The sequence below is a fragment of the Halalkalibacter sp. HAAS-P014 genome (genome assembly GCF_056619965.1).
Window position 1 is genome coordinate 1 of the sequence record NZ_JBWQTV010000012.1, and the last position, 49,387, is coordinate 49,387.

Here is a 49,387-nt window from a genome sequence, read left to right on the forward strand (position 1 = left end):
CAACTGTTTGCGATGGCTCCTCTCGCCGTGCGTCTTTTGAGAAGTTCGCTCAAAAGCCTTAAAACATTACGGCGGTTACGCTCATCGCTCCGAATTTTTTCAAAACGGTATAGGTCGACCGTTTTGAAAAAATTCTAGTACATTTCTGAGATTGTTTTTGCTTGCATGTGGAGTGTTAGGTAGTCTGGTCCACCTGCTTTGGAGTCTGTACCAGACATTTTGAATCCACCAAATGGGTGGTAGCCAACAATAGCACCTGTACAGTTACGGTTAAAGTATAAGTTTCCGACATGGAAGTCTTGTTTTGCTTGTTCGATGTGGGCACGGTTATGAGAAATTACAGCTCCTGTTAAGCCATATTCAGTGTTGTTAGCAATTTCAAGTGCATGATTAAAATCTTTTGCTTTACTGAATGCTACAACTGGCCCAAAGATTTCTTCTTGCATGATTCTTGCTTCAGGATCTAAATCAGCAAAAACTGTTGGTTGAATGAAGAAACCTTTTGAATTATCTCCCTTTCCTCCAGTTACAAGACGACCTTCTTTTTTACCAATTTCGATATAACTCATGATTTTATCGAAAGCACCTTGGTCTACAACTGGTCCTATACACACGTCTTTAGTTGTTGGTTCACCAACTGAAAGTTCTTTTGTTAATGCTACAACTTTTTCTAGTACTTCATCATATACATCTTCATGTACAACAGCACGTGATCCAGCCGAGCATTTTTGGCCTGAGAATCCAAATGCTGAGACGACAATTGATTCAGCTGCTAAATCTAAATCAGCTTCACTATCTACAACTACTGTATCTTTACCACCCATTTCAACGATAACTCGCTTTAAATGATTTTGGCCTGGGTGTACAATAGCAGCTCTCTCATACAAGCGAACCCCCACGTCACGTGAACCAGTGAATGTGATAAGGCTTGTTTTCGGATGATCTACTAGGTAATCACCTACTTCAGCCCCACTACCAGGAATGTAATTCACAACACCTTTAGGAAGTCCGGCTTCTTCAAGAATTTCAACAAACTTGTAAGCAACAACCGGCGTTGAACTTGCTGGTTTAAGAAGGACAGTATTTCCCGTAACAATTGGCGCCACCGTAGTTCCTGCCATAATTGCAAATGCAAAGTTCCATGGCGAAATTGTTACACAAACACCAATCGGCGTATAAATATATCGATTATATTCTCCAACACGGCTGTTAACTGTCTTTCCATCTTTCAAGACCAACATTTGACGTGCATAATATTCTAAGAAATCTATAGCTTCAGCTGTATCAGCATCGGCCTCTTTCCAAGGCTTCCCCGCTTCTTTAACTAACCAAGCTGAAAACTCATGCTTACGGCGACGAATCATTGCAGCTGCACGAACTAGGATATTTGCTCTTTCTTCAGGATTTACTTTTTTCCAATATTGGAAAGTTTGGTCTGCTGCTTGAATTGCTTTCTCTGCAATTTCTTTATTAGCTTTTGAAACAGTACCAACTACTTCTTTTTTATTTGAAGGATTAGTCGAAACAATTTTCGCTTCTGTTTTAATACGTTTTCCACCAACAATTAAGTGGATACTCTTTTCCGAGTTCTTTCTCTACGTACTTTAATGCTTTTACGAATGCTACTCTATTTTCCTCAACCGTAAAATCAGTAAATGGTTCATGTTTGTAAGTTGTTAACATAACTTCCTCCTCCTCCAAGCTGTATTCTTAGTTTAGTACTATTTAGTCACTTCCTGTTTTAAGTACATTCTCTTGAGAATATCGGTGTCCTTTCCTATACATATGCACCTTCATTAATAAGTATTTTTCAACTGGATGGATTATCAACTATTAAATACATAAAACTAAAAATTTCAGGAATACAAAAAGTATCATTCCTCCCCTTAGGAAAGAATGATACTTTTTACTTAGAGGGCATAGCAATTACCCTTCCTTTAACAATTTAGCTACATTTAAATGCGAGTGTCCATCTTCCCACAAAACGCATCAACAGGACTCTTACCTTTGAAAGGCGATTTACCCATTAACTTTTCAAGTAACAATTCTAGGGTTTCTTGTTTCCCATCATACACATTGATATACGTTTTTACTTGTGGTACATCTGCTAGATGGAAAGGTGATTGAACCGAAAAGAAGATAGTAGGAACTTCATGCACATAAAATGGAATATCAGGTGTTCCCTTACTTGCTTCCCAAACAATTCTTTGCGTCACTCCAGCCGGATTCACACTAGCAATATTAATGATTAGATCATATTTCTCTGTTAAATCTTTAATTGGCCTTTTCGCAGCATATACCCCGGCAATATTTTTCAACTGCTCTTCTTCTGGAAGCTTTGCGATTTTAGCCATAGGAGACTCATAAATTTCTACTTCAAAACCTTGTGCCTCTAGCAATTCTTTCATGATAACAATCGGTTTCGGTCCTCGTGCACCAATTAATTTACCAAAGCCACCTTCAACACCTTTAACTTCAACCAACAGAACACGTTTGTATTTTTCAGGTGTAACCGGCCAAATATCTTGTTTGTCTTTTACTAACGTAATCGCCTCGTCGGCAACTTGCTTAAACAATGCCTTATTCTCAGGAAGACCGATTTGGCTCATGGCTTCTTCTTTCGGCATCATAATCTCGCTTCTTTCTTTCGTATGAAGTCCTAAGCGAGCCTTCAACCCTAAAATACGAGTTAACGCTTCTTCTAAACGTTCATCTGTAATAATTCCTTCTTTATAACCATCCATCATATAACCGAAATCTTCATCAGGATCGTTAAAGAACAAGAATAGATCACAACCAGCAGCAATTGCAGTCGGAAGCATCTTGCTTCGTTTCATAGCTGAAGTCATTGCCACCATATGGCTCGCATCCGTAACTACAAGGCCGTTGAAATCTAATTTCCCACGTAATAAATCCGTCATTAACTCTTTAGAAAGTGTAGCAGGTAAAAACTCTTCATCTTTTAGATCAGGATTAAAGAACTTTTCGTATGCAGGCATGTGAATGTGACCAGCCATAAGCGATGGTAATCCAGCATCAATTAACCCTTTATATACCTTTCCAAAAGTAGCATCCCATTCATCACATGATAAGCTGTTTACACTATATGATAAGTGTTGATCTCTTTCATCAATACCATCACCAGGGAAATGTTTAGCCGCAGGAAGAATTCCACTTTCTTGAATTCCCTTCATATAAGCAAGGCTCATTTCTAATACTTTATCCGGATCCTCTCCAAACGAACGCCCCGATATAATCGTATTACGCCAGTTTCTGTTAATGTCAACAATCGGTGCAAAACTCCAGTTACATCCAATGGCAGCTGCTTCTACACCCGAAACTCTTCCCATTTCATAAGCCCATTTTGCATCATCTGTTGCACCTATCTTGACTTGAAGGCCGACTTCTGTACCATCCGTACAAGCACCATTTCCTCCAGCTTCTGTATTTGCTGCAATCAACAACGGAATTTTGCTTTTCTCTTGAAGAATTTTATTTTGATCATACACTTCTTCTGCTGTACCTGGATTATAACGAACAGCACCAATATGATAGTTATTTAACATATCTGTTAAATATTCTTCATCTCGGCTTGATCCCATATTTACAAATAATTGACCAATCTTCTCTTCAATGGACATAGAACTAATCGTTTCTTTAACCCATTTTATATCAGAGTCCGATAAGTTATATGGTTTTGCTTTTAAGTCTACTTTTGTCAACGTATGTACACTCCTTTAAAATAATTTACACATTTTTTCCCTAGATAGGGTATACTAGTATACTAGCACATTTGTTTAAGTTTTTGTTACGCTTTCTGAAAGTGTTAACACAAAGTTCATGACATACTTTAGTATAACCTTCTAATGAATCGTTATCCTATAAACGCTTTAGAAAAAGAGCGATCTACTTCCTTAAATGCTATATAAATACCACGTAATTAAAAAAATTTCCCCAAATTAATTTGAGGAAATTTTTTAATTACGCTTTTCTCTCATCAACAACCCTTCTTGCTTTCATTTCAAAACGAGGTAACGAATTTTCTGGAACTAATTCAACATCTATGCGAAGCCCCACTCGTTCTCTCAGTAAATGTTTTAATACGTTCACTGCTTCGTTATCAGTTGTTTCAATTTGTACTTTAATTTGGTTCATCTCTGACTCTGTATAATAAACAATCCGAAACTCAATGATAGCCTCAATTTCACGTACAATCGATTCAATTGACTGTGGATAAATATTTACACCACGAATCACGACCATATCATCTGCTCTACCAATAATTCCATTTGGCAATAATTGATAGTGATGCCCACATGAACATTGCTCGCTAGAATTTATAACTGTGTCGCCTGTACGATAACGAATTAAAGGGTATCCAAAACGATGAAGATTTGTTAAAACTAATTCACCTCGTTCCCCTTCCACTACTGGCTCTAGTGTATTTGGGTCAATAATCTCACAAATAAACTCAGATTCATTAACATGAATTCCATTTTGACCTTTACACGGAATTCCATATGCCCCCATTTCCGTCATCCCAACATGGTCATATAACTTCGCATCCCATGCTGATTCCATCTGTGACCTAACAGATGGAATAGATCCACCTGGTTCCCCTGCTGTAACAATTTTCGTAATCGATGAATTTTTGATATCTATATTATATTGTTCTGCTACCTCTGCTAAGTGTAGTGCATAACTTGGTGTGCAGAGTAAAACCGTCGCTTTATTTTCGATAACACTAGACAACCTATCTTTACTCGATTGTCCCCCACCAGGGATAGCCATTGCCCCAATTGTTTTGGCCCCTTCGTATCCAGCCCAAAATCCAATAAATGGTCCAAATGAAAAAGCCAAGAACACACGGTCTTTTGAAGTTACTCCAACAGTTTTTAAAATATCGCTCCAACAAGAAGCCCACCAATCCCAACTTTCTTTTGTGTCCAGTACCTTTAACGGCTTACCAGATGTTCCAGAAGTTTGGTGATACTCAACATAACTTGATTCAGGATAAGAATGATTCTTTCCAAATGGTGGGTTTTCGTTTTGATCTGTGACTAGTTCCTTCTTAGTCGTGAATGGTAATTTTCTTAAGTCCTCAATTGATTCAATAGGTAATTCAATACCCTTAAGCTTACTTTTGTAAAAACCATTAAATTGCTTTACAAATATTAATAACTGGTTTAGTTCCTGTAATTGGTATTCTGATAACGATACTTTGCTCTCTCGTACATCATAAAGAAAGTTAGTGTTCAATATTTATTCCTCCTTTAACCTATGAAACCGTTTATAATTTTAATATTCAAATAATTCTATATACATGTTATATTTGTTATTAATAAGTCGGTAGTTTTTAATCCCTTTATGTGGAACAATTTGAACTTTTAACCATTTTTTTGTTTTTTAAAAGAGAGGATTGAAAAGACATGGTGGAATCAAAGCCCAATAGTAGAAAATACACCTCTTTAGAAAACTCATTACGAGTTTTAAAAAGTTTTACAATGAATACACCAGAATTAAGCTCCAGCAACCTATCTGATACATTACAAATTAGCAAAAGCTCCCTAAACCGAATTCTCCGATCCTTAGAAAGCGAGGGATTTATTCTAAGAAACTCAAAAACAAATATGTACAGTCTTTCAACAACCTTGCTGGAATTTACTCATATTATTAATCACCAGCTCCATATACCAGATACAGTAAAGAATAGATTACAAAAACTTATGTTAGAAACGGGAGAAACCTCACATATGGGAGTGTTAGACGAAGGGTACGCTCTTTATTTACAGAAGTATGAATGTCATTACCCTGTAAAACTTCTTTCACACATCGGCCGAAAAAATCCTATTCACTGTACAAGCGCAGGTCAAGTTCTTTTGTCTTACCAAAAGGAAAAATTTATCGATTCAAAACTATCTCGCCCTTTAGAACGATATTCAAAGCGAACCATTACAAATCCAGAAATGTTAAGAAAAAAATTACAGCGGATAAAAGAACAAGGCTATGCGATAAGCGACCAAGAACTTCATGAAGGAGTGATCTCAATTGGAGCTCCAATCTTTCATAATAAAAAAGAAGTAATAGGATTTATTAATATTGCTGGACCTGTTCAACGCATCAAACCCTCATGCACCCAATATATTAGATCCGTAACACGTGCAAGTAATGATATCTCGAATTTGTTTCAGATAAGCTAACAGATTCTAAAGAATTTGAATAAAGTAGTAACTTCCAAAATAGAAAAGCTTATTCTCAAGGCTATAGAGAATAAGCTTTTCATTATAAATCATGATTATAGCAAGTATTGAAAATAGCGTGTAATAAGTGACAATGTTCTTGTAGAAACAGCCTTAATTAAGGAAGGTTGGGCTTTTTCTACTGATTTGTTTGGAACAAACGAGCCGTCTTCCGAAACCAAAAGGCTTCTTTTCGTAATATCATTTCCGATCTCACTTTCTAATAATTTCGCAAATTCTTCGCTGTCAATCACCACCATTGATTCCGTACTTAGATAAGTACTTCTTGCATCTAGGTTAAAGGAACCAACTACACTTAACTTGCTATCAAAAATATAGGTTTTCGAATGCAAAGACTCCATTGGACCTTGGTATTCGAATAAGTCAACCTCTGAACTTGCAATCGCTTCACGATGATTCATATAACCTGAAAAAGCCATCAAATTAGGTGTTGCCGCTAAAGAATTCGTTAGCATAACAATTTCATTCGCAGAAATTTTATCCTTATCTACATGATCTAACATATTATCAGTTGGTATGATATATGGACTTTGTATAAAAATTGACTCTTCTGCGTTTTCCATTAGATCCGCAATTGTTTTCCATACCCATGGATCTTTATTTAATCGCTCAATGGGATTATGGATAAAGGTGACTCCGTTCGTTGGAACAGAATACTCAAGCCAATTAACCTTATATTGAAATAATTCAGTATATTCATTCTGAAATTGCCTGTAAATTCGCCGTAACTCCTCTAGTTTTCTTTGTCCACTTTCTTGATGTCTATCAGTTAAATAACTAATTGGTCTTTTAGAATATTCATGCTTCCAAACAAACTGATAATATTCCTCCATTTGAAAAATAACACTTCTCTCCAGTTTGTCAGAGTCTGTATTAATAATAACAACATCTCGATCGTTTGATGCCCCTTTATAACCTTCAGGTGCAAAATATTTATCACCTATATTGCGTCCTCCAATCATCGCAAACTTTTGATCCACGAGCATGATCTTATCATGAAGTCTATTGTTCCATGTCCACGGCGCTATTGCATTCAAGGGCTCATAAAATTTTAACTGAATATTAGGGTGGCTCATAAACGCAGAAATGATATTGTTCCTATCGCCCCTTAAATTATGTAATATTCCATCAAGTAAAAAGCGAACTTGTACTCCTCTATCCGCTGCCTCGAGTATGCTAGTAAGAAATAAGCAACTTGCTTTTCCTTTATGCATCGTATGGTATGATATATCTAATGTTGATTGTGCATTTTCAATAAGGTCTAATCGAGCAATACCTGCATCCTGTCTATCTTCCACTAAAACAACTCTGTCTTGAGATGTATCTTCATAGGTATACGATTGTAAGTTCTCATTTCTTGTATTATCTGTTTGGAAATAAGGTTGAAAATAAAAAATCAATACCCCAGATATAAGCACATATATTCCATAGATAGCCAACAAACCACCCAACAACTTAATTACTTTTTTCCCCAGCAACTCTATCCTCACCTCTCTTATCAAAAGATATATTTCCACAATAATAAAAATGAATTTAAGAATGCTCTATTTGTCCACTTAACATACCTCTTTTTGAACACTCCCAAAACCAAAGTATACACAAGACGGACATTTTAGGTACTCAATTTTTAGGTTTCATCCTTATCCTCTAATTCCTACGCCAATTTTTTGCCCAATTCTCCTATCCTATGGATAGATGCCTATTCATATAATGATTATTTACATAGTAATATTGTGTAGCTACTCAAAAAGGAGGAATTTTTGATGAGCCACGTTAAAGGAAGCAGCTTTGCGTTGATTGTTGTTTTATTTATCCTATTGGTGATTGTAGGATCTGCTTATATCTATTAAACAGTAAAAGATGGCAAGGGATTCATGTTCCTTGTCATCTTTTAAATCTTATAAAAAATTATTGAATACTCTTATTTATCTCCTTTTTGAGCGCTGTTTCAGTAACTCCATTTTACTTTTAATTCGCTCTTTCGTTTTAGTTGTTTTTTCCTCATCCACTTCAATCGCTACTAGTTCGTCACCCTTGAATTCAACTCTTGCCCATGATCCCTCTTTCACCTCTACTGGCAATTGCGAAAAAGGAATCACCTTTTCGATCTCATCGTTACCAACTAATAATACTGCATGTTTTCCATCTACTATTCGATCGACTATAGCTTTTTCCACTTTTATCCACTCCTTTTCATTTTACACAAGCAAGTTCTTGATCTTTAATATCATTCACTCTCGCTGGCCCAATACCATTAATTCCTTCCAATTCATCTATAGATTGAAACGGTCGTAACTGAACCAGATTAGCTGCTCTTGCTTCACCAATATGGATTATCTCTACCAATTCATTTATTGAAGCTTCATTAATATCAATACAGTTGTCATCGACTGCTGATTTTTGCTCTTCTTTTCGATCTGTTTCCACAGGTGTCGCTATCGCCTTAGAGTCATTTTTTTGAGTCGAAACGCTATATTGTTTTCCATCTGTTGTTACGATTATATGTCCATGAAAATCTGTTCCATACAGTTCTATTTCCATCTCTTTAATTCGATCAACTACTTCATCATGAGGATGACCATAGCTATTTCCTTCCCCCACACTGTAAATCGCCACCTCAGGTTGAATATGCTCTAGAAACGCTTGCGTATTCGATGTAGTCGATCCATGATGCCCTAGTTGAAAAATCTCCGCTTGTAAATTATGCTCACGATTAATCATGGCTTGTTCTGTTTGTTGCTCGGCATCACCAGTAAATAAAAAGGACACCTCTCCATAACTAATGCGAACGGAGACACTTCCTTCATGCAAATCTCCAGTTAAACGGTCCGGATTTATTACTTCAACGAAAGCAGGTCCAAATGTATACGACTCACCCGCTTTCGGTTCATGATAATCAGCATCCGAAGCTAAAATCGCATCTAGAACACGTTCAAACGTTTGCGACGTATGTTCATCTCCACTCATCCAAACCTCTTGAACATTAAATTCCTGTATAACCTTATCCGCTTGACCGATATGGTCGGCATGAGGGTGTGTTAAAACCATTAAATCGATAGTCGTTACATTCTGACTATGCAGATAAGGTGTAACATCATTTGCATCATGCCTTCCTGCGTCAACTAACAATGTGAAATCAGGACCTTTTAATAGCGTCGCATCCCCTTGACCTACATCCATATAATGAACAGTTAAATCTCCATAAGTAGATACTTCTGATTCCTCTATAACATCTGATTGATTAATATCCTCTTCACTTCGTCTATCATACTCATCAATGGCTCCTGCGTTTTCATTAACATTTTCCGTTTGCTGCTCACTTTCAAGTTGAGGAACATTTTGTTGCTGTCCACACCCCACTATTATCAGTGTAAGAAAAACGATAAAGAAAGATTGATGACTTACTAGTCGCTGATACATCCTACTCCCCCATCTCTCGATTATTGATTATAACAGAAATTATGTACCGATAGTTTTAATAAGGCACTACCTTCTAATTAGCTATTTACCAAAAAAGTCTATATACTATTATGAAAGAAATGTATTGGAGGTTTTTAAACAATGTTATCGATTGAAATGTGGACAGATTTCGCTTGACCATTTTGCTATATTGGCAAAAAGCGTCTGGAGGACGCTCTTAAGAAAATAGTACACCCTGTCGAAGTCAAATATCGTTGTTTCGAGTTAGAACCAACGGCAGAACGAGATATAGACTATAACATATTTGAAAAACTTGCTACGAAATATGGCATGAGCATAGAACAAGCAAAAGCAAACTGCCAAAACTTAGTACGAACTGCCAAAGAGGTTGGGTTAGACTTTCGGTTTGAAACTCAAATCTTAACTAATACATTTGATGCTCATCGTCTGGTAATGTATGCAAAAACTCAAGGTCTGATGCATGAAATGACGGATCGTTTATTACGTGCGCATTACACCGAATCAAAGCATATCGGTAAGCATGAAACGTTGGTCGAGTTAGCTCTAGAGGTCGGTTTGAACAAGGAATCTGTAGTTGAGATGTTAAAAAATAACGATTTCAGTGATTTGGTACGTCAAGATGAGCGAGAAGCTGAACACTATGGTATACGCAGCATTCCATTTTTCCTCATAAATAAAGAATATGCCATTACTGGGGCGCAACCAACTGAAGCATTAGTAAAGTCATTACAACAAATTATTGAACAAGATAATCTTTCTGCAGACCACAATATACAAGATCAAGCTGCTAGAAACGACAACGGCTAACAAATCAAAAATAACCAAACACCCCTGTTCTTAAACCAAGAGACAGGGGTATTAATTAGTTTCAAAAATTTAAATAACTTTTTAGATCTGTTTTATAATCACCGATCACTCCTACCTTTAACTTTCTCCTTAATTTCTTGAATGATCGTCATTTTGTTATCCCAACACTTCGGACTTAAATCAACTGGATATTCTTCTGGGTTTAATGTACGTAAATACTCTTCCCAAAGAAGCTGTAAATTCTCAGCTACAAATTTTTGGATGTCAAAGATGTCTGGATTTTCATATACAAGTTCACCGTTTACAAATATATCGGTATGAAGATCTTTTGCTTCAAAATCAGTTACATATTTGCTAATAAAGGTATGTGTAGGATGAAACATTTTTAAGCGTTCTTCTTTTTGGGGTTCTTCCTCTTTAAGAGCAATATAATCGCCTTCGGATTTTTGGTTTAACGTGTTCACAATTCGATATACCTTTTTCATACCTGGTGTCGTTACTTTTTCTGGATTAGAAGAAATCTTAATTGTATCTTGCATTTTTCCATGTTCGTCTTCAATGGCGACAATTTTATACACGGCACCTAAAGCAGGTTGATCAAAAGCCGTTATTAACTTTGTTCCAATACCCCAAACATCAATTTTTGCTCCTTGAGCTTTTAAACTTAAAATCGTCTGTTCGTCTAAATCACTTGAAGCAACTATTTGCGTTGAATAAAATCTAGCTTCATCGAGCATTTCCCTCGTTCTTTTTGACAAATAAGCCATATCTCCACCATCTAAACGAATTCCCTTAAAATCAAGCTTGCCTTCAAATTCCTTCGCCACCTTAATCGCAGCTGGTACACCTGAACGAAGTACATCATATGTATCAACCAATGGGATAAAAACTTTATTTTCACGCCTTAAACAACTTTCAGCATACTTTTTCATTGCCACATAATCACTTTTATACACTTGTATCATCGAGTGCGCATGTGTACCCGAAACGGGAATGCCAAACTTTTTGCCAGCACGTACGTTACTTGTTGCATCAAATCCACCAATGAAGGCGGCTCTTGTACCCCAAATAGCCGCATCCAATTCCTGTGCACGACGAGTACCAAATTCAAGTGCTTTTTCTTTCCCTATTACTAGTTTGATTCTTGACGCTTTTGTTGCAATAAGTGTTTGATAGTTGACGATATTTAAAAGAGCGGTCTCAATTAGCTGGGCTTCAGCAAGGGTAGATTCGACTTGAAGAATTGGTTCACCACCAAATACAATCTCACCTTCTTTCATCGAACGTATCGATCCAGTAAATCTTATGTTTTTCAGATAACTTAAAAACTCTTCTTCGTATCCAAATTCATTTCGCAAATATTCAATATCACTATCTGTAAATCGGAACTCTTTTACGTATTGAATGATCCGTTCCAATCCAGCAAACACACCGTAACCGTTGCCAAATGGAAGTTTTCTGAAAAATAGTTCAAACACAGCTTTTCGATTATGCATCTTATCATGCCAATACGTTTCAGTCATATTTATTTGATAGGCATCTGTATGTAATGCTAGACTGTCATCTTTATACAAATCACTCATTAAAAAACCTCCTTTAACTAATAACTACAATAAGTATCACCTAAAACCTCTTTGTTTAAAAAAGTAAAACTTTTTCAAAGTCTCTTTAACTCTTTATTATTCCAACAAAAATAAACTTATATTAATAATAGCCTATTTTGAATATCCAGAGAACCACATTGATCATACATTCACATTCTTAACAAACAGACAACGAATAACATTAAGGCCTTTCTTTATAAAACATGTTACACTAGAACCATTAATCAAAGTTTTAAAGATGGAGGTAGTTTATGGGGAAACGATTATTATTTTTTATTTTAACAAACATCCTTGTAATGACGACGATCATAATTGTTTGGTCCATCATTACAACGTTTACGGATATTGGAGGTACATTTGAGACAGGTGGAGCTGGCTTAGGGATTGACTTCGTTTCATTAGGTGCCTTTAGTTTAATAGTTGGTTTTACAGGATCGTTTATTTCACTGGCGATGTCTAGGTGGATTGCTAAGAAAATGATGAATGTTAAAGTACTGGATCCAAACGGGACCCTATCCAAACAGGAGCGTGCCGTCGTCGAGAAAGTTCATCGTTTTTCACGTGCTGCTGGATTAACTCATATGCCTCAAGTCGGGATCTATCACTCAGCTGAGGTAAATGCCTTTGCGACTGGCCCTTCAAAAAAACGTTCACTTGTTGCCGTTTCATCCGGTCTGCTTAATACCATGGATGACGACGCTGTAGAAGGGGTTATCGCCCACGAGGTAGCCCATGTCGCAAACGGCGATATGGTAACAATGACACTGTTACAAGGGGTTGTAAATACTTTTGTAGTTTTTTTCTCAAGAATTGTCGCAATCCTTGTTTCTAGACTTGTACGTTCTGAAATCCAGGGAGTCGTTCGATTTGCTGCGATTATTATTTTCCAAATTATATTTTCTATTCTTGGAAGTATAGTCGTAATGGCCTTTTCTCGTTACCGTGAATTCCACGCTGATAGTGGGGGTGCAGACTTAGCGGGACGTGATAAAATGGCACACGCATTACGGTCATTAAAATCATATGTTAACAGTGCCAATATCAGTGATCGTACAGATGACTCAGCGATCCAAACGATGAAAATTAATGGCAATAGTGGCATGGCAAAGCTATTCTCATCTCATCCTGATTTAGACGAGAGAATTAAACGATTAGAAAACCGTTAATTTGGTTACTGCTCTATTCTTAGGGCAGTTTTTTTATGGATTTTATATCGTTCAAACGTTTATACTATGCCTAAAATGAAAGGAGTAATAGCAAATGACCATGGATCTAACCACCATCTATAACAACATGCCCGATTTCCAAAATCATGAAGAAGCTAGAGCTTGGTTTAAGGAACAATTCGGCAATCGTTTTTTACTGCGAAATAGTGATGTAATTGAAGGAGAAAGAGTTTATTATTATCACCTCGTTAAAGATCCACAAATCTATGAAGAATATATGGAGAGTATAAATAATACGGTAAAACAAGAAATATTAAGTATGAAACCATTTGAAAGCTACTCTACTGTAGAGGTTAGTGAAGATGGAGGGATTAGTTTTTCAATTTAATTGCCCTTTCTTCGACAATTAAATTAGTACAAGAGCTAAATTTAATCATATATTTAAAAGCACCTCAAAAATTAGACATAAAAGTGCCTACTCCTCAATACGAACGCTAGTCATACGTAAGGAGCAGGCACTTTTATACTTATCAAACTAAAAAATGAATTTCTCTGGAAATAATTCCTACATCTTATAATGTGACATTCTTATCATTTTCTTTTATTTTGGGTTTTCGCATCATTGGGATGATTGATATTGCAATCAATGCAATGATAACGATTAAAATCGTAAGTGAATAGGGTCTTGTAACAAAGATTGAATAGCTTCCATCTGAAAGGATCAGTGAACGACGTAAACTTGTTTCAATTAATGGACAGAGTATAAACGCTAGAATAAATGTAGGAACAGAATAATCTAACTTTATTAAAAAGAACGCTGCTATACCTAAAATGATCGTAATCCATACATCAAAATGTAAACTTTTAGATGTATATACTCCTATTAAACATAAGACTAAAATAATTGGTACAAGGATTGATGAAGGTACAGCTAAAACACGAGCAAAATTAGGTGTTAAAGCACGACCGACGATATACATGGCAATTGTCGTTAAGATAAAACCTACAAAAATACTATAAACTAGCACTGGTTCTTGCGAAAACACTCGAGGTCCAGGTTGAATCCCGTGAATAATAAATGCACCCAATATAATAGCAACCGGTGCTGAACTTGGTATCCCCAACGAAATTAATGGGAGTAATGCCCCCCCGACTGATGCATTATTGGATGATTCAGCCGCAGCAATTCCTTCAGGATTTCCTTTTCCGAAAGTTTCTTTGCTTTTTGATACTTTCTTTGCTGCAGAATAGGAAAAGAATGAAGCCACACCTGGTCCTAATCCAGGAATAATACCGATTATTGTCCCAAAAACAGACCCTATCATTGTCGGTTTGGATACCGCCCGATACTCTTTAAAATTAACCGTGACTTTTAATTTTTTCTTGTCGACTTCATGTTTTTTATTTAGATTCCCATGAAGCATCGATAGAATTTCACTGATAGCAAATACAGCTGTCACCACTGCAATAATACTAAGCCCATCTAATAAATTGATGGAACCTCCTGTAAATCTAGCTGTGCCTGTGAAACTATCCATTCCTACAGTACCAGCCATTAGCCCTAATACAGCAGATATCGAACTCTTAATTTTGTCTTTTGAACTAAGAGCAGCTACCCCTAGCAAACCTAAAATCCCTATCAAAAAAAACTCAGGTTCTGATAGTTTCAATGCAAACGAGGCCATTGGAGCCGATAGGAAAACTAACACAATTCCTCCAAACAAGCCCCCTAAAGAAGAAGCAAGTAACGAATATCCTAATGCTTTTCCAGGAGAATACTTTTTGGCATAAGGTCGACCATCCAATACGGTTGCAGCAGCCGCCGGAGTACCTGGAATTCCCAAAGTTATCGAAGAAATCGATCCCCCGTATTCAGCCGCCTGATATGTCGCTACTAACAAGAGAATGGAATCTAAAGCAGACATATTATAGGTAAGAGGAAGCAGTAAAATAAGGGCTATCATTGCACCTAAACCTGGTAATGCGCCTATTAACATTCCAATAAACGTTCCTAATAAAATGAAAAATGCGGCGGATAATATGATGGACGTATCAATACCAAGTAAATCCATAACAACCTCCTCATTTCTAGAATCTAATATTCATGACGACATCAAAAATAATATAAATTACCACACTCATTACAATTGCAATTCCTAAATTGATAGCAATAATTTTTTTTGTGATCCCAATAGACCTGCGATAATAGGTTAATAAAATGATTAGAAACACAAAAGTGAAAAAATAAAAATTTCCAAACATATTCCAACCGGCAATGTATAAAATGGTCATTAAAATCGTTACCAAAATGATCTTCAAGTTAGGTAAAGTGATTTTCGTATCTGTTTTATTCACGAGTGTTTTCACAAAACTTATCAAACACAATATCAATAAAATGATTGATAACAAACTTGGAAAATAATCATGACTGATCAAATCATTATTGGTAGATTCGGCTAAATTATTAGCTGAGTTCCAATACATGAATCCGAGTACCATAATCAACAACAAGGATACATACGTTGCTTTATTTGCGCTCAACTTTACGTACCTCCTTTTTTGACGCTTAGATATAGGAATAAAGCAGACCTTCATTAACTTGTTACTCAATTACTCCAGTAATTCGTAACGTATCTTCATCTACTTTTGATCCTTCAGTAATTGCTTGTTGATACTCTTCAGGACTACCGTAAAATGGCTCTACATCGACTTTCTTAAATTCTTCGATCACTTCAGGATCCTCAAGGGCCTGTTTGAACGCATCATGCAGAATCGTTAGTACACCCTCTGGTATGTCTTTAGGTGCAATCACACCATTAATACGATTTTCGATAATGTCAAATCCATTGTCTTTTAATAAAGCGACGTCCTCTAAAACATCTTGTTCACCAGAAGTACTAAAGATCGGTCTCAGGTCACCAGATTCAAGTTGAGGCTTAACAATGGCTGGAAGGGCAAACACTCCTTCTAAATGTCCCCCTAATAACGCGGTTGTTGCCTCGGCAAAACCATCATAAGGAACTGGGACCAATTCAATTTCAGCATCGATATTCATTCTTTCTATTAAATTCCTTACCCCTGCAACAACTCCAACTCGAAACTGTCTAGGATTCTCCTCGACAAATTCAAACCACTCGCTATATGTTTCCCAAGGTGAATCGCTCCGGACAAATAGAAATCCATCTTGTTTCGAAACTCTCATAATCGGTTGAAAACTATCATGCTTATAAGGTGTATTTCCTAAATGTGGCTCAACCGTTAGTGGTGTTGAAGGTACGAATCCGAGTGTATAACCATCTGGATCAGCATTATAGACATCGGTTACACCAATGGTATTACCTCCACCTGGTTGATTAACAACAACAATACTTTGCTCATTCGGAAGGTATTTTGGAACAGCTTGAGCCAAAATTCTTGCTAGAATATCAGCGCTTCCCCCTGGAGGCGTAGGTACAATTAGTTCAATATTTCGTTTTGGGAAATCGCTATCTGATTCAGGTTCTTGATTTGCTTGAGATTGCTCAGATGATTGCTTGCAACCTACAACTACAAACATTGAAAATACTAGTAAAAATAGAAAGGTTATCGACTTTTTATTCATTTTTTCTACTCCTTTATTCGTTCCTAATCAGCTAGTTTGGTTTAGAATTAATAGAAAGGGGAAGATAGGGAGTGATAAAAACGCTCCCTACCTCCTTTTTATTATTCAATCATCCCAACAATTCTTAACGTCTCTTCATCTACTTTATATCCTTCAGTTAAAGCCTCCTGATACTCTTCAGGTCCTCCGTAGTAAGGTTCAATGTCAACTTTCTTTAACTCTTCAATCACTTCAGGATCATCAAGGACTTGTTTGAATGCATCATGCAATGTTGTTATAACGTCTTCAGGTATACCTTGTGGAGCAATAACCCCAGTGACTCTGTTTTCTTCAATTTCAAAACCTTTATCTATTAAACGTGGTGTATTACCAATTTCTCTACCCGATGAAGTAAAGATTGGGCGAAACTCCCCTGAGTCCAGTTGAGCTCTTACCGCTGCAGGAATTGCAAATACTCCTTCTAAATGGTCTCCTAATAACGCAGTCGTAGCTTCGGCAAAACTATCATAAGGGACCACTGTCACATCAATTTCTGCATCATGATTCATTCTTTCAATTAAATTTCTAGCTCCAGCAACAGTACCTAAACGAAAGTTTCCTGGATTTTCTTCAACATATTCAAGCCATTCGTCATATGTTTTCCAAGGCGAATCTTCCTTCACATATAGAAAGCCATCTTGCTGAGCTACTCTCATAATTGTTTGAAAACTATCATGTGTATACGGTGTATTGCCAAAATGTGGTTCATTAGTAATTGTTGATGAAGGAACAAACCCAATTGTATATCCATCTGGCTCTGCACGATAAACATCAGAAACACCAATTGTATTGTTTCCACCAGATTGATTTACGACCACTATATTTTGACCATTTGGAAGGTAATCAGAAACTTTTTTTGTTAAAATACGTGCAACAATGTCCGTACTCCCTCCGGCAGAAGCTGGAACGATCATCTCAATTGGCTTACTTGGATAATCACTAGTTGCTTGTTCTTCTACCTCTACTTCGGTATCACTAGGTTGACTCTCTGAAGGTTGTTGTGTACTTTGCGAACACCCAACAATTAACAGCGATAGAATTAATAGGTATAACAGGTTTAATTTTTTCATTTAAACTCCCCCTGATATCATATTTGTAAGCGTTATCAAAAAATAATTAACATACAAACCTTTTAAACAATTCCTTATGCCTTGCCAACCTAGATGTTTAATAGTGTATAGTTCACATCACGACCATATTATCCTGTTAACCTATATTTGTATCTGGTACAACATTATTGTTAAAGGTGACGCCTTCTTGTTCCAAGTAATTTGTAAGCTCAATTTCTCATCCCCATATTGAAAAGATAAAAATTAGAATGATGGCGTCACCATTCGAGCTTACTAGTTCAGTTTCTACAGCATTTTTCGCCACTATACTCAAGTCCTTAAATAACCACGTAAAATCTAAATCTCTTAATCTAGATTAAGATTGAAGTCTTCATACTTACAAAAACCTTATTTTTGTTTTAGCATTGTCTCATAATCCTTGCCCATTACTTCACTGACAGGTTTTCCTTCTCGAATCGCTTTGGCCATCGCAGCTTCTTTTGCAACGATACGTTCGGCAGCCGAAACCACCTGATCAGCTTGTGAATTGGGAATAAAAGCGATCCCACTACCATCAGCTATTACTAAATCTCCAGGATCAACCTCAACTCCTGCTACAACAATTCGCTCATTGAAAGACTCCTCTACAATCCTTCCCCTTGCCGTTGTCGGGACTTGAGAACGAGCGTATACCGGAAAATCTAATTCGTGCATCTCATCAATATCACGGCACGCACCATCAATAATCACCCCACCAATATTCCTCTGCACCGCAGCTACACATAAATTTCCACCCCAACCAGCAACATCATCTCTACCATGTTCAACCACGATAACATCACCGTTTGAAGCTGCCTCAACTGCCGCTGTACCAAGGTGGCGCTTAGAGCCTTGTTCACTACTAGATACTAGTTTTACAGTTACAACTCTTCCGGTTATTTTCTTTCTTACAGATACTTGCTTTAAACTTGTTACGACTCCTTCTAACTCTAAAGAGTCTAAAGCATCAGAAACTGCACAAGTATCCAATTTAGATAACCTCTCAACCATTTGATCAGTCAAATTAAAGCCCTCCCCGTTTACTAGACCGGACGTGGTTAATAAACCACGCCTGGCATAATCTAAATGTTCATTAGCCACTGAGCAAAAGAGACTTAACCTGGAATATACGCTATCTCTAACATCAATAGTTACACAACAGCAACCAATTCTACTTGAGCACACATTCCTCTTCGAAGGTCTTTTAACGTAATATGTCTAGCAGGTCGGTCACTTGCATCAGGAAACATTTTCAACCATTCCTCATTAAAAAATTCTCTCACGCTATTGTCATTTAAGTATACATTGAACCTTATAATGTGATCGCTAGAACCACCAGCTGCTTTCATAAAAGAATTAATATTTTCAAATAAAAACATTATTTGAGATTTCGGATCTTCTGGAAGCTCATCATTACTAGGATCTTTCCCCATAATGGCAGATGAATAGACAAGAGATCCAATTTTCGCCCCCATCGGAATAGGTGCAGCTCCATGGGTAACTCCGGGAATTTCAATGACTTCTCTTTTTGTCACTTTAAGACCACCTTTTAAAGTTATTAGTATTTAGGAACTGTACGCCAGTCCGCATCAGCCGGTATATTACCGTTAGTGGATCGGATGTTCGGATAATCAATTTCTTGATCAAGACCTAAAGGCACTTTTCCTTCATCCATGTCTTTTAATGCTCGTAGGAGGAAGAAACGGATCTTTGTGATTAATTTATCACTTGAACCAAGAAACTCCTGTGTACGATCAGAAATTTTGCCCATACTTTCAGCGATGATATAATCTTCTACTAAAACACCATACATCCCCGTAAAGTGATCATCTAACTTTGAACGATCTTGATCCCAATTTCCTTCATAAAAATTATCCGGTGACTTATTTGGATCGATTCCAAATTGTCTTTCCGTGATTGCAACATCTTCAAACGTAAGTGCTTTCTCATGGTTGTAGAACACAAACCATTGAACGCAACGATTGTCATCTACTGGTATAACAAACGAACCAATATGATTTTCATGTGGAGCTTTCGGAATAAACGAATACCACGGTTGGACAAATTCAGAAATACGAACATACTTTGAACCATCCGGCATATTTCTCAATGCACCAGCTCGATATCCATAAGGTTGATTGTCAACTTCATATTTTGGTGCAAGGTCATGTTTCGTTTTAGAAACAGTCGCCCCAACTTTTTCTACCCACGATTGATGCAACATCGATACATGAGCTGAATCAAGTGTCCCCTCCAAAACTTGCAACCAGTTACAATTAATTTCGGCAATACGAATTAATAAATTGGATTCAGGTAAGTTGTTAAACTCGAACTCTGGGAATTGTGTCGGTACACCTTCTCCGAGCCAAGTCCAAACAATGCCACCAGCTTCACGAACAGGATAATATTTAACAGGAACTTTTTGACAAAATGATTCCACTTTTTCTGGAGGCTCAGTCGGCGCATCTACACAATTGCCATCTACATCAAATCTCCATCCATGATACAAGCAAGTTAAAGCATTTCCTTCGTTACGAGCCAATGTAAGCGAAGCGCGTCGATGTGGACATTTCTCATCTAGAACCGCCGCTTTTCCATCCTCTCCTCTAAATACTACATAATTGTCTCCAAATAACGTGACAAGAATTGGTGTACCTCCCGCTTTTAATCTTTCAACGCGTACTGCTGGTACCCAAAATTGCTTCATATACCTTGCCATAGGTGCATCTCCAGTAACTTGAGTCAGTAAATCGTTCTTTTCTTTTGTTAACATTGTGAGTCCCCCTCATTCGATTTTTTATTATTAGGAGTATTTCGAAAAAACTTTACCTTAATATTGAAGTATTCATGAACTATTTCCAATAAGCAAATCCCATTCCACAACCAGTCATTGCTGTAGAACGATAAGTAGGTATATAGTTAACGAGTTTCATATCGAGATCTTCTAATGCCCCTGCGGCTGAGATCCACGCTAGTAATTCTGAAGTCCCAGATACAAATCTCTCACGTGGAATAGAAATGAGTGCCTCTTTGTCTTTGTTTTCAAGACTTTTTAAAAAGTTTCGATCAAACTCTTCATCAATAACAAAGTGCGTCATCCCACCTGATGCGATAATTGCTACTGTCTGATCGCTATCCCACGATTCAATTGCCTCTTTTAAAACGCGACCAAAATCATAACAGCGCTTTGGTGTTGGGACATTGGGTGGAAAGAATGTATTAACTGTGATCGGTACCATTTTGATCATCGGTTTATCTTTTAAAAGCCGACGTCTTACAAACGTGTGAGCGTGCCCAATTGTACGCCCTTCAGGCTGTTCAGTAAATGACGATACATCAAACTCACGATCAATTAGCGTTTCAATAATATGACGGCCTAAATCCTCATCTGTTTCATATGCTTCAGGTTCAACACCGTGCCTAGCCCAATATGCCGGCTTAATTGACGGTGGAAGCTTCTCAACATCTTGTGGGAGATCATAGATCTCTTTTCCCCAAAAGACAGAGAACGCAGGCATGTTATCATATAGGAATAATTCCTTTTGATCATCACCGACGACAACTAAAATATCAGGTGAGACCTCTTCAAGAATGGTTGACATTTCTTGTATGCTTCGCTCACAAGCTGCGTACTTCTCCTCCCACACCTCGCGACTTAAATGATCATGAATCCAGTCGGGTGCATTTTTTGATAGCGCTTCGAAATCAAGAGCTGGATTCGTTCTATCCCTTTCTGCATGTAGAGCCCAGGTTTCTGCTGGTGTACTTAATTGTGGACTGTGCGAAGCTGCCATTCCTAAAACAATTTTTGCCATTTACAAAACCCCCACACTTATTTTTGAGTCATTTCCTTACCAGCTTTAATATCTAATTTATATAATTTTCGAGCATTACCTTCATAAACTTTATAACGGTCTTCATTAGTCAAGAAATCAATGTTGTCGATAATCGGTTTTATATCATCAAACATTTTCCCCGTATTTGGGTTAAGAACTGAACCCGTTCCAGGATTTTCAGTACCGAATAATAAATTATCTGATCCAATTACTTTAAAAGCCAATTCCAATGCTTCTTGTGAATAGTTTACTGTATCGAAATAAAGCTTTTTAAGTGCTACATCAAAATCTTCTTTTCCAGAACGATGACGCCACGCACGGAATCTTCCCATTTGGAACGGAATTGCACCACCTGTATGCGATACAACTACTTTTAAGTCCGGGAAATCATTAAATACATTCGAATCTAATAAAGACATAATTGCAATACTTTCTTCATTAATAAAGTGTAGAGTATAAGATTCCCTTGGTGAACAACAAGCAGCTGAATGAATAAGAACAGGTACATCTAACTCAACAAGAGCCTCATATAAAGGGTACCAATATTCGTCTCCTAGTCCTGGAGGTGTTGGATGGCCACCTTCCATAGGATCCGGATTCAATTGAACTCCAACAAATCCTAATTCTTCAACACAACGTCTTAATTCAGGTAAGCATTCGCGAATATCCACACCAGGTGACTGCGGCAGACCAGCTACCCCACGGAAATAATCCGGTTGAAGTTCGACTTGGCGAGCAATAATGTTATTTACAAATTCAGTCCACTTATGAACCATGCTGCTTGGTTGCAATGAGTGCATTGCTAAATACGGCCTTGGTGAAATTAGCTGCATATCCGTTCCTACTTGATTAAGTTTCTCAATGTGCTTTTGTAACTGCTTATTAATCGCCTCATCACTAACCTTTGGAAAACCGTCAAATGGGTTTCCTCTACTTCCTACTAATCTAGATTGAAATTGATAAACCTCTGGTGGAGCAACAGTATGTCCATGAATATCGATAATCATTAAAAATTCCCCTCTCTATTAACATTTATATTTAGAATAGATTTGAAACAACTTTCTATACTTCCTTAAAATTAGGTACTCTTTTTTCTATGAAAGCCCTTACACCTTCTTGATAGTCAGAAGAAGCATAAGAACTTACTGTGAGTTCCTGAATTTCTTCAGATTCTGTTGAGGATCCTTCACTAATTTCACCAATGATTTTTTTCGCACCTTTTATGCTCTTTTGCGCAAGGTTTGTAAGCGAAGTAGCATATTCATACGTCTTTGCTTCAATTTCTTCATCGGTGAAGATACGCTCAATCATTCGATAGCTATACGCTTCATAAGCATTAAGCTTTCTACCTGAAAACAACAAATCTTTTGCCCTTGCAGCTCCAACTAGATCTACTAGGTTCTTCGTTCCTTGATAGGAATAAATAAGACCAATTTTAGCTGGTGTTATCGCAAACACACCACTTTCTGAACTGAAACGAAGATCGCAAGCAAGAGCAATAATACATCCACCACCAATGCAATACTTCTGAACCATTGCAATTGTAGGCTTAGAAAAATTCAACAAAGTTGATTCTACCTTTGAAACTGCTTGGTTATATAGTTGTTCACCAACTGCAGTTGACCTCAGTGTGCTAAATTCACTAATATCTGCACCTGCTACAAATGCACTATTATCAACCCCACGAATAATCAACACTTTCACTTCTTCATCTTGATCCAACTCTTCCAAGATGTCTACAAGATCTACCCACATATCATAGTTAAATGCATTTCTTTTTTCAGGGCGATTAATATAAACAGTGGCAATTTGATCTTTTTTCTCAACTAACAAATATTCCTTCCCCATAACTAGGTCCTCCTCAACAGACTCATATCCTTCCTCTATTAAATAATAGAATTATGCTTGAATTCTTGAATTTCTTCTTCACTAAAGTGAAGTTCCTTCATTATTGATTCCGTATGTTCCCCTAATCGTGGTGCCCTTGTTTGGAACTGAGCGGGGGTCTTAGACATCTTGGCAGGGAATCCAAGTGTTTTCATCGGGCCTGCTACAGGGTCTTCATATTCAATGATCATGTCACGATCAATTATTTGTTCGTTATTCATGACTTCATCATAGTTGTATATTGGACCACACGGTATACCTGAACTTTCTAACTTTTCTAACCAAAATTCAGATGATTCGTTTTCTAACACATTTTCGATTACTTTTTCTAACTCCTCGACGTTTTCAACCCTATCATTCACAGTCGCAAATCGTGGGTCATCTTTCCACTCTTCTTTCTCTACGACTTGTGTACAAAACTTATCCCACAAACGCTGACTGACAACACCAATTAAAATGTAGCCTGTTTTCGTTCGATAACTTTGGTATGGTGCCATCCTCCTATGTCTAGTACCACTTGGCACTGGAATCTCTCCACTACCAAAGTAGGCTGCTGCTTCCCAGACTGTCCAAGCAAGCGCAGATTCAACGAGAGAAACATCTATATATTGTCCTTCACCTGTCTTCATTTTGTGAATGTGAGCAAATAGAATATGATATAGTGCTGTCAAGCCAGCTCCAATATCATGTATCGGAATTCCAACTTTAACCGGCCTACCATTAGGCTCCCCTGTCATACTCATAATACCAGACATTCCCTGAGCCATGATGTCTAGGCCACCTTTATTTCGATATGGACCCGTTTGTCCATATCCCGAAATGGAACAGTAGATAATATTTGGATTTAATTCTTTTAAGGTTTCATAATCAATACCCAATTTTTTGACGATATCAGGTCTAAAGTTCTCAACAAAGACATCAGCTGTTTTAACTAAACGATAAAGGATTTCTCGACCTTCTTCGGTTCTTAAATTTACTTTAATGCCTTTTTTATTTCGATTGATCATCGAAAAACTATAACTTACTCCATTATTAAAAGGACCTGTTGCACGTATCATGTCACCATCAGGATATTGCTCTACTTTAATCACATCTGCTCCCATGTCTCCCATTACCATTGTGCAATAAGGACCGGCTAGAACATGAGAAATATCAATAACTCTCACCCCTGATAACGGTTGCATTTATATCCCTCCTTTTCTTTTTTCTTTCTCTCTTATCAATATATATGCAATATGCGTGCCAGTTTTAAAAACCCTTATTTTACGCCTCTTTTGTTTTATTTATATCGAAACGTTTCACGATGAAACGTTTCGATTGTTTCACTGTTTCATATGTTTCATTTGTTTCATCTGGTAGATTATGTTTCAATAAATTTCAATGAACTGATGACGCTTACATTTTAATATAATTAATTAATAGTAATAATTCAATAAATTTAGAAAATTGTTGATTTCCAACCGTAAATTTCCATTGTTGTTTTACCATTTGCTAATTGCTCAGATATCTCTTTTTCTTCATCCTCACGCTTCTCGGCTTTTATTAATATTTCTTTGATTTCATCCTTAGGCAGAACAACAATACCATCTCTGTCTCCAACAATAAGATCCCCTGCTGAAATTGTTACATTTCCAATTTGAATTGGATGGTTAATTGTTCCACCACCGGCTTTTCCCGTCCCTTGTATACATAAGCCTCTTGAAAAAACAGGAAAATTCAGTTCAATAATATCTTGGCTATCTCTAACACAACCATCAATTATAAGTCCTTGAATTCCTCTTTCCTGGGCTGCTTTGGTCATGATGTCTCCCCAGTAACCAGCTTCATATATTCCAGATACTTCAACTACAAGAATATCTCCAGGCTTAGTAGCTAAAATTGCTTCATGTAACATAATATTATCAATCGGAGGCGAATGGACAGTAATAGCTGGGCCACACACTTTCATATTCGCTTCAATTGGTTTGATCCCTGAAGGAAGTGCTCCCGTTTTACCAGCTGCTTCGTGTAAGGTTGCTGAAGAAAAGCTAGAAGCCCTTACAATATCATTTTCATCTGGACGATTTATATCGTCTATCAAACTTGCCATTTTCATCGCCTCCTTGTTAATTTTCTTTTGATTGCAGTTGATGGTACCCATATTTTTCTCTTGCCTCTTTTAAAGGAGTTCCTTTCATAACTTCCTTTCTAATCCCTTCTTCTTTTTCCTCTATTAATTGAGCAAGAGCGAGAATTTCAGCTTCTCTTTCTTTATGAATCACTAAAGCCCCATCATCTGAACCGAAGATAATATCCCCAGGTCGTACTTGGACATCCCCTATTGAAACTGGAACTTCATAGGCTACCGCATCTACACGATCTTTGCCCGTACGCATATATTTTCCTCTACTAAAGATCGGGTATTTTAAATCCAAGCTACAAGAAACATCGCGACAGACCCCATCAATCAACGTTCCCGCAACACCTTTCATATGGGCAACGGAAGTTAAGATATCGCCCCACACCGTTGCATCCAATCGCCCTTGATTATCCAAAACTACTACACTACCAGCTGGCACTTCATCGATGTAGTCCCCCACAGTCCCTTTTTCTAGGGCCACTGGTAAATACTTAACAGTAAAAGCACGACCTACCATTTGATACCCATAATTAATAGGGGAAATCCCTAAACAAGTACCATGAATGCCTAAGCGATCTAAGGCATCAGAAACAGCAGCAATTGATACTTCTTTAAACTGTTCGACAATTTTATCCATAAATCTAAACATCCTTTCCAATCGTTAGGTTATCTTAACGAAACAGCTTTTTCTTTTAACAATAATTCCTTCAATTCAAACTTTCTAACTTTTCCTGACGGTGTTTTTGGTAAATCATCTACAATAACTATATGGTCAGGTACTTTATAATCGGCGACTTGTTTTTTTATGAATACTTCTAGCTCTTTAACGGTTGTTGACATTTCTGGTTTCAATGTAACTGCTGCACAAGATACTTCACCTAAGACGGTATCTGGCATTCCAATAATCGCCACTTCCATAATGGTTGGGTGGGAATAAAATACCTCTTCAATTTCTCCTGGATAAATATTGTATCCACCACGAATAACCAAGTCTTTCTTCCTTCCAATGATGCGCACATACCCGTCTGCATCAATAGTTCCTAAATCACCTGTATAAAACCATCTATTCTCATCAATGACTTCATTTGTTTTTTCTGGAAGGTTATAATAACCTTTCATTAACCCTTCTGTATGACAAGCAATCTCGCCAACTTCACCAATCCGGACTTCCTGTCTATGTTCATCAACAATCCTTAATTTAACACCTTCAATTGCTTTCCCAACTGTTTCAGCTTGAATAATTTCATCATCTTCAAACTTTGTCATTGTTAAAATCGGTGCTGTTTCTGTCATCCCAAAACTAACTAAAACGGTACATCCCATTTCTGTTTTAATTCTACGAATGACTTCAACTGGACAAGGAGCCCCTGCCATTACTGCGACACGAAGAGACGATAAATCGTAAGAAGAAAATGAAGGATGATTTAATTCAAGAATAAAGATCGTCGGGACCCCTGAATGGATCGTAACTTTTTCTTTTTCAATTAATTGGAGTGCTCTTTCAACATGATACTTTTCCAAAATGACTGCTTTTGTTTCACTTCCAACGAGCCTCAATATTCCGGCTAAACCCATAATATGAAAATATGGACTAGCATGAAGAAAGACATCTTGATCAGTTATTTTGATTGCTTGGCAGCTATGAATCATACTATAAATCAAGTTATTGTGGGTTAACATTGCACCTTTTGGTTTCCCAGTTGTTCCTGATGTATAAATGATCGCGAAAATATCATTAACCACATCAATTGTGACCTCTTCTACTTTTTGATCTCTTCCGCTAATTTGTAACTCGTTATAAGAGACCAGTCCTTTTTGTTCAAATCGCACCGGAATTAAATGGTCCAAACTGTCTAACCGTTGTTTGATTGATTGAAATTGTTCAAGGTGATTAACACCGTCATATTCTTTTGTAAAGAATACCAACTTAGCACCAGAATCTTGCAAAATGTGTTCTGCTTCATCTTCCCTATAACGCGTATTGAAAGGAACCATTATTCCACCAACTTTTGCAATCGCAAAAACAACAACGATAAATTCATACCACGCAGGGAGACTAACACCAATGCGATCCCCTTTTTGAATGCCCAAACCTTTAAGTCCAACTGCTATTTCTGTAGCTTCTTTTTCCAATTCCTTATAAGAAATTCGACGTTTCCCGTCATAAATAACTTCTTTATCCGGACTTGAGTTCTTAGCTTTTTCTAGTAATTGGGCTACGGACATCCCATAACAGGAAGTAATCATATCGCTTTATCACCCTTTCTAATAAATTCATTCTTAGCTACTTCATCCTAAAGTCTCATTCCGACAATTTGAAATATGGTAGTGTTAATTCATCATCAATTTTTTTGTACGTAACAGTAACAGGTTTGTCGATAGCAACTTTTTCCTTGTCACCTATAATACGGCTCAACATTCTTACTCCCTCTTCAAGATCAATAATTCCTATTACGTAAGGTACATCTTCTCGAAACGGAGGTGCTGCTTTATGAACTACTGTGTAGCTATGAATTTTTCCTTGACCACTAGTCTCCTCCCAAGTTAATTGGTCTGAAAAGCAGTGTGGACAAATAATACGTGGATAAAAGATATGGTTGTTGCAATCATCACACTTTTGCAACATAAGCTTATGGTTTTGAACGCCTTCCCAAAAGGTCTTTGAATCTGTATCAATAAGTGGTTTAGGTATACCTGCCATCTTAATCCCTCCCTAAAATAACGGTTGAAGTAGAGGAAAGAGTTCCTCCAGTTCCATTAACGAGTGAAATTTTTGCATCATCTACTTGTCGATCTCCACATTCTCCACGCAATTGGCGAACTGCTTCTATTAATAAGAAAATCCCAAACATTCCTGGATGGCAATAGGAAAGACCTCCTCCACTCGTGTTTAACGGGAACGCTCCCCCTGGAGCCGTACGCTGACCACTAACAAAGTCTCCACCTTCCCCAGGCTTACAGAAACCTAACGATTCTAATGTTAAAAGCACTGTAATTGTAAAGGAATCATAAACTTGGGTTACATCAATTTCATTATGAGTAATCCCTGCCATTTCCATTGCCCTTTTTCCTGTATCCTTTGCTCCAGTCACCGTCAAATCAGGCATATATGTAACCGAATTATGCGTTTGTGTTTCGGCATGGCCTAAAATCCAAACGGGCTTTTTCTTAGCACGAGCAGCTGCCTTAGCTGACGCTACGATAATTGCCCCACCTCCATCTGTAATTAGACAACAATCTAGTAGATGTAACGGTTCACTAATCATTGGCGACTCTAGCACATCAGATACTGTAATTGGCTCACGCTTAAATGCTTTTTCATTCAAACCAGCCCACTTTCTAGTAGCAACCGCTATTTCGGCTAGTTGCTCTGAAGTTGTACCATATTGATGCATATGCTTCATTGCAGCCATTGCATAGTGACCTACCGGGGACGGAACTCCAAAGGGCTCTTCGTAACTTAACGTCAATCCAGCAGCAGAGGGTCTATTTCCACTTGTGCGATTTGTACTTCCATACGTAATAAGAGCAACTTCAAATAGGCCAGCTTGAATTCCAACGAGTGCATGAGCTACATGGGACTCAAAAGAAGATCCTCCAATATTGGTACCTCCTGTGTACTTCGGTGTTATACCTAAATATTCACCAAGCATTAACTGTGGGAAGTGACCCCAACTTGCAGTAGTAAACAACGCATCAACATCGTCTTTCGAAAAACCAGCATCATCTAATGCACGTTTGGCAGCTTGAGCTTGAAGTTGAAGAACATTGCTACCAGGTAAATGACCAAGGTCTGACTCAGCCACTCCTACGATCGCCGCTACTCGTTCAGACTTCATTTCCATTCACACCTTTCAATTCATTAATTTTGATATTACAAAAATTACGAATATTACAATAATTAAAGTGGCACCCGAAGAAAAGTACATCAAAACAATTGATGTTAATCACTTATACAAAAAATCCGAAATTGCTTGATCGTACTTCTCTCGGATTCATAAAATTAGCTCATTAATAATACTTAATACTTGCTTCTCCTAAAGTCGCAAATTTCCCAGGCTCCATTTCAGCAGAAATCTTAAAATCAACTGTTTGAGCCTCCTCATCTTTCCCTACCACTTTTGCTTTACATGTTAACGACTTACCTAATGGAACCATACCGACAAATTTCACTTGTAACCGACTTACAAACCCTTGATTGCCAACAATTTCATTTACAAAGTTACCCAACACTCCCATGCTAATCATTCCGTGAGCAATAATTCCAGGTAACCCTACCTTTTTAGCTGTCTCTTCGTCGGTATGAATCATGTTAAAATCTCCTGATGCCCCTGCATATTTCACGAGTTGCAATTTTTCAATCGGCGCTGTCTCTAATTCCAATTCTTGTTCTACTTCAAGAACATTCCAATCTTTAATCATCTAAAACCCCTCCTTTTCTTAACGGTAAATAATCGTGGCTTTCGAACGGAAAACTAAATCCCCGTTTGTATCTTCCCCTCTTGTTTCAAGAATAAAAAACGTCATCGTTCCACTTTTTCCTTCTTTTTCAAAAATATCTACTAGCTGATTCGTGCATCGTAATACATCCCCTGCAACAATTGGGCGTTCATAAAGAAATTCTTGTGCCCCATGCAATGTACGACTCAATTCCACATTAATACCTGGCTTTGGTAATCGAAATGTTGATGGAAAAGTTGGTGGTGCGACAATACTCGCATATCCTTGTTGCCTTGCATAGTTTTCATCAAGGTAAATTGGATTTTCTGACCCAAGTGCTTGGGCAAAGGAGCGAATCGCCCCTTTTTCCACTTCAAATTCGATTGTTTCACTCTTACTGCCGATTACTGAACGGTCCGTAGTCGTCATCATTCATTCCCCTTTCCTTTTAAAAATAAATTTTAAATAACGCTTTTACAGCTATATTATTTAGCTCCTCCGCCTACATAAATAATTTCACCTGTTACATAACTTGCATCATCACTAACTAAGAACGCAACGACATTGGCTACATCTTCAGGCTCCCCAACTCTTCTCATCGGGATTGTCTTACTCGCGCCTTTTTTAATCTCTTCAAAGTCTAACCCTTGACGTTCAGCCGTTGTTTTTGTCATATCGGTAGCTATAAAGCCTGGTCCTACGCAATTCACATTAACATTGAAAGGTCCTAATTCAATAGCAAGTGTTTTTGTAAAGCCTTGCAAACCAGCCTTAGCTGTAGAATAATTGGCTTGCCCACGTTTTCCTGATGCACCTAAACTTGTTGTATTAACGATTTTCCCATAACGTTGTTCAACCATATGTTTTTGAGCAGCTTTACTAAAAAGAAAACTACCTTTCAGGTGAACATTCATAACTAGATCCCAATCATCCTCTGACATTTTAAATAGTAAATTATCACGTGTTACACCTGCATTATTTACTAAAATATCCAGTCGGCCGAACTGTGAAACTACTGCATTGACAGCGTTTTCAACTTCCTCAGCTACAGACACATTACAACCAACAGCAATCGCTTCTCCACCAGCTTCTTGAATTGCTTTTACTGTCTCTTCTCCAATTTCTTCATTTAAGTCAATAATCGCTACCTTTGCTCCATCTTTCGCTAAACGTTTTGCTGTAGCAGCTCCAATCCCTTTTGCTGCACCTGTTACGATTGCTACTTTTCCTTCTAAACGACTCATATTAAATTCCTCCTTTATAGTAATTAGCAATTAAACGATATACTTTTCTACTTCAATTACCTTTTTTGCAACTTTACGTTTTAAGATTATTGGATTAATAGGCTTTTTCCGTGAACTCTCTTGCAATAAGTCCAGTTGCTGATCTAACGTTTCATCACTACTTGTTGCATATAATGTATTTTTTGCAAAGCCAATAATTTGATCAAATGCTTCATGAATAAATGCCACTGTCATATTGATTGCATTCTCAGACTTTTCCTCGCCATTTTTGGCGATAAGTTTTTTAGTACGTAACAGCGCGCTTTCCATTGCATATGATTGAATTGCAATATCCCCTAAATCACTAAGTACTTCCTGTTCATGTTCAAGCTCTTTACCATAAGTTTTCAGGGCTTGAGCCAATGCCATATGATATATTTTTTTTGAAACCGATAGTAAGTAAGCTTCTTGAGCTAACGTTTCGTTCAAATTTGTCTCCGTTAATGCATTCTTTAGACGCATTTCACTTTCATCAAGTGCTAATTGTAATTCAGGTAATTGACCTTTTGATAATTTTTTTACAAGGGTTTTCGTTATAAACATTCGATTCATTTCATTCGTTCCTTCAAAAATACGCTTAATCCTTGAATCACGGTAAATACCCTCAATTTCATACTCCTGCATATAACCATAGCCACCATGAATTTGCAGCCCTTCATCTGCTGCATAATCCAATGTTTCAGATCCAAAAACCTTGTTGATAGCGCATTCAATCATATATTCACCGATTGCTTTTCGTGAATTCTCTTCTAGATTCGGATCACTAAAATCAATCTCTTCTAACTTCTCATTGAAAATACCAGCTGTACGATAAACCATACTTTCTAGTACGTATGTTTGAATGTTGATGTTTGCTAATTTTTGACTGATTAATGGGAAAGAGGAAATCTTCTTCCCAAATTGTACTCGTTCATTTGCATACCTAGCTGAACATTCGAGAGCATGCTTACTATTACCAAGACACCCTGCTCCAACTGAAAGCCTTCCAAAGTTTAACGTATTAAAAGCAAAACGATGGCCCTCTCCCGGCTTTCCTAATAAGTTTTCGACCGGAACTTTAACATCTTCAAAGCTCATTGAACAAGTTGATGAAGCTTTCAGTCCCATTTTCTTCTCTTCTGGTCCAATGCTTAATCCTTCAGATTCTCTTTCAACGATAAAGGCAGTGAAGCCCATTCCTTCTATTTTAGCGAAGACAACAAAAATATCAGCAAAGCCAGCATTGGTAATAAATACTTTGTTACCATTTAACACATAATGCTTGCCATCTTCTGTGAGTGTTGCCGTTGTTTTAATACTTGAAGCATCGGTCCCTGATTGAGCTTCAGTTAGAGCAAAAGCAGTTGTAATCGTACCATCTTGTAGTCTAGGCAAATATTTTTCACGCTGTTCTGCTGTACCAAAAAAGATGATCGGTAACATTCCAATCCCCATTTGACCACCAATTGTCGCAGTCATAGATGAATGACCTAGGTTTAACGCTTCTTTAATTAAAGCAAACCGTACCCCATCTAATCCTAATCCTCCATATTCTTCAGGTAAGCAAACACCTAATAATCCAACTTCCCCGGCTTTTTTCACGATATCTTTTGATAATTGATAATTTAACTTTTGTGCTTCTTCACCTAAAGAGCCGATTTCTCTCTCAACAAACTCTACTGTTGATTTCACAATCATTTTTTGCTCGTCAGTAAATTCCTCAGGAATTAAAACATCTTCAAGATTAGGACTCTCTATTATAAAACTTCCACCTTTTCCTTGTGAGACGTTGCCTACTTTCCCCAAAATAACTCCTCCTTACATATTAAGATTAATAGTTTTACCTTTTACGCCCTTTAAAAAAGAGATTTGAATCATTTCAAACTTGTAAGTAGCGATTCACTTTTTATTATGCAAATTCTATGCCAATATCAAAAAAGCTTGATCTATTCACTTTCCTCGTATTCACTTTCCTTATCATGTTTCAAAGCGTAACGTTTTGCGTTGCAAATGTTTCAAACGTTTCAAACGTTTCCAAATATTACTTGTTTGACATGAAAATAATACCGAAAATCTACTAATAATGTCATATTAAATCAAACATCAATGCCCATATAATCAGAATTTCAATTGACAATTGCCTTTTTGCGTTTCATAATGAAACATAGATTTCAAATCTTTCTAAAATTTGTTATTATCAGAATAATCTAAAAGAGGTGATCTTGTTATGCAACATAAAATCGCGATCGTCGGTTATCCACCTTTTTCTAAGTTAGCACGTGAAGTATTAATAGATATTCCATCATGGGTAAAATACGAAATTACCGATTTACCATTAAAATTTCTAAGTTCTCCAAACCCTTCTCGTGATGTGCAAACTTTTTTCGATCCAACAACGATTGTTATTAGTGGAGAACGAAGCGCTCAATCCCTCCAAAAAGTACTATCGAATTTAGTTATTCCTGTTAAGATTTCCGGTTTCGATTTATTGGAATCCATTAAAAATGTTGACAGCGAAGAAGTTGTAGTCATGAACTTTCGAGAAGAGATTGAAGAGTTATCTGAGATTGCTTCCCTTCTCAATGTTCGAATTAAACAAATTCAATTTGATGAAATTCAAGAAGCATATAATGTGATGGAGCATTTAAGGAATAACGGTATTATGAATGTTATCGGTGGAAGTTGGGTATGTGAAGTTGCTAAGAAGTTAGGGATGAATGGGATCTTTTACTACTCTCATCGTGCCGTGGAAAATGCGATCCAAGATGCCTTAAATATCTTAAATGTCTATCGAAACGAAGCCGAGAAAATAACGTTGTTTCAAACAATGATCTCGATCAATCGAAGTGGGATTATTTCCATCGATACGGATTCAAACATAAACGTTGTAAACAATGTAACCGAACGACTTCTCGGTATTAATAGTAGTCAAGCAAAAGAGAAAAAGTTAGAAGAAATTCTCCCAAGTCTCACCAAAAAGAACAATTTATCTCAATGGAATGAACCTCAGTACAATCTTATTATTGAACATAAAAAGAAAAAGCTCATGGTCGATATTGTACCTGTTACTGTACAAGGTGAAAATTTGGGACACTTAATTTGCTTAGATGACGTAGTGAGCTTACAACAGAAGGAACAAAAGATCCGAAAAAACAATACACAAAAACCAATGGTTGCATCCTACAATTTTCATGACATTGTTGGATCATCCAACACGGTACAGGAAGCAATTCACCAAGCAAAAAAATACAGCCGAGCTAATTCCTCTATATTACTTAATGGTGAGTCTGGTACAGGAAAAGAGTTATTTGCACAAAGCATCCATCAATCAAGTCCTCGTTACCACCAACCATTTGTTGCTGTAAACTGTGCTGCTTTACCAGAGAACCTCATAGACAGTGAACTTTTTGGATATGAAGAAGGTGCGTTTACCGGAGCTAAAAAGGGAGGAAAACCCGGCTTATTTGAATTAGCACATCAAGGAACAATTTTTTTAGACGAAATTAGTGAATTACCAATCCACCTACAATCCAGACTTCTACGTGTATTACAAGAAAAAGAAATTGTTCGAATAGGTGGAGACCAAATTATTCCGATTGATGTTAGAATTATAGCAGCTTCCAATAAAAATCTACTTGACTGTATTAAAGAAGGTACTTTTAGAGAAGATTTATACTTTCGAATTAGTGTCCTGCAACTATTTATCCCTCCATTACGCGAGCGACATGGAGATATATCTAAGCTCTTTCAACATTTCATTAAGAAAAACAGTCAGTTAAGCGCCTTACTTGACATCAATGATTTACATATGCTTTCGGCTCATCATTGGCCTGGAAATGTCAGAGAACTCGAAAATGTAGCAGAACGTTTCTTAGTTCTTTGTCAAAATGAAACGTTAACGAAACAAGAAGTTATTAAAATGCTACATAAAGCTGTATACACAACTAACAGCTCAACAGAATCAGTAAAAGTTGAAAGGCCCCAACATACATTTGCCTCAGAATTAGATCAAATTGAACAAACATTAATTAAGACAAACGGTAATAAGGAAAAAGCAGCCCAATTACTAGGTATAAGCCGAACAACGCTTTGGAGAAAATTAAAAAAATCACAATAAAACCAATGTAATAGAGGCATCGCAAAAAATACTTTCGAGATTCTCGCTGCCTGCCGTCCTCTTTTTCGAAAAAAAACCTAACACCCAGTATACTTGTTTTTCACTGGGAAGTTAGGCTTTTTTTATCGCTAGTAGATAGATTGTTAAGCTCTTTTTGACTCTTCTTTTTTTCTATAACAAATTGTCTAGCTGCAAATAGTACGACACAGAAAAACAAAAATGTTGCAAAATAAATTTCTGTGAATGTTTTCCAGTTAAACAAAACAGTTCCAATCATAGGCCCTACCGCCATCCCCATATAACGAAACAGGTTATAGACCCCAAGCGCAGTTGCTCGATTTTCTTTAAATTCACGTACTAAAACAGTTGTTTGCACAGGTCCTGCTAAACCTGTGAATAGGCCAAATAAAGAGATGAAAACCATAATAAAAACAAGTGATATTGGAGCAAACAAAGGATATAGTGCAATTGATACAACGTTTAATGAAGCTGCAAAAAGTAGAAAAGAAAATTGATCAAAGTATTCTTGTAATCTGCCACCTGCCATGCTCCCTATCACAATGGACACTGTCATACATAAGAAAATTAAGCCAATTTGGCTAACAGATAAAGCATAATAATCTGATAATATGTATGGTAAAAATACTAGAAACTGATAATATGTATAGAATTGAATAAACCCTAACATTACAACTGCAGAACCAATTCTATTAGAGAAGATATTTATATATTCTCTAATACTAAATTTCTTTCTAACTTTACTATCAGAAGCTGTGCTCGTTTCGGGCAAGAAATAAATAATCGCGCCCCAAATACAAATAGCAGTTCCAATTAGCACCCAAAAAACACCATGGAATCCGAAGTATGCTCCAACAAAGCCACCAATGACTGGTCCTAATACCGTCCCTAGCGACACCAACATTTGGAAGGTTCCCATATTACGACCTAATTCTTTTCCTTCGAATAAATCTCCAATAACAGTTGTTGCTACTACAGAACCCGCTGCAATACCGACAGCCTGTATCGCACGAAAGAAAATAAATAGCCATATACTTGGCGACAACACAACACCAATCGTAGCTATGATATAAATGAGCATTGCAGGTAGCAAAATTCGCCTTCTGCCATACCGATCAACTAGTGGACCATAGACTATTTGCATTACTGCTAGAAAGAGCGTAAAAATAGAGATTGTTAAATTTACCAGGAAAGCTGATGTTAGAAAATATTCTTGAACTTCCGGAATTAATGGAACATAAATACTTTGAGTAAATGGTGCAAAAAAAGCAGCAAATGATACTAAAAAAACGATTAATTTCTTCATTTCAGATCCCAGCTTTCTTTTATGATTATAGGTAATAACCTATAATCTGATATTGCCGATAATTCTAATTATTCAAAGCGTAAATTCATATTCATATGTTCCACCATTAGTTAGATATTGTCAATGATACATCTATTAATTCGTAATTTAAAAATATGAAAGCTCTAAACAAAATCCCCTCCATAGTTTTTGGCAGAATAAGAACAAAAGGAAATAATAAAAATGAACGTCATATTCATTATTTCCTCTTAAGCTTTCTAAGTTTCTGTCTACAAAAATGGAGGGATTCTAGTCACAAGAGGTTTGTAATATGCTGTCCTTCTTGTCAAAATAAGCTTTTCTTGATCCAACCACCAATCTGTTTTCATTGTCTTAAAATCATTCATTAAAACTTCTTCTTTATTATTAGTGGCAATGACCGTAGAATCCTTCACATAATTTTGATCTAGATTATAAATAGCACTGCTACCCTTAAATCCACGCTCTGTACCGATAAAATTGGCGACTATTGTATATGATTGTGATCCTTTCGCCACAGCATCCCAAGTTGTTACAGAATTCTTCGGATAAGGCTTAGGGTACACCTTTTGATTGATATCAATTTCCGCACCGTATTCTCCACTCCAACTAGAAGGGATACAAATCAGATCAGCCCTCTTAACAGTTAGTACACCTGCAATTTCTGGGAAGCAAGCATCATAGCCAATCATCATCCCTACTCTTCCAAAACCATTAATCGGTGTAACAGATATCTGATTTCCTGGTGTCGCCCAAGATTCATCATACTCATTTAACTGAATTTTTCGATGCTTACCGATCACTTCACCATCAGGGCTAATTAAAATTGCTGTATTATAATAATGAGGATCTTCTCTTTCAACAAATCCAAAGACCAAATGAGCGCGTACCTCACGTGCAAGTTGCTTCATCTCTCCTACCGACGAACCATCATCCGTTTCTGAATAAGGACGAATCTCTTGCTTTTTTATAATATTCACAGGTCCAATTAGCGATAATTCAGGTAAGACAATGAGATTAACGCCTTTTTTTACTTTTTCTTTTACAAGTTGTTTCACTTTTTTTAGATTTGCTTGTTTATCACCTATCACTGGTTCATATTGAATTGCAGCGGCATGGATATGACGAGATTCGGTATTTTTTGTGTAATCCCACGGTCCTAAAAAGAGCATCAAATCCTTATATGATTCCATTCGCCTTTCAAGAATTCTTTCCTTTGCCGGATTTTCATACTGGATCGGATCAACCTCACTGTAAATGATTCTCGATTCATTTTTCGATTCATCTGTTATATCTGTGTATGGCGCCTCTGCTAGCTTTTTTCCAGTCGGTGACCACACGGCACTTAAACCAACCATATGGAAGTCTTCTTCTGTATTGGATCGATTGGCACTAATCACATACAAACCGTTCATTTCAGCCCAATGTTGTAATAATGATATGGATGCTCCTGACGAATTAGTTGGAAAACATAAAATATCTGCTCCATTCACAGCCGCTAACCTTGCCGATTCAAAATAAGTAGAGTCCTGACAAATAATCATTGCCAGTTTCCCTAGTTCTGTTTCAAAAACCGGACAGCCGATATCGCCCCAACAAGACCAATAATTCTCAACAACCCATTGATGCAGCTTTCGGTATTTCCCAATATATCCCTCAGGACCTATTAAAGCCGACGAGTTATAATATAAACCACTTGTAAGATCATGTTCAGCCATTCCAATCACAATATATGTATGATATTCTTTCGCAATTAGCGCAAACTGCGCTGTTGTAATACCAGGTACCGTATCAACATACGGTGATATCGAAGAACGATCTAAGTAGTGATAACCAGTTGTTGCCATCTCTGGTGTTAAGATCAGTTTAGCACCATTCTCTGCTGCCTCCCTAACTAGTTTTAATAATGTTCGAATATTTGTATTACGTCGGTTTAATGTAGGATTAAACTGTATGGATGCAACTTTGAATGGCTCTCTTACTTTTGCCATATTATCACCCTTTCTATAAAGCCTTAAATATTATTATTTCTTCACGAGTACATTTTTTTAGGTATGTAAGAAAAGTAAAAGAACAAGAAGGAAACCGTCAATTATAATGGTTTCCTTCTTATGAATACATTCAGTTAGTTTATATGCAACTTTTAAATTTGTAAATGCTAAACACGTCTTGTGATGAGATCATACTATTTATTTAATTCTGAAAAGACAGTTATTCGACAGTTCATGTACAACCACCATTAACAATAACTCCAATTATGTCCTACACCTTTAAGATGTTTAATTAAATCGAAAGTATTCACATACTAAAGGGAACTGTATTAATGGTTACCGAAAAAATAATTGTTACCTACCAAACAGTAAACAACAAGGAAACCATTTGCATGAATGGTTTCCTTGTTGTTTAAAATCTAAACTACATCTTTGTTCGTTCTCCCTAAATTATTCAAACGATTCGCAAGACCAAACGGTTCTTCTGAAGAAACTTGTCTGCTAGAAACCCTCGAACCTAAATGTGATCCCATGTCATAAGCTGAGCTGCCATGCTCCGTAATATCGAGGCCTTCAATTTCAATCTCTTTAGGTACACGAATGGGTCCAAATAATTTGGCAACACCTACAGCTAATGCAGCTGTTGCCCCCACCCATATAAGTACTGCAAAAATACCGATAATTTGTATTCCTAATTGTCCGAATCCTCCTCCGTATATTAAACCGACATCAACAGAAAAGATTCCAATCGCAATGGTACCCCAAATCCCACAAACACCATGAACGGCAACAGCCCCTACTGGATCATCAATTTTTAACTTTCGGTCAATAAATTGAACAGATTCGATTAAAATCACACCAGCAATTGCTCCGATAATAACGGCACTGATCAAGGACACCGAATCAGCACCAGCCGTGATTCCAACCAACCCACCTAGTGCACCATTTAAAGTTAAGGATGCATCGACACGTTTATATTTTAATTGTGAATAACCGGCAGCACCAATTACCCCTGCAGATGCTGCTAAAAGTGTATTGGTTATAACTACAGGTACTAACTCTGGATCTGCCGCTAACACACTTCCACCATTAAAGCCAAACCAACCCCACCAGAGAATAAAGACACCAAGTGCACCAAGTGGGATACTATGGGCTTGAATTATATTCACTTTACCATTTGTGTATTTTCCAATACGACCTCCAAGAAAAGCAGCAACAACAAAAGCACCAATCGCACCCGTTAAATGGAGGACCGATGAACCAGCAAAGTCAATAAATCCTAACTGATCGAGCCATCCACCTCCCCAAGTCCAATGCCCTACGACTGGATAAATAATAACAACCATTGCTGCAGTAATAAGCAAATAACTTGATAACCGAATTCTTTCTGCAACTGCTCCAGAAATAATTGTCGCGCACGTGGCCGCAAAAACAGCTTGGAAGACAAAGAAAGACATGTCAACCTCATTGCCTATTAGAAAAAAACTATCGATCCCAATTATTCCATTTGCTGAGGTACCAAACATAATTGCATAACCTGCCGCAAAATATAAAATCGCGCCAAATGAAATCGTCAGAAAGTTCTTCATTAGAATACTAAGGGCATTCTTTGAGCGTGTAAATCCGATTTCAAGCATCGCGAACCCACCATGCATGAGAAAAACGATAATGGTCGCAACAATGATCCACATACCATCCAATGTTGTATTAGTAACTGGTTCCTCTGCACTAACAGCCGGTGCCAACATCATAAAAAGGCTTAGCAAGCAAAAGATTTTCCCCTTCATATATCCAACTCCTATTACTTAGATTTTTATTAAGAATGGAATTAAACAATTGCCGATAACCCACTTTCACCTGTTCGGATACGAATAACTTGTTCAACATTAGTAATAAAAATTTTTCCGTCTCCTGCATCTCCTGTTGCGCAACAACGTTGAATAATTGAAACAAGTGAATCTACTTTCTCTTTATCAATTACTAGTTCCACTTTTACTTTAGGTAATAACGTAATTTCATACGTATTCCCTCTAAAGATTCCCTGTCGCCCCTTTTGAACACCACAGCCTCCAACCTCTGATACGGTCAAACCTTTAATTCCAAACTTCTCAATTTCTTCGCGAAGATTTTGAAAATACTCCGGCCGAATGATAGCTTCGATCTTTTTCATGGTTAACCCCTCCTTTTGATAATTTTATATTCCCATAATGGGTTATCAAAAAAAACTAACCTTTCTTATATTGTGGGAAAACTTGTTTTTGTCCGTCATATATTCTACTGACTTATTCTTTTATCTCTGTTAGCTCCCATAAGAAAAAGCTGCCGAAGAAGGCACTTCTACCTTTTTCAGCAACCTCTAACTAGGTTCTTGTATTCTAAACTGACTACTAGTTAATTAAATTTTCTATATTTACTAGACGGTTCACACGAAGAAATGAAATATCTCTCTCTGTTTGTGCGTCAATCGCTAGGTCGGCTAAAATGCTGCCGATAACACTTGCAAACTTAAATCCGTGACCTGAAAACCCTCCAGCTAAAATAACATGATCATGTTGTGGGTGAAGATCAACAATAAAGTCAGAGTCTGGTGTATGGGCAAACATACTTACCTCCCCCTTTAGTAATTCTCCGAGGGCTTGAGGCATGTATTGTTCTAAGAAGCTACGAATCTCGCTTTCATCGTCTGCATAATAACCGAATTCCCGATTTACGGTATCTGGGTCACAATCATAACCTAAATCCATTCTACCCAGCTTAAGTCCCCCTCCATCAAAATCTGGAAAGCCATAGTAATGGCCAATTGATTTGGTATCAAACACAAAACAAGGAAAGTCTTCGCTATAAAGCCGGCCATCTTTCGGTTTAAACCAGCCTATTGTTTTCCGGACAGGTGTAATCGGCAAATTGACTGATTTTAAAACTTTTGGAATCCATGCACCTGCTGTTATAACAAGCTTCGCACCTGTATACATTCCGTTGGGCGTTGTGACTGTAACAAATTCGTCATTGATATCAATCGCAAGTACAGCTTGATTTTCATAGACGTCTGCCCCTAGTTTTACTGCCTCCTCTTTGTACGTTTGAATGCATTCCTCGGAATATAGAAAACCCGAATCCGGATCATAGCTTCCGACATAGCCTTCTGGCAAACGCATTCCAGGCCAGCGCTCCATAATACTTTCAGCACTTAACTTTTCATAGGGTAGCCCGTGCTGAATCGAACTATCAATTGCTTCTTTTACGAAACGAGAGTCAGCATGGCCCACCGTTAACGCACCAGTTTTCTCATAAAGTAATTTCCCTGTTTCTTTCTCCAATTCGTTCCAAAGCCTTAAAGACTCTTTTACTAGAGGTACATATTTCCCCCCGTTACCATAGCCCATTCTAAGCATTCTAGTATGACCATGGTGGCTCGCGTATAAATTAGGGATTGCAAATTGATCGATCATTAAGACTTGCTTTCCTCTCTTTGATAAGTAATAGGAAGCTGCAGATCCCATTGACCCTCCTCCTACTACGATCACATCATATTTTTTCCCCAAACGATTCATCCCCTTAGATTCGTTTAAAATTCATTAGCTTTCTTTTAAATATTTTTCAATCTCCCAAGTACTTACATCATTATGATACTCAGACCATTCCTCCTTTTTCCTTTTAATATATGTGTTCATAAAGTCTCCACCTAAGGCTTCAAATAAGACTTCATTTTCCTCTAATTCAGTTATTGCTTCTTGTAATGTAGATGGTAATTTCTCTACTTGAGGACCTAACACACTAATAGATTCTGAATTCTCAGTCATTATTATATCTGGGTCTATCTTCTTTTCTATCCCATCAAGCCCTGCTGCCAAAATTGCAGCAGATGCAAGATATGGGTTCGCATGATTGTCCATTGCTCGAAACTCAATACGTCCTTCACCTGGTAATCGTACAAGCTGTGTCCGATTATTGCCTCCATAAGAGATCCTGTTCGGTGCCCAGGTTGCACCTGAACTTGTTGACATTGCTGTCAATCGCTTATATGAATTTACTGTCGGGCACACAATTGCAGCAAGTGATTTAGCGTGATTTAAAATACCACCAATAAAATGATAACCTAATTGTGAAAGGTCGTTACCTTTCGGATCTAATATATCTTTAAATAGATTCTCACTTCCGTTCCATAAGCTTAGATGCATATGACAACCGTTACCAGTAAGTTTCGAAAATGGTTTGGGCATAAAAGTAGCGACTAAATTTCGCTCCTCAGCCATGCTGCGAACCATATATTTAAAGAAAAGTAAGCGATCAGCCGACGTAAGTACATCTGCAAATTCAAAATTCACTTCGAACTGGCCATTGGCATCTTCGTGATCAGCTTGAGACACACTCCATTCTAATTCTTCCATATAGTTGATTAATGTGCTTAAAAAGTCGTAATTTCTCATTAATGCAACTTGGTTATAACAAGGTTTGTTCGCTACATCAAAAGGGTCTGCAGGAGAAAGACCTCCTGTCTCATCTTCACGAAGAAGTGAAAACTCCGGTTCTACACCTGTCTTCATTTCATATCCAAGCTTCTTCGCTTTTTCCATCACATTTAATAAGATTGTCCTTGTGCAAAAAGACCACGATGTACCATCCTCCGTCAAAGTGCCAGCAAACCATGCTAAGTCTTTTTGCCAAGGTAAAATTGTCATAGAACCTAAATCCGGGATACATAGAATATCCGGATCCGTCGGGCCGTGTCCTAAATCTCCGACAGCAAAACCGGCAAAACCTGCTCCGTTATCGCATACGGATGAAAGACGTTTGGAAGGGACCAATTTCGCTCGTGAAGAGCCATTCATATCTGAAAAAGAAGCGAGCAAAAACTGGATATTTTCTGCTTCAATTTTCTTTTGAATTTCCTCTAGCTTCGATATTGAAACAACACTGTTCATCTTAATCACCTTCCTTAAAGTTTTATTTAGGTACGAGCTCTTTTTGTTCAGTTGACTGCTCATAATTCGCCCAATAAGGTTTTCTACTGCCCATTCCGACGATCGGTACACCAGTAATCATCGATGTATTCATCGTTAACGAACGTAAATCTGTAGGGTCTAAGTCACCAACTTTACTTTTCCCACAGGAACGTGCAAAGATCTGCATTTCCATGGTAAGTGAATTTATATAGTTTTCCACCCGATCGGCTGCTTCCTCTGAATCTAATCGCTTCATTAACTCAGGATCTTGTGTCGCTATCCCAACAGGGCATTTCCCAGTATGGCAATGATGACAAGCAGAAGGAGCTGTACCTAACGCTTCATAATCATTAACATAAAGAGATTTATTGCAATTTAGGGCAACGAGCATCGCTGTTCCTATGTAAACAACGTCTGCTCCGAGTGCAATTGCTTTGGCCGCATCTGCACCATTTGCAATTCCCCCACCAATAATTAATCTCACTTCCTCTTTCATGCCGATTTCATGCAATGCTTCGGCCGCTTCTACTACAGCAGCAATTGTTGGAATCCCAGTATGGTCTAATTGAATTTCCGGAGATGCAGCTGTTCCACCTTCCATACCGTCAATCACAATAGCATCGGCTCCAGCTTTTGCTGCGAGCTTTGTATCATCATAGACTCGGCCTGCACCAACTTTAATGAAAATCGGCACTTCAAAGTTGGTTGCAATTCGCACTTGATCAATTTTCACACCAAGATCATCTGGCCCCATCCAGTCTGGGTGACGACACGGACTGCGTTGGTCAACACCTAAAGGAAGGTCTCGCATCGTCGCTACTTCTTCTGATACTTTTTGGCCAAGTAATGTACCACCTGTACCTGGCTTTGCACCTTGGCTGACTACAATCTCTACAGCATCGGCACGTTTTAAGTCGTATGGATTCAAGCCATAACGGCTCGGAAGCAATTGATAAACTAATTTCTCAGATGCTTCACGTTCAATTGGATGCATCCCCCCATCCCCTGTACATGTACTAATACCACAGCGTGTTGCAGCAATTCCAAGTGCTTCTTTCGCATTGGAATTAATTGCTCCAAAGCTCATTCCTGCTACCATAATAGGCGTTTCAAGTACAAGTGGACGCTTAACTTTCCCTTCACCGATAACAACCCTTGTGTCACATTTTTCACGGTATCCTTCCAGGGCAACACGTGATAGACCCGCTGGGGTAAAGACTAAATCATCAAAAGAAGGAAGGTCCAATCGTTTAGTTGCTTGCCCTCTGATACGGTAGCGTCCCAGTTCGGCTTTTTCCTGAATTTCTTCAATTTTTTCTGGACTCCATACTTTGCTTTTTCTTATAATATTGTTTTCCATACGCCAAACTCCTTTTTATTGAAATTATGAAGCACACCGTTACAAATTATCTTCTTAAAGGTTGGAGGAACCTTCATCCCATAGCTTTCAAGTGTTGACTTTAATTCCATGTATTCCTCCTTTGGTAACTCTACGATTTCTGTACCATTTCCTAACTCAGCAATCTCCCCGGCAACATAGATTGTTCCGTCGTACATTGAATCGCCAAGAGCTTTCCCTGCATTTCCACAAATAATCATTTTCCCCTTTTGCATCATGAATCCTGTCATATAACCGACATTCCCTCCAACAATTAACGTTCCTCCTTTAAGGCCAATCCCTGCGCGAGCTCCGACACTTCCTTTTACGACAATTGTCCCTCCGCGCATTGAAGCGGCTGTCGATGAAGCTGCATTTCCTTCAACAACAATTTCCCCGTTCATGAGGTTTTCACCGATTGCCCATCCTGCATTGCCATGAACCTTGGCTGTTATAAGATCACAAAGACTCGCTGCATAATAGCCAACATCGCCTTTATAAACGATGTTAATCGGATCAGTTATTCCAACCCCTAAATTGTGACGTGCTTGTGGGTTTTCAATAATGACTTCTTTCACACCATCTTTAGCAGCCACTGCTATCTTTTCATTCACATCCTGTAAGGGTGTTATTTCACAATCAATGACAATCGCTTCTTTTACAGATTCCATATCATGACCTCCTCAGAGCTGGGCTCAAATACGTTTAAATTCTTACCAAATCCATTTGTAATTGCCATACTTTCGGATGCAAAAGCTACAAAATCTTCTGTTTCAGCTATCATCATTGGTTTCATTCCAAACGGTTCTTTCGCTAGTCCTACTTGGGTTGGTGTAATTGCAATATAACTAAACGAGCCATCAAGATCTTCTAAAGAACATTCCATTGCATCTTGTAAGCTCATACCCGATTTCAACTTATCTACTAAATAGACTGCGATAATTTCAGAATCATTTCCTGTAATAAAGGCATACCCCAGATTCTCATATTTGCTTCGTAATGTAATATAGTTTGTAATATGTCCATTATGGATTATTGTTAAGTCCTTACCTGCGTGACAGCATAAGGGCTGTGAATGAGAAATATCTACTTTGCTCTCTGTTGCCATTCTTGTATGGCCGATTGCTACTTGGCCGTCATATTCTGAAATTTTGAATTGAGTTTCTAAATTTTCTGCCCCTCCTAAAAACTTTAATACTTCTATTTGATTTCCATAGCTTGCAACGGAAACGTCACTATCAATGTTGTTAATAGATAAAACGAGCGCTTCTTCATCCTCAATATCTTTTAGGATCGCACGTACGTAATTTCCATGATCAGATAGTTTTTCTATTGTCACGTATTCAGTTAGCAGATTAGTAATCTTTTCACCGTTTTCTGGCTTTTCATAATTCACATCAATATATAATAGATTCTCTGCTTTTGGATGTAAGAGAGCGACACCTGTTGAATCAGGACCTCTTCTGCTTAAACTTTCAAGCATCTTCACAACAATTTCTCCTGTCTTTTTCTCATGAACTGTATTTTTGTAAATGAGTCCTCCAATACCGCACATTTTTCTTCACCTCATTCAATATTTATTCTTTGATTTGTTTCTACGTTTATAATAAAAATGACTATTACCAATTTTCAGTAATCTCTACCCGTGATGTGAGAACATATATCTTTTCATGTTAGAACTTCTGCCGGAGTGTTTTTCACCGATTTAACCAACCTAACTCCTCCGATACGTCACAAGCTGCACGTGTAGTCTGTTTAATAAAATTACTAAGTCTTGTACCAACAAATCGTTCTTTAGGTCCTGCCACACTTATCGATGCAATTACTTCATTTTCCCAAGAAAAAATCGGTGCCGCTACACTGACCGTTCCTTCTGTCGTTTCCCCATAAGAAATAGAAAAGCCTTGATTTCTGATCACTTCCAGTTCTTCCATTAATGCATCTACGTTATTGATCGTGCCAGACTCGAATAGACTGGACACAATATTTTGAGTTTTAATTGGAGGAAAAAACGCTAGTATTACTTTTTTTGACGCTGCTGTACTTAACGGCCTCCTAAGTCCTACCGGCTCCGATATCCTTAAAAATTGTGGAGAATCAATACAATCAATAAAGATACCATCACACCCTTCAGGTACGGTCAAATAAACACTTTCTTTCGTTTCCATTGCTAATTGTTTCATGATTGGGAGGGCTTCGTTTCTAACAGATAGGTTATCACGAATCGATAGACCTAATTCCATTAATGATAAGCCTAACCGAAACTTCTTTGACTCTTTATCTCGAATGACAAACCCTGCTTCTGATAAACAACCAAGTAACCGGTGTACGGTCTGTAACGGGATATTTAACTCGTGGCTAATTTCTGTTGTACTCCACGCTTCTTTTTCTTCAGAGGGTTTAATTGCCGTTAAAATAGAGATTGTTTTTCGAATAACTTCAGCCACATTTCCACCTCCCAAAACATCAAGTGATCTTTTTAAACTATTGACACAAAGAATCCAGTTGTTGATCTAATGCCAAAAGAGTATTTAGCAAAACATTAGCTGCTTTTTCAATGTCTTCAATACGGCTGAATTCCTCCGGACAATGACTTTTTCCAGCTACACTTGGTACAAACAGCATCCCACTTCTGGTAATAGAAGCCATATGTGTCGCATCATGCCCTGCCATACTCCCTAGTAAAAGAGATTTGTATCCTAACTGCTTTGCTTGTTCAATCATTTGTTTAATTAATACTTCATCCATCAGTGCAGGAGCTTGATCTAGCCGTATAGATCGCTTTATATGAAGAGATCTCCTGCTCAAAATTTCTCTAACAGCGTCATTCCACTTTACGAGAACGTCGTTAATCTCCTCCGTTGATTTCCCTCTAATTTCTAAAGAAAAGGTCACTTCATTCGGTATAATATTAGACGAATTCGGGGAAATATTCATTTTCCCCACCGTTCCAACTACCTCATTTTCAGGATAGGTTCTGCAAATACTCTCTAAGGCAAGAATCATCTCACTAGATGCAGTTAAAGCATCTTTACGATCATCCATTAATGTTGTTCCGGCATGATTTGCCTCTCCCAATACGGTAACTTCTTCCCTATAAATTCCTGTTATGGCTGTTACGACTCCAATAGGAACAGCGCGATTTAATAGTCGTTTCCCCTGCTCAATATGAACTTCAACATATGCAGCTAATTCCTCAGGGTCTCTTACAGCCTTATCAAATTGTTCAGGATTACCACCGGCACTTTTTAATACTTCCATTAAATTAGTTCCATTAGGATCCTTAACATCAAGAATATCTTCTTTCTTTAGTTTTCCTGTCAGTGCACGGCTGCCAAATGTTGAAAGACCAAATGGATTGGGCTCTTCTGCGCTAAAAGAAACGAGTTCAAAAGGATGTCGTGTTGTAATCTTATTTTCTTCAAGTATGCGCATTACTTCGAGTGCTATTAACACCCCTAATGCACCGTCATATTTCCCTCCATTAGGGACCGTGTCGATATGTGACCCGAAAGCAATTGCAGGTAAAGTATGATCCGTCCCTTCCCGCTTCGCCCATATATTTGCTGCCTCGTCAATTCTTATATTGAGATTGATTTTAGAAAGTTCTCCTTTTAGCCAGTCTCTTGCTGCAAGTTCCGATTGGGTAAAAGTGGTTCGATCTAACCCACCTTTTTCATTGCGTCCAAAAATAGATAAATCGTCGATAGACTGACGTAACCTTTCAATATTAATCTGGTAATTAGTCATATTCATTTCCTTGCATCAGCTCCTCCCATTAATTGATAAGTTATAGCTCATATCTCACAATCGTTTCTTGCTACATGTAAATAGTATCCACATATTGAGCAAAAAGGTTATTTTTTGAGATATAATATTACAAATATTCCAAATACCAGTTTTAACAAATAAATAAAAACCTTCCAATTAATATTTGGAAGGTTTTACAGATTGTCGAGAAACCCCACTTTTTTTAGTGGGGTTTCTCTTTTTACATTATTTTCTCTCTAAGGGTTAAGAAATAAATCATAAATGGAAGATTGCCAACCACCTCACCCTCTGGTGA

43 protein-coding genes and 1 pseudogene are annotated in these 49,387 nt (G+C 37.6%); 6 read left to right on the top strand and 38 right to left on the bottom strand.

Annotated elements, in window-relative coordinates:
- Positions 1 to 134: 134 nt before the first annotated feature.
- The 3 genes and pseudogenes from pruA to AC1FXZ_RS09975 form a co-directional block, all read right to left on the bottom strand.
- A pseudogene (gene pruA / locus AC1FXZ_RS09965) lies at positions 135 to 1,683 on the bottom strand (L-glutamate gamma-semialdehyde dehydrogenase).
- Between the two features lie 272 nt (positions 1,684 to 1,955).
- A complete protein-coding gene (locus AC1FXZ_RS09970) occupies positions 1,956 to 3,722 on the bottom strand; it encodes a glycoside hydrolase family 3 protein (RefSeq protein WP_480053094.1) in 1,767 nt (588 codons plus the stop codon).
- Between the two features lie 259 nt (positions 3,723 to 3,981).
- The gene (locus AC1FXZ_RS09975; protein ID WP_480053096.1) at positions 3,982 to 5,259 is read right to left on the bottom strand and encodes a phenylacetate--CoA ligase family protein; all 1,278 of its coding nucleotides are present in this window, start codon (positions 5,257 to 5,259) and stop codon (positions 3,982 to 3,984) included.
- A gap of 170 nt (positions 5,260 to 5,429) precedes the next feature.
- Here AC1FXZ_RS09975 and AC1FXZ_RS09980 point away from each other — a divergent pair, with 170 nt between their 5' ends.
- Positions 5,430 to 6,200 (top strand): IclR family transcriptional regulator, encoded by a 771-nt coding sequence (locus tag AC1FXZ_RS09980; protein WP_480053097.1) that lies wholly within the window; start codon positions 5,430 to 5,432, stop codon positions 6,198 to 6,200.
- Positions 6,201 to 6,295: 95 nt separating this feature from the next.
- Here AC1FXZ_RS09980 and AC1FXZ_RS09985 read toward each other — a convergent pair whose 3' ends face one another.
- Positions 6,296 to 7,738: a phospholipase D-like domain-containing protein gene (locus AC1FXZ_RS09985; RefSeq protein WP_480053099.1), complete on the bottom strand. Its 1,443-nt coding sequence runs from the start codon at positions 7,736 to 7,738 to the stop codon at positions 6,296 to 6,298.
- Between the two features lie 285 nt (positions 7,739 to 8,023).
- Here AC1FXZ_RS09985 and AC1FXZ_RS09990 point away from each other — a divergent pair, with 285 nt between their 5' ends.
- A complete protein-coding gene (locus AC1FXZ_RS09990; RefSeq protein WP_480053175.1) occupies positions 8,024 to 8,110 on the top strand; it encodes a YjcZ family sporulation protein in 87 nt (28 codons plus the stop codon).
- Positions 8,111 to 8,185: 75 nt separating this feature from the next.
- Here AC1FXZ_RS09990 and AC1FXZ_RS09995 read toward each other — a convergent pair whose 3' ends face one another.
- Together AC1FXZ_RS09995 and AC1FXZ_RS10000 are read right to left on the bottom strand one after the other, a co-directional pair.
- The gene (locus AC1FXZ_RS09995; RefSeq protein ID WP_480053101.1) at positions 8,186 to 8,437 is read right to left on the bottom strand and encodes a DUF3006 domain-containing protein; all 252 of its coding nucleotides are present in this window, start codon (positions 8,435 to 8,437) and stop codon (positions 8,186 to 8,188) included.
- A gap of 16 nt (positions 8,438 to 8,453) precedes the next feature.
- Positions 8,454 to 9,680: an MBL fold metallo-hydrolase gene (locus tag AC1FXZ_RS10000; RefSeq protein WP_480053103.1), complete on the bottom strand. Its 1,227-nt coding sequence runs from the start codon at positions 9,678 to 9,680 to the stop codon at positions 8,454 to 8,456.
- A gap of 189 nt (positions 9,681 to 9,869) precedes the next feature.
- Here AC1FXZ_RS10000 and AC1FXZ_RS10005 point away from each other — a divergent pair, with 189 nt between their 5' ends.
- Positions 9,870 to 10,508: a DsbA family oxidoreductase gene (locus AC1FXZ_RS10005; protein ID WP_480053177.1), complete on the top strand. Its 639-nt coding sequence runs from the start codon at positions 9,870 to 9,872 to the stop codon at positions 10,506 to 10,508.
- A 98-nt stretch (positions 10,509 to 10,606) separates the two neighbouring features.
- On the opposite strand, the gene AC1FXZ_RS10010 is transcribed toward AC1FXZ_RS10005, so the two are convergent.
- Complete coding sequence (locus AC1FXZ_RS10010) at positions 10,607 to 12,091, bottom strand: nicotinate phosphoribosyltransferase (RefSeq protein WP_480053105.1); 1,485 nt, start codon at positions 12,089 to 12,091, stop codon at positions 10,607 to 10,609.
- 272 nt (positions 12,092 to 12,363) lie between these two features.
- Between AC1FXZ_RS10010 and htpX the strand changes: the two genes are divergently transcribed.
- Positions 12,364 to 13,278, top strand: a complete 915-nt coding sequence (gene htpX / locus AC1FXZ_RS10015) for a protease HtpX (RefSeq protein WP_480053107.1) — start codon at positions 12,364 to 12,366, stop codon at positions 13,276 to 13,278.
- Between the two features lie 94 nt (positions 13,279 to 13,372).
- Entirely contained in the window at positions 13,373 to 13,666 is a 294-nt protein-coding gene (locus AC1FXZ_RS10020) for a hypothetical protein (RefSeq protein ID WP_480053109.1), read from the top strand.
- A 184-nt stretch (positions 13,667 to 13,850) separates the two neighbouring features.
- Here AC1FXZ_RS10020 and AC1FXZ_RS10025 read toward each other — a convergent pair whose 3' ends face one another.
- From AC1FXZ_RS10025 to AC1FXZ_RS10120, 20 genes are all read right to left on the bottom strand, one after another.
- Positions 13,851 to 15,350: a tripartite tricarboxylate transporter permease gene (locus tag AC1FXZ_RS10025; RefSeq protein ID WP_480053111.1), complete on the bottom strand. Its 1,500-nt coding sequence runs from the start codon at positions 15,348 to 15,350 to the stop codon at positions 13,851 to 13,853.
- 16 nt (positions 15,351 to 15,366) lie between these two features.
- A complete protein-coding gene (locus AC1FXZ_RS10030) occupies positions 15,367 to 15,819 on the bottom strand; it encodes a tripartite tricarboxylate transporter TctB family protein (protein ID WP_480053113.1) in 453 nt (150 codons plus the stop codon).
- A gap of 61 nt (positions 15,820 to 15,880) precedes the next feature.
- Positions 15,881 to 16,879, bottom strand: coding sequence for a Bug family tripartite tricarboxylate transporter substrate binding protein (locus AC1FXZ_RS10035; protein WP_480053115.1), 999 nt, complete (start codon positions 16,877 to 16,879; stop codon positions 15,881 to 15,883).
- Between the two features lie 101 nt (positions 16,880 to 16,980).
- Positions 16,981 to 17,988: a Bug family tripartite tricarboxylate transporter substrate binding protein gene (locus AC1FXZ_RS10040; protein WP_480053117.1), complete on the bottom strand. Its 1,008-nt coding sequence runs from the start codon at positions 17,986 to 17,988 to the stop codon at positions 16,981 to 16,983.
- Positions 17,989 to 18,375: 387 nt separating this feature from the next.
- A complete protein-coding gene (locus AC1FXZ_RS10045; protein ID WP_480053119.1) occupies positions 18,376 to 19,029 on the bottom strand; it encodes an RraA family protein in 654 nt (217 codons plus the stop codon).
- Positions 19,030 to 19,157: 128 nt separating this feature from the next.
- Positions 19,158 to 19,541 carry a RidA family protein gene (locus AC1FXZ_RS10050; protein WP_480053121.1) on the bottom strand — a complete coding sequence of 128 codons (384 nt, stop codon included), beginning with the start codon at positions 19,539 to 19,541 and terminating at the stop codon, positions 19,158 to 19,160.
- Positions 19,542 to 19,564: 23 nt separating this feature from the next.
- The gene (locus tag AC1FXZ_RS10055) at positions 19,565 to 20,779 is read right to left on the bottom strand and encodes a Rieske 2Fe-2S domain-containing protein (RefSeq protein WP_480053123.1); all 1,215 of its coding nucleotides are present in this window, start codon (positions 20,777 to 20,779) and stop codon (positions 19,565 to 19,567) included.
- Between the two features lie 79 nt (positions 20,780 to 20,858).
- Entirely contained in the window at positions 20,859 to 21,821 is a 963-nt protein-coding gene (locus tag AC1FXZ_RS10060; protein ID WP_480053125.1) for a DODA-type extradiol aromatic ring-opening family dioxygenase, read from the bottom strand.
- Between the two features lie 17 nt (positions 21,822 to 21,838).
- On the bottom strand, positions 21,839 to 22,849 hold the full coding sequence (locus tag AC1FXZ_RS10065; RefSeq protein WP_480053127.1) for an amidohydrolase family protein: 1,011 nt from the start codon (positions 22,847 to 22,849) through the stop codon (positions 21,839 to 21,841).
- A gap of 55 nt (positions 22,850 to 22,904) precedes the next feature.
- Positions 22,905 to 23,690 carry an enoyl-CoA hydratase-related protein gene (locus AC1FXZ_RS10070; protein WP_480053129.1) on the bottom strand — a complete coding sequence of 262 codons (786 nt, stop codon included), beginning with the start codon at positions 23,688 to 23,690 and terminating at the stop codon, positions 22,905 to 22,907.
- A 38-nt stretch (positions 23,691 to 23,728) separates the two neighbouring features.
- Entirely contained in the window at positions 23,729 to 24,913 is a 1,185-nt protein-coding gene (locus tag AC1FXZ_RS10075) for a CaiB/BaiF CoA transferase family protein (protein ID WP_480053131.1), read from the bottom strand.
- Between the two features lie 254 nt (positions 24,914 to 25,167).
- Positions 25,168 to 25,818, bottom strand: a complete 651-nt coding sequence (locus AC1FXZ_RS10080; RefSeq protein WP_480053133.1) for a 4-carboxy-4-hydroxy-2-oxoadipate aldolase/oxaloacetate decarboxylase — start codon at positions 25,816 to 25,818, stop codon at positions 25,168 to 25,170.
- Between the two features lie 16 nt (positions 25,819 to 25,834).
- Positions 25,835 to 26,485 carry an RraA family protein gene (locus AC1FXZ_RS10085; protein ID WP_480053135.1) on the bottom strand — a complete coding sequence of 217 codons (651 nt, stop codon included), beginning with the start codon at positions 26,483 to 26,485 and terminating at the stop codon, positions 25,835 to 25,837.
- A gap of 29 nt (positions 26,486 to 26,514) precedes the next feature.
- A complete protein-coding gene (locus AC1FXZ_RS10090) occupies positions 26,515 to 28,095 on the bottom strand; it encodes a class I adenylate-forming enzyme family protein (protein ID WP_480053137.1) in 1,581 nt (526 codons plus the stop codon).
- Positions 28,096 to 28,150: 55 nt separating this feature from the next.
- Entirely contained in the window at positions 28,151 to 28,549 is a 399-nt protein-coding gene (locus AC1FXZ_RS10095) for a Zn-ribbon domain-containing OB-fold protein (RefSeq protein ID WP_480053139.1), read from the bottom strand.
- Between the two features lies 1 nt (position 28,550).
- A complete protein-coding gene (locus tag AC1FXZ_RS10100; protein ID WP_480053141.1) occupies positions 28,551 to 29,687 on the bottom strand; it encodes an acetyl-CoA acetyltransferase in 1,137 nt (378 codons plus the stop codon).
- A gap of 172 nt (positions 29,688 to 29,859) precedes the next feature.
- Complete coding sequence (locus AC1FXZ_RS10105; RefSeq protein WP_480053143.1) at positions 29,860 to 30,270, bottom strand: MaoC/PaaZ C-terminal domain-containing protein; 411 nt, start codon at positions 30,268 to 30,270, stop codon at positions 29,860 to 29,862.
- An 18-nt stretch (positions 30,271 to 30,288) separates the two neighbouring features.
- The gene (locus AC1FXZ_RS10110) at positions 30,289 to 30,717 is read right to left on the bottom strand and encodes a MaoC family dehydratase N-terminal domain-containing protein (RefSeq protein ID WP_480053145.1); all 429 of its coding nucleotides are present in this window, start codon (positions 30,715 to 30,717) and stop codon (positions 30,289 to 30,291) included.
- Between the two features lie 56 nt (positions 30,718 to 30,773).
- Entirely contained in the window at positions 30,774 to 31,532 is a 759-nt protein-coding gene (locus AC1FXZ_RS10115) for an SDR family NAD(P)-dependent oxidoreductase (protein WP_480053147.1), read from the bottom strand.
- 30 nt (positions 31,533 to 31,562) lie between these two features.
- On the bottom strand, positions 31,563 to 33,356 hold the full coding sequence (locus AC1FXZ_RS10120) for an acyl-CoA dehydrogenase family protein (RefSeq protein WP_480053149.1): 1,794 nt from the start codon (positions 33,354 to 33,356) through the stop codon (positions 31,563 to 31,565).
- Between the two features lie 421 nt (positions 33,357 to 33,777).
- Between AC1FXZ_RS10120 and AC1FXZ_RS10125 the strand changes: the two genes are divergently transcribed.
- Complete coding sequence (locus AC1FXZ_RS10125; protein WP_480053151.1) at positions 33,778 to 35,667, top strand: sigma 54-interacting transcriptional regulator; 1,890 nt, start codon at positions 33,778 to 33,780, stop codon at positions 35,665 to 35,667.
- Positions 35,668 to 35,767: 100 nt separating this feature from the next.
- Here AC1FXZ_RS10125 and AC1FXZ_RS10130 read toward each other — a convergent pair whose 3' ends face one another.
- The 11 genes from AC1FXZ_RS10130 to AC1FXZ_RS10180 form a co-directional block, all read right to left on the bottom strand.
- Positions 35,768 to 36,991 carry an MFS transporter gene (locus tag AC1FXZ_RS10130; protein WP_480053153.1) on the bottom strand — a complete coding sequence of 408 codons (1,224 nt, stop codon included), beginning with the start codon at positions 36,989 to 36,991 and terminating at the stop codon, positions 35,768 to 35,770.
- A 269-nt stretch (positions 36,992 to 37,260) separates the two neighbouring features.
- Positions 37,261 to 39,000, bottom strand: coding sequence for a nitrilase-related carbon-nitrogen hydrolase (locus tag AC1FXZ_RS10135; protein WP_480053155.1), 1,740 nt, complete (start codon positions 38,998 to 39,000; stop codon positions 37,261 to 37,263).
- A gap of 419 nt (positions 39,001 to 39,419) precedes the next feature.
- A complete protein-coding gene (locus tag AC1FXZ_RS10140) occupies positions 39,420 to 40,787 on the bottom strand; it encodes an ammonium transporter (RefSeq protein ID WP_480053157.1) in 1,368 nt (455 codons plus the stop codon).
- 41 nt (positions 40,788 to 40,828) lie between these two features.
- Entirely contained in the window at positions 40,829 to 41,170 is a 342-nt protein-coding gene (locus tag AC1FXZ_RS10145; protein WP_480053159.1) for a P-II family nitrogen regulator, read from the bottom strand.
- Positions 41,171 to 41,387: 217 nt separating this feature from the next.
- On the bottom strand, positions 41,388 to 42,542 hold the full coding sequence (solA, locus tag AC1FXZ_RS10150) for an N-methyl-L-tryptophan oxidase (protein WP_480053161.1): 1,155 nt from the start codon (positions 42,540 to 42,542) through the stop codon (positions 41,388 to 41,390).
- 33 nt (positions 42,543 to 42,575) lie between these two features.
- The gene (gene glnT, locus AC1FXZ_RS10155) at positions 42,576 to 43,922 is read right to left on the bottom strand and encodes a type III glutamate--ammonia ligase (protein WP_480053163.1); all 1,347 of its coding nucleotides are present in this window, start codon (positions 43,920 to 43,922) and stop codon (positions 42,576 to 42,578) included.
- A 22-nt stretch (positions 43,923 to 43,944) separates the two neighbouring features.
- Positions 43,945 to 45,303 carry an FMN-binding glutamate synthase family protein gene (locus AC1FXZ_RS10160; RefSeq protein ID WP_480053165.1) on the bottom strand — a complete coding sequence of 453 codons (1,359 nt, stop codon included), beginning with the start codon at positions 45,301 to 45,303 and terminating at the stop codon, positions 43,945 to 43,947.
- Positions 45,285 to 45,992 carry a hypothetical protein gene (locus AC1FXZ_RS10165; RefSeq protein ID WP_480053167.1) on the bottom strand — a complete coding sequence of 236 codons (708 nt, stop codon included), beginning with the start codon at positions 45,990 to 45,992 and terminating at the stop codon, positions 45,285 to 45,287. The genes AC1FXZ_RS10160 and AC1FXZ_RS10165 overlap by 19 nt, the downstream gene beginning before the upstream one ends.
- Positions 45,980 to 46,876: a class II glutamine amidotransferase domain-containing protein gene (locus AC1FXZ_RS10170; RefSeq protein WP_480053169.1), complete on the bottom strand. Its 897-nt coding sequence runs from the start codon at positions 46,874 to 46,876 to the stop codon at positions 45,980 to 45,982. The genes AC1FXZ_RS10165 and AC1FXZ_RS10170 overlap by 13 nt, the downstream gene beginning before the upstream one ends.
- A gap of 142 nt (positions 46,877 to 47,018) precedes the next feature.
- The gene (locus tag AC1FXZ_RS10175) at positions 47,019 to 47,768 is read right to left on the bottom strand and encodes an IclR family transcriptional regulator (protein ID WP_480053171.1); all 750 of its coding nucleotides are present in this window, start codon (positions 47,766 to 47,768) and stop codon (positions 47,019 to 47,021) included.
- Between the two features lie 37 nt (positions 47,769 to 47,805).
- Positions 47,806 to 49,071, bottom strand: a complete 1,266-nt coding sequence (locus tag AC1FXZ_RS10180; protein WP_480053173.1) for an allantoate amidohydrolase — start codon at positions 49,069 to 49,071, stop codon at positions 47,806 to 47,808.
- Positions 49,072 to 49,387: the final 316 nt, after the last annotated feature.

Excerpts from the sequence above, each read along its gene's own strand:
- AC1FXZ_RS09980 (WP_480053097.1), top strand. The coding sequence starts at position 5,430 with ATGGTGGAATCAAAGCCCAATAGTAGAAAATACACCTCTTTAGAAAAC.
- AC1FXZ_RS09990 (WP_480053175.1), top strand. The coding sequence starts at position 8,024 with ATGAGCCACGTTAAAGGAAGCAGCTTTGCGTTGATTGTTGTTTTATTT.
- AC1FXZ_RS10000 (WP_480053103.1), bottom strand. The coding sequence starts at position 9,680 with ATGTATCAGCGACTAGTAAGTCATCAATCTTTCTTTATCGTTTTTCTT.
- AC1FXZ_RS10010 (WP_480053105.1), bottom strand. The coding sequence starts at position 12,091 with ATGAGTGATTTGTATAAAGATGACAGTCTAGCATTACATACAGATGCC.
- htpX (WP_480053107.1), top strand. The coding sequence starts at position 12,364 with ATGGGGAAACGATTATTATTTTTTATTTTAACAAACATCCTTGTAATG.
- AC1FXZ_RS10020 (WP_480053109.1), top strand. The coding sequence starts at position 13,373 with ATGACCATGGATCTAACCACCATCTATAACAACATGCCCGATTTCCAA.
- AC1FXZ_RS10025 (WP_480053111.1), bottom strand. The coding sequence starts at position 15,350 with ATGGATTTACTTGGTATTGATACGTCCATCATATTATCCGCCGCATTT.
- AC1FXZ_RS10035 (WP_480053115.1), bottom strand. The coding sequence starts at position 16,879 with ATGAATAAAAAGTCGATAACCTTTCTATTTTTACTAGTATTTTCAATG.
- AC1FXZ_RS10040 (WP_480053117.1), bottom strand. The coding sequence starts at position 17,988 with ATGAAAAAATTAAACCTGTTATACCTATTAATTCTATCGCTGTTAATT.
- AC1FXZ_RS10055 (WP_480053123.1), bottom strand. The coding sequence starts at position 20,779 with ATGTTAACAAAAGAAAAGAACGATTTACTGACTCAAGTTACTGGAGAT.
- AC1FXZ_RS10060 (WP_480053125.1), bottom strand. The coding sequence starts at position 21,821 with ATGGCAAAAATTGTTTTAGGAATGGCAGCTTCGCACAGTCCACAATTA.
- AC1FXZ_RS10065 (WP_480053127.1), bottom strand. The coding sequence starts at position 22,849 with ATGATTATCGATATTCATGGACATACTGTTGCTCCACCAGAGGTTTAT.
- AC1FXZ_RS10070 (WP_480053129.1), bottom strand. The coding sequence starts at position 23,690 with ATGGGGAAGGAATATTTGTTAGTTGAGAAAAAAGATCAAATTGCCACT.
- AC1FXZ_RS10075 (WP_480053131.1), bottom strand. The coding sequence starts at position 24,913 with ATGCAACCGTTATCAGGGGTGAGAGTTATTGATATTTCTCATGTTCTA.
- AC1FXZ_RS10080 (WP_480053133.1), bottom strand. The coding sequence starts at position 25,818 with ATGGCAAGTTTGATAGACGATATAAATCGTCCAGATGAAAATGATATT.
- AC1FXZ_RS10085 (WP_480053135.1), bottom strand. The coding sequence starts at position 26,485 with ATGGATAAAATTGTCGAACAGTTTAAAGAAGTATCAATTGCTGCTGTT.
- AC1FXZ_RS10090 (WP_480053137.1), bottom strand. The coding sequence starts at position 28,095 with ATGATTACTTCCTGTTATGGGATGTCCGTAGCCCAATTACTAGAAAAA.
- AC1FXZ_RS10095 (WP_480053139.1), bottom strand. The coding sequence starts at position 28,549 with ATGGCAGGTATACCTAAACCACTTATTGATACAGATTCAAAGACCTTT.
- AC1FXZ_RS10100 (WP_480053141.1), bottom strand. The coding sequence starts at position 29,687 with ATGAAGTCTGAACGAGTAGCGGCGATCGTAGGAGTGGCTGAGTCAGAC.
- AC1FXZ_RS10105 (WP_480053143.1), bottom strand. The coding sequence starts at position 30,270 with ATGATTAAAGATTGGAATGTTCTTGAAGTAGAACAAGAATTGGAATTA.
- AC1FXZ_RS10110 (WP_480053145.1), bottom strand. The coding sequence starts at position 30,717 with ATGACGACTACGGACCGTTCAGTAATCGGCAGTAAGAGTGAAACAATC.
- AC1FXZ_RS10115 (WP_480053147.1), bottom strand. The coding sequence starts at position 31,532 with ATGAGTCGTTTAGAAGGAAAAGTAGCAATCGTAACAGGTGCAGCAAAA.
- AC1FXZ_RS10125 (WP_480053151.1), top strand. The coding sequence starts at position 33,778 with ATGCAACATAAAATCGCGATCGTCGGTTATCCACCTTTTTCTAAGTTA.
- AC1FXZ_RS10130 (WP_480053153.1), bottom strand. The coding sequence starts at position 36,991 with ATGAAGAAATTAATCGTTTTTTTAGTATCATTTGCTGCTTTTTTTGCA.
- AC1FXZ_RS10135 (WP_480053155.1), bottom strand. The coding sequence starts at position 39,000 with ATGGCAAAAGTAAGAGAGCCATTCAAAGTTGCATCCATACAGTTTAAT.
- AC1FXZ_RS10140 (WP_480053157.1), bottom strand. The coding sequence starts at position 40,787 with ATGAAGGGGAAAATCTTTTGCTTGCTAAGCCTTTTTATGATGTTGGCA.
- AC1FXZ_RS10145 (WP_480053159.1), bottom strand. The coding sequence starts at position 41,170 with ATGAAAAAGATCGAAGCTATCATTCGGCCGGAGTATTTTCAAAATCTT.
- glnT (WP_480053163.1), bottom strand. The coding sequence starts at position 43,922 with ATGAACAGTGTTGTTTCAATATCGAAGCTAGAGGAAATTCAAAAGAAA.
- AC1FXZ_RS10160 (WP_480053165.1), bottom strand. The coding sequence starts at position 45,303 with ATGGAAAACAATATTATAAGAAAAAGCAAAGTATGGAGTCCAGAAAAA.
- AC1FXZ_RS10165 (WP_480053167.1), bottom strand. The coding sequence starts at position 45,992 with ATGGAATCTGTAAAAGAAGCGATTGTCATTGATTGTGAAATAACACCC.
- AC1FXZ_RS10170 (WP_480053169.1), bottom strand. The coding sequence starts at position 46,876 with ATGTGCGGTATTGGAGGACTCATTTACAAAAATACAGTTCATGAGAAA.
- AC1FXZ_RS10180 (WP_480053173.1), bottom strand. The coding sequence starts at position 49,071 with ATGACTAATTACCAGATTAATATTGAAAGGTTACGTCAGTCTATCGAC.